At 38.2% G+C, this 44,191-nt stretch carries 40 protein-coding genes and 4 pseudogenes; 5 read left to right on the top strand and 39 right to left on the bottom strand.

Annotated features, from left to right (window positions below; all coding sequences use genetic code 11):
- The 10 genes and pseudogenes from HT687_RS11835 to HT687_RS05300 all read right to left on the bottom strand — a co-directional run.
- Positions 1 to 605: pseudogene (locus HT687_RS11835) on the bottom strand (IS630 transposase-related protein); the annotation flags it as partial.
- Between the two features lie 209 nt (positions 606 to 814).
- Entirely contained in the window at positions 815 to 5,608 is a 4,794-nt protein-coding gene (locus tag HT687_RS05340) for a S8 family serine peptidase (RefSeq protein ID WP_172924101.1), read from the bottom strand.
- Between the two features lie 469 nt (positions 5,609 to 6,077).
- Positions 6,078 to 6,287, bottom strand: a pseudogene (locus HT687_RS05335) (transposase domain-containing protein); the annotation flags it as partial.
- Positions 6,288 to 6,478: 191 nt separating this feature from the next.
- Positions 6,479 to 8,206, bottom strand: a complete 1,728-nt coding sequence (gene ezrA, locus HT687_RS05330; RefSeq protein ID WP_023933515.1) for a septation ring formation regulator EzrA — start codon at positions 8,204 to 8,206, stop codon at positions 6,479 to 6,481.
- 81 nt (positions 8,207 to 8,287) lie between these two features.
- Positions 8,288 to 10,234, bottom strand: a complete 1,947-nt coding sequence (gyrB, locus tag HT687_RS05325) for a DNA topoisomerase (ATP-hydrolyzing) subunit B (protein ID WP_000134037.1) — start codon at positions 10,232 to 10,234, stop codon at positions 8,288 to 8,290.
- 14 nt (positions 10,235 to 10,248) lie between these two features.
- Positions 10,249 to 10,812, bottom strand: a complete 564-nt coding sequence (locus HT687_RS05320; RefSeq protein WP_014017229.1) for an HAD family hydrolase — start codon at positions 10,810 to 10,812, stop codon at positions 10,249 to 10,251.
- 84 nt (positions 10,813 to 10,896) lie between these two features.
- The gene (locus HT687_RS05315) at positions 10,897 to 11,451 is read right to left on the bottom strand and encodes a DJ-1 family glyoxalase III (RefSeq protein ID WP_023935852.1); all 555 of its coding nucleotides are present in this window, start codon (positions 11,449 to 11,451) and stop codon (positions 10,897 to 10,899) included.
- A 10-nt stretch (positions 11,452 to 11,461) separates the two neighbouring features.
- Positions 11,462 to 12,685, bottom strand: coding sequence for an FtsW/RodA/SpoVE family cell cycle protein (locus HT687_RS05310; RefSeq protein WP_023935850.1), 1,224 nt, complete (start codon positions 12,683 to 12,685; stop codon positions 11,462 to 11,464).
- A 36-nt stretch (positions 12,686 to 12,721) separates the two neighbouring features.
- Positions 12,722 to 15,172 carry a bifunctional DnaQ family exonuclease/ATP-dependent helicase gene (locus HT687_RS05305; RefSeq protein WP_172924100.1) on the bottom strand — a complete coding sequence of 817 codons (2,451 nt, stop codon included), beginning with the start codon at positions 15,170 to 15,172 and terminating at the stop codon, positions 12,722 to 12,724.
- Positions 15,173 to 15,370: 198 nt separating this feature from the next.
- Positions 15,371 to 16,300: a peptidase U32 family protein gene (locus tag HT687_RS05300; RefSeq protein ID WP_031233507.1), complete on the bottom strand. Its 930-nt coding sequence runs from the start codon at positions 16,298 to 16,300 to the stop codon at positions 15,371 to 15,373.
- A 139-nt stretch (positions 16,301 to 16,439) separates the two neighbouring features.
- Here HT687_RS05300 and HT687_RS05295 point away from each other — a divergent pair, with 139 nt between their 5' ends.
- Positions 16,440 to 16,727: a DUF3270 domain-containing protein gene (locus HT687_RS05295; RefSeq protein WP_001111516.1), complete on the top strand. Its 288-nt coding sequence runs from the start codon at positions 16,440 to 16,442 to the stop codon at positions 16,725 to 16,727.
- 169 nt (positions 16,728 to 16,896) lie between these two features.
- Here HT687_RS05295 and ciaH read toward each other — a convergent pair whose 3' ends face one another.
- The 17 genes and pseudogenes from ciaH to HT687_RS05210 all read right to left on the bottom strand — a co-directional run bounded on the left by ciaH (position 16,897) and on the right by HT687_RS05210 (position 33,025).
- Complete coding sequence (ciaH, locus tag HT687_RS05290; protein ID WP_023938233.1) at positions 16,897 to 18,231, bottom strand: two-component system sensor histidine kinase CiaH; 1,335 nt, start codon at positions 18,229 to 18,231, stop codon at positions 16,897 to 16,899.
- The gene (gene ciaR / locus HT687_RS05285) at positions 18,221 to 18,895 is read right to left on the bottom strand and encodes a two-component system response regulator CiaR (RefSeq protein ID WP_000590627.1); all 675 of its coding nucleotides are present in this window, start codon (positions 18,893 to 18,895) and stop codon (positions 18,221 to 18,223) included. The genes ciaH and ciaR overlap by 11 nt, the downstream gene beginning before the upstream one ends.
- Positions 18,896 to 19,003: 108 nt before the next feature.
- The gene (locus HT687_RS05280) at positions 19,004 to 21,550 is read right to left on the bottom strand and encodes a M1 family metallopeptidase (protein ID WP_172924099.1); all 2,547 of its coding nucleotides are present in this window, start codon (positions 21,548 to 21,550) and stop codon (positions 19,004 to 19,006) included.
- A 122-nt stretch (positions 21,551 to 21,672) separates the two neighbouring features.
- Positions 21,673 to 22,113, bottom strand: coding sequence for an ASCH domain-containing protein (locus tag HT687_RS05275; protein WP_001813094.1), 441 nt, complete (start codon positions 22,111 to 22,113; stop codon positions 21,673 to 21,675).
- Positions 22,088 to 22,958 (bottom strand): annotated as a pseudogene (locus HT687_RS05270) (putative PEP-binding protein). Before HT687_RS05270 ends, HT687_RS05275 begins: the two are co-directional and overlap by 26 nt.
- 41 nt (positions 22,959 to 22,999) lie before the next feature.
- Positions 23,000 to 23,728 (bottom strand): GNAT family N-acetyltransferase, encoded by a 729-nt coding sequence (locus HT687_RS05265; protein ID WP_023935842.1) that lies wholly within the window; start codon positions 23,726 to 23,728, stop codon positions 23,000 to 23,002.
- A 7-nt stretch (positions 23,729 to 23,735) separates the two neighbouring features.
- A complete protein-coding gene (locus HT687_RS05260; RefSeq protein ID WP_000453250.1) occupies positions 23,736 to 24,215 on the bottom strand; it encodes an NUDIX hydrolase in 480 nt (159 codons plus the stop codon).
- 9 nt (positions 24,216 to 24,224) lie between these two features.
- Complete coding sequence (locus HT687_RS05255; RefSeq protein WP_000198454.1) at positions 24,225 to 24,923, bottom strand: 3-oxoacyl-ACP reductase; 699 nt, start codon at positions 24,921 to 24,923, stop codon at positions 24,225 to 24,227.
- A complete protein-coding gene (locus HT687_RS05250; protein WP_000141913.1) occupies positions 24,916 to 25,152 on the bottom strand; it encodes a DUF2829 domain-containing protein in 237 nt (78 codons plus the stop codon). Before HT687_RS05250 ends, HT687_RS05255 begins: the two co-directional genes overlap by 8 nt.
- Positions 25,153 to 25,251: 99 nt before the next feature.
- A complete protein-coding gene (locus HT687_RS05245; protein WP_001269443.1) occupies positions 25,252 to 26,178 on the bottom strand; it encodes an aldo/keto reductase family oxidoreductase in 927 nt (308 codons plus the stop codon).
- A 72-nt stretch (positions 26,179 to 26,250) separates the two neighbouring features.
- On the bottom strand, positions 26,251 to 27,066 hold the full coding sequence (locus HT687_RS05240) for a hypothetical protein (RefSeq protein ID WP_023935839.1): 816 nt from the start codon (positions 27,064 to 27,066) through the stop codon (positions 26,251 to 26,253).
- A gap of 3 nt (positions 27,067 to 27,069) precedes the next feature.
- On the bottom strand, positions 27,070 to 27,390 hold the full coding sequence (locus HT687_RS05235) for a PadR family transcriptional regulator (protein WP_000665417.1): 321 nt from the start codon (positions 27,388 to 27,390) through the stop codon (positions 27,070 to 27,072).
- 121 nt (positions 27,391 to 27,511) lie between these two features.
- Positions 27,512 to 27,715, bottom strand: coding sequence for a hypothetical protein (locus tag HT687_RS11830; RefSeq protein WP_031222803.1), 204 nt, complete (start codon positions 27,713 to 27,715; stop codon positions 27,512 to 27,514).
- Between the two features lie 49 nt (positions 27,716 to 27,764).
- Positions 27,765 to 29,762 carry a methionine--tRNA ligase gene (gene metG, locus HT687_RS05225; RefSeq protein WP_001291352.1) on the bottom strand — a complete coding sequence of 666 codons (1,998 nt, stop codon included), beginning with the start codon at positions 29,760 to 29,762 and terminating at the stop codon, positions 27,765 to 27,767.
- Positions 29,763 to 29,885: 123 nt separating this feature from the next.
- Positions 29,886 to 31,145 carry an ABC transporter permease gene (locus tag HT687_RS05220; protein WP_172924098.1) on the bottom strand — a complete coding sequence of 420 codons (1,260 nt, stop codon included), beginning with the start codon at positions 31,143 to 31,145 and terminating at the stop codon, positions 29,886 to 29,888.
- 1 nt (position 31,146) lies between these two features.
- Positions 31,147 to 31,848: an ABC transporter ATP-binding protein gene (locus tag HT687_RS05215; protein WP_000811473.1), complete on the bottom strand. Its 702-nt coding sequence runs from the start codon at positions 31,846 to 31,848 to the stop codon at positions 31,147 to 31,149.
- On the bottom strand, positions 31,832 to 33,025 hold the full coding sequence (locus HT687_RS05210; protein ID WP_023935835.1) for an efflux RND transporter periplasmic adaptor subunit: 1,194 nt from the start codon (positions 33,023 to 33,025) through the stop codon (positions 31,832 to 31,834). Before HT687_RS05210 ends, HT687_RS05215 begins: the two co-directional genes overlap by 17 nt.
- Before the next feature lie 287 nt (positions 33,026 to 33,312).
- On the opposite strand from HT687_RS05210, the gene gor reads away from it, so the two are divergent.
- Complete coding sequence (gor, locus tag HT687_RS05205; RefSeq protein ID WP_023935833.1) at positions 33,313 to 34,659, top strand: glutathione-disulfide reductase; 1,347 nt, start codon at positions 33,313 to 33,315, stop codon at positions 34,657 to 34,659.
- Positions 34,660 to 34,824: 165 nt separating this feature from the next.
- Here gor and HT687_RS05200 read toward each other — a convergent pair whose 3' ends face one another.
- The 4 genes and pseudogenes from HT687_RS05200 to HT687_RS12330 all read right to left on the bottom strand — a co-directional run bounded on the left by HT687_RS05200 (position 34,825) and on the right by HT687_RS12330 (position 38,329).
- Complete coding sequence (locus tag HT687_RS05200) at positions 34,825 to 35,325, bottom strand: hypothetical protein (protein ID WP_000727307.1); 501 nt, start codon at positions 35,323 to 35,325, stop codon at positions 34,825 to 34,827.
- Complete coding sequence (locus HT687_RS05195; protein WP_023935831.1) at positions 35,322 to 35,945, bottom strand: ATP-binding cassette domain-containing protein; 624 nt, start codon at positions 35,943 to 35,945, stop codon at positions 35,322 to 35,324. The genes HT687_RS05200 and HT687_RS05195 overlap by 4 nt, the downstream gene beginning before the upstream one ends.
- Positions 35,942 to 37,924 carry a hypothetical protein gene (locus HT687_RS05190; RefSeq protein WP_000768909.1) on the bottom strand — a complete coding sequence of 661 codons (1,983 nt, stop codon included), beginning with the start codon at positions 37,922 to 37,924 and terminating at the stop codon, positions 35,942 to 35,944. The genes HT687_RS05195 and HT687_RS05190 overlap by 4 nt, the downstream gene beginning before the upstream one ends.
- A 65-nt stretch (positions 37,925 to 37,989) precedes the next feature.
- A pseudogene (locus tag HT687_RS12330) lies at positions 37,990 to 38,329 on the bottom strand (hypothetical protein).
- 426 nt (positions 38,330 to 38,755) lie between these two features.
- Here HT687_RS12330 and HT687_RS05185 point away from each other — a divergent pair.
- On the top strand, positions 38,756 to 39,292 hold the full coding sequence (locus HT687_RS05185; RefSeq protein WP_023933578.1) for a biotin transporter BioY: 537 nt from the start codon (positions 38,756 to 38,758) through the stop codon (positions 39,290 to 39,292).
- A 53-nt stretch (positions 39,293 to 39,345) separates the two neighbouring features.
- On the opposite strand, the gene HT687_RS05180 is transcribed toward HT687_RS05185, so the two are convergent.
- Positions 39,346 to 39,561 carry a YdbC family protein gene (locus HT687_RS05180; protein ID WP_000807422.1) on the bottom strand — a complete coding sequence of 72 codons (216 nt, stop codon included), beginning with the start codon at positions 39,559 to 39,561 and terminating at the stop codon, positions 39,346 to 39,348.
- A 98-nt stretch (positions 39,562 to 39,659) separates the two neighbouring features.
- On the opposite strand from HT687_RS05180, the gene HT687_RS05175 reads away from it, so the two are divergent.
- Positions 39,660 to 39,980, top strand: a complete 321-nt coding sequence (locus HT687_RS05175) for a hypothetical protein (protein WP_054388178.1) — start codon at positions 39,660 to 39,662, stop codon at positions 39,978 to 39,980.
- A 30-nt stretch (positions 39,981 to 40,010) separates the two neighbouring features.
- Here the strand turns inward: HT687_RS05175 and HT687_RS05170 are convergent, their stop codons facing one another.
- From HT687_RS05170 to rpsP, 6 genes are all read right to left on the bottom strand, one after another.
- Positions 40,011 to 40,349 carry an ATP cone domain-containing protein gene (locus tag HT687_RS05170; protein ID WP_001196040.1) on the bottom strand — a complete coding sequence of 113 codons (339 nt, stop codon included), beginning with the start codon at positions 40,347 to 40,349 and terminating at the stop codon, positions 40,011 to 40,013.
- Between the two features lie 11 nt (positions 40,350 to 40,360).
- On the bottom strand, positions 40,361 to 41,080 hold the full coding sequence (gene trmD, locus HT687_RS05165) for a tRNA (guanosine(37)-N1)-methyltransferase TrmD (protein ID WP_023935827.1): 720 nt from the start codon (positions 41,078 to 41,080) through the stop codon (positions 40,361 to 40,363).
- Positions 41,070 to 41,588 (bottom strand): ribosome maturation factor RimM, encoded by a 519-nt coding sequence (rimM, locus tag HT687_RS05160; RefSeq protein WP_001105891.1) that lies wholly within the window; start codon positions 41,586 to 41,588, stop codon positions 41,070 to 41,072. Before rimM ends, trmD begins: the two co-directional genes overlap by 11 nt.
- A 30-nt stretch (positions 41,589 to 41,618) precedes the next feature.
- Positions 41,619 to 42,407: an alpha/beta hydrolase gene (locus tag HT687_RS05155; protein WP_023935824.1), complete on the bottom strand. Its 789-nt coding sequence runs from the start codon at positions 42,405 to 42,407 to the stop codon at positions 41,619 to 41,621.
- A gap of 448 nt (positions 42,408 to 42,855) precedes the next feature.
- The gene (kphA, locus tag HT687_RS05150) at positions 42,856 to 43,095 is read right to left on the bottom strand and encodes an RNA-binding protein KphA (RefSeq protein ID WP_000379617.1); all 240 of its coding nucleotides are present in this window, start codon (positions 43,093 to 43,095) and stop codon (positions 42,856 to 42,858) included.
- A 19-nt stretch (positions 43,096 to 43,114) separates the two neighbouring features.
- Positions 43,115 to 43,387, bottom strand: coding sequence for a 30S ribosomal protein S16 (gene rpsP / locus HT687_RS05145; protein WP_000268760.1), 273 nt, complete (start codon positions 43,385 to 43,387; stop codon positions 43,115 to 43,117).
- A gap of 177 nt (positions 43,388 to 43,564) precedes the next feature.
- Between rpsP and HT687_RS05140 the strand changes: the two genes are divergently transcribed.
- The gene (locus tag HT687_RS05140) at positions 43,565 to 43,765 is read left to right on the top strand and encodes a hypothetical protein (RefSeq protein ID WP_001084631.1); all 201 of its coding nucleotides are present in this window, start codon (positions 43,565 to 43,567) and stop codon (positions 43,763 to 43,765) included.
- An 82-nt stretch (positions 43,766 to 43,847) separates the two neighbouring features.
- Here HT687_RS05140 and HT687_RS11825 read toward each other — a convergent pair whose 3' ends face one another.
- Entirely contained in the window at positions 43,848 to 44,069 is a 222-nt protein-coding gene (locus tag HT687_RS11825) for a hypothetical protein (RefSeq protein WP_023935822.1), read from the bottom strand.
- Positions 44,070 to 44,191: the final 122 nt, after the last annotated feature.

Genomic DNA, 44,191 nt, shown 5'->3' with positions numbered 1-44,191 from the left:
CTTCAAAGCAGGTAGGAGTTGCGTTTTGAACCACTCCACAAAGAAATCGCTTGTCATGCTGTTCTTGTAAATCATGGGAGCTATAAACTCTCCGTCTACTTGTCCTGCAACAATTGAAGTTCGCTCAAAACGACGTCCGCTAATCTTTTCATAGACTTTCTCCCCTCTAGGAGCCCCTGCATAAGGACGATAGAGGTAGCGGTCGATTCCTGTTTCATCAATATATACGATTGGTAAATCGTTTAGGTTATCCAAAATATCAAGAAACTCAGCGACTTTCTCTGGGTCTTGTTCCTTAAAGCTCGTCATCTTTTTTTGAAGTGACCTTCATCTGCTTTAAAGCTGCCCATACTGAAGGAACAGCACAATCAAAATGTGCCGCAATTTCCCGTAAAAAAGCATAAGGATTTCAATTCCTCTAAAGGAATCTTTCGGTTTTTGACGACTCGCTTTTTCCTCTCTAAGTGTCCTTGTTCACGTAAGTTCTTTTCCCACGTGAAGAGAGTTCTGACGCCAACATCAAAAACCTTGGCTGCCTCGACATGGCTGTGCCCCTCTTTGATGGAATCTAATGCTCGCTGTTTAAAATCTGTACTATATGCCATAGCTTTATTATAACATGCTTGTTTGAAACTAAGCAACTATACTATAATTTGAATCCTTTTGCTCACGATACTACTATAGAAATCAAGCATGAGTAAAACCAGTGGAACTTACCCTGACACGGAATTCCACTGGTTTTTATGATTTTTCTCAGACTAACTTCCAATTCTACTAGCGGTGGAACTTACTTTGGGAATTTAGCTTGTATTCTCTACTCACTTTTTGAAAAAGTTACAAGTCCAATAACTGACAACAAGAGAGAAATTCCAGAAATACTTAGCATAATAGAAATCATGTTATTCTCACCAGTGGCTGGTAACTGTTTTCCTTCTTTGATGACTGTAGCTAAAAGCACTTGTTGATCACTTCCAGCTAGTGTTTTATTCTCATGCTTAGCTTCTATATTGGAATGATGTATTGTAATTGATGTAGCTTTCTCAATTTTATCATTGCTAATTGAAGGCTTAATAGTTGAGACTTGTCTATTTTGACTTACTAATTTAACAGGTTGCACTTGAGAAACTGGCTTGATCGTTACAACTGGTTTAGCTGGAATAACTGGATTAACTGGTGCAACTGCTTTAGTTGGATCAACCGGCTTAACTGGTACAACTGGTTTGGTTGGAATCTCTACTTTATTAGCCTTAAGTTTTACAACCGTTTCTTTTAGAGCTTTGATTACTTCATTAATTTCTTCTTGACTAGCTTCTGCATTTTCCAAAAGTAGCTTAGCTTTGTTGAAAATAAGATGATATGCATCTTTCTCCTCTTTGCTAGCTGTCAAAAATCTTGGATCTTTTTCTTGGAACTTCACTTCATCCTCGATAACATTCTTTAGGCTCATAAAATCTGTTTCTTTCCCATTCAGCTGGTCTTGAGCTTGCAAGAAAGTGGTCAACAGACGGTCAATTTCATCTTGAGTTATCAAATCTTTTGTAATTAATAATGCCAAGAGTTTAAATTCACGATCATATTGACCTTTGCGTTCTTGATCAGAATTTATATATTTACCTTTTTTAACTGTCTCAGCATATGCTTTAATGGCATTCTTCAATGATGTGATATCAGATTCCTTACCATCCAATGTTTGCATAGCAGACTCTAAAGCCTTAACAATTTGGTCAATTTTATCTTGGTTAAGTTTACTTCCCAATGCTAGTTGCGCATCTTTGACACTTTGCTCAAACATCTCTTTTAAATTCTGTTTTGTATTATAATATCTTGGAGTTTTAACTACTTCCATTTGTTTATTTAAAGCTGCAATCAGAGCTAACTTAGAAACAACTGAAAGTGACAAAACATTATTTTTACCAAACAGAACTTTAAATGGTTGAAGATTATCAAGTAATTCATAACCGTTTGACAGATTTACAAGAACTTTATATTCACCAGTAACCACTTTCTTACCATAAGAATGTTTACCATATGTTTCAGCTGGCAAGACTTGACTCTGACCGTCTTCACCTACTAAAGTAATCATTGTAGTTCCAGGAACAGCTTGATTAAAGCCAACCGTTACTGGAGCATATTTCATTTTGTTAGCCAAGAAGGTAATAGTTTGAAAACTATTTTCTTTCGTTAAATCAAATTCCTTAGATAGAGCACTCACAAATTTCAACTCTGTACGATCATAGCTAAAAATTTCTGCAACATAATGCCCAAATTTCAAGAAATTAATATCTTTTGACTTATCAACGGTTACATATTGACCTTCGCTATTTTTAATGCGATAAACATAAGTTGTATCAATCTCATCATTGGTTTTATTGTTTAGTATAGCAATTTTTACACGACCACTATTTTCTTCACCTACAAGATCTTTGAGAGATATAAAATCTACATTTCCCGCAAAGTCTTCCACATAATAGAAGATTTTCGATTTATCAATGTTCTTAGGAAGTGTATAACTACCATCTTCATTTTGTTTGATAATCTGATACTGTTCGATTTCTGAATCTGCCGCCTCTCTATTTTCAGAAGGACGAATATAAAAGACTTTTTCTAGAAGAATTCCGCCATTTCCGACATCCTGAGGTTTACGAGCTATAAATTGTTCTTGATTTTTTTGAGAACGAATATATCCCGAAGTAATCAGAGGTTTTTGTGTATCGATTTGAATTTTAAATATTGTGTATTGTTCTTCAGCTCCAGGGACATCTGGCTTATAACTAATAACATAGTCATAAATTCCATCAGAGACTCGATTTCCATTAGAATCCTGTCCTCCCCAAGCTGTTTTATCTACAATGTAACTTCTTGGATTTCTAGTATCGCCATCAAAATAATTTTTCACAAGGTCTGTTGGACGACTTTGCCAAATAGGCTGACTGTGTGTTGTATCCGAAGAATCATAAACAGTTGCACGAAGATTTACCAAGTTTCTATAGACAAGAGTTTTAAATTGAACAGAATCTTTATTACCATCATCGTTCGGCGAGATAGCAAGGCGAACATTACCCTTTTCATCTAATTGAAGATGGTATTTTCCTTCATCATCTTGTTTCACTCCGAGTACAGTCACTCGATTTCCTTGACGCTCTGATTTTAAAACATTTACATCATTTTCAGAACTTGTTAAATAAGTTGCATCGTCTGAAGGTGAAATTCCTGGATTATCTTTATCAATTTCAGAGTAAAATCCACTGTTTCCTTCCTTAATCAATTGATAAATTGGTTTTTCAATTGCAGGTAGATTTTGGAATTCTCCCTTAAATCCCATAAATGGTAAACCAATAACAGAACCATCATCTGCAGGATTGACAAATCTAACAAATCCTTCTAGAAAATAACCATTTGGCATTATTTTGCTAAGTTCTTCAGTAAACTTACTTGTATCTACACTAACTGTTACTGTCTTCGTACTATGAGCTTTCACAGTTACTTCGGGCCAAACTGTTTCAGTTAGTTTTCGTGGACGGAGAGTGAATTTTCCTTCTTCAACTTCGTCCGTATTTGTATTTACAATCATCTTCAATGTTCGGTCTTTATCCGAAATATTATGAATTGTAACTTCAAAGGTAAATTTATCACCAACATTACCAAGAGTAACACTTGGATAATTATTTGCACCTGTTACAAATAGATCTGTGCTTGTTGCCGCCATCGTGTCAACTACGCCAGCACCTTGGTGACGTGGAGAAGTATAGGCTCCAGTTTGTTTATTAAAATGTGGTTTTGCAGTAGACATAATTAAAGCTTTTACAATCTCTGAAATTTGACTAGCTGATAATTCAGGATGTTTCTTTGATAAATATTCTTTGACTAATGCTGCGACACCAGCTACATGAGGGGCCGCCATACTTGTTCCACTTATACTTCCATAACTATTGTCGTTAAATGATGAATAGATATTTCCACCAGGTGCAGTAACATCTGGTTTCAATTGTCCATCTGTTGTAACTCCCCAACTTGAAAAATCTGACAATTGGTCTGCAACATCTGATTTACGATTATCCATCTTGTGATTAAAGACAATTTTATACTGACCAGACTTAAGAATTTCACCATAATATTTTGAAATAAAGACAGATGGGATTTTCTTAGCATCACCTGTAACAGACATACTAACATTTGCACCTTCAACGTTGTTATAAATTAAAACTCCAGCTGCACCGTGTTGAAGAGCATTTTTAATCTTATCAGAGAAATGGATTTTACCACGTTGAATCAGTGCTAACTTACCTCTTACATCAATATTAGCAAAATCTTCTTCACGACCAATACCCGTTGCTACATATTCGTATTCTTTCCCTTTTTCAAAATCTTTTTCTGTTTCAGGTCTATTAAAATCAAACTTACCATAATCAAGGGTAGCGTCATTTTCTAAACCTTTTACTTCAAAGACTTCAGTAGTTAGAATTTTATTATTAATCGAAGCAACAGAAATTGAATCTTCTACTGTAGAGGGATTTCCGACGAGACCATAATCAGGATTTTCTGCTAATGGTTGTGAAAAACCTCTACCGAAAGTATTGCTATTACCAGCAGCAATAACAACAGATACTCCTTTAGTGCGTGCTCTTTTTACTGCTTCAATAATATCTGAACCCGCATCTACAGTTGAACCCGCACCTGCACCCAAACTCATATTGATCACATCCGCACCTAACGCAACTGCGTCATCAACGGCTTTTACATAGAGGGCAGAGGCTGTAGTTTTATCTCTATCTGAAAAAACTCTCATAAACATAATTTGAGCTTCTGGCGCCACCCCATAAACCTTCTCAGAATTCGGGGCTTTATTAACTGGATTTCCAGCTACAATACCAGTAACGTGCATTCCATGAGACTCTTTTTCAGCCTCTTTTATATTATCAGTTCCATCAAAGTAATCATAAGCATATACTACCTTGTCACTGTACCATTTTCCATAGTCAATACCGGCAGCTTTTTTAGCTTTTTCGATATCATCCTGATTTTTAAATTTCGCCTTTGACGGATCAGAAATACGCAGAACTTCATGATTCAAATCAAGGCCTGAATCTATAACAGCGACTACAGTTCCTTGCCCTTTGTGTCCTGCTTCCCATGTTTTAGGGACAGTAATCATTTCATTACTGGAGATACTATTTGGCTTTTCTTTATGTCCACTTTGAGATAACGACTGTGATTGTGAACTTTCGGAAGAAGAACTTCTTTCTACTGCTGATTCTTCCTTCTTCTCTTCACTTTTTATAGCAGTCTTTTCTTTCTGTGTGATTACATTCTTGTCTGACTTATTATCTCTATATTCTATAGAATCATCTTGTTTTACTGACGCTGTCGCTTCTGTTTTTTCCTTTGAAGAAGAATCTAGAGCATTCTTGTCAGCCGTGACTGACGGTGCGAGCTTATTTGAATCATCTAATTTATTAATTATTACTGCATGTGTAACTTGATTGGATGTTTCAAATTTCCCCTCAGCAGCACTAACCTGTACTAAAGCAAATCTGCATGCAAAGACCGATAGCAGAAAAATCGTTGCTATTTGGTACTTTTTATGACAAAAATCTTTGCAGTCTCCCATAAAATCACTCCTTTTTATTTAAATTAAAAGTATTATATCCTAAATTATCTGAAAATTCTATCAAAAACTTATTTTGTAACAAAATTGTAATATTAATCACTCTTCTCATGTAATTTAAACATAAAGAAATTTAATCTCGATTAATACAAGACTAAATTTCTTTATTAAATAATTACTTTCCATTCAATTACTCATTAAGCAAAAACCTTACTAATCACGGTCATAGAATAGTTCATGTGCTTTTATAGTAGATTGAAACTAGAATAGTACACCTCTACTTCTAAAACATTTTTAGAAATCGATTTGACTGTCCTGATCGATTTGTCCTATTCTTATTTCATTTTACTATAATCGTGAATTAAGCATTTCAGGAACTGTGACAAACGTAACCGTACAATAACGAAGTCTATTGAAAAATCTCCAGATTAGTGAACTTAGCGATAGTTCCTAATCTGGAGATTTTTTATTTTCACCTTTCTTGTACAACTTTAGTCCATGGTAAATAAGCCTCTAAAACCTCTTTGTTTACGAGAGTTTCCTCGTTTGGAAGACATTCTAGAAGATAGGATAGATATTTCTCGCTATGTAATTGATGACGTTTAGCTGTTTCCAACAAGCTCATAATAATAGCTCTTGCTTTAGCTCCTTCAAAACTTTGAGAAAACAACCACCCTCGCTTTTTAAAATTTAGCTTAGGCTAAAAGAGTCCACTGGACTCTTTTACTCCGTCCCATTTTAGCGTGACTACCACGCTTTGTTCTATCTTTCTTCATATTTAAATAATATCAAAACCAAGCATTAATTTCAATGATAAATAAGTAAACTCATGGCTTTTGAGTAAAGAAAAAAGCTTAGAATGAACTAAGCTTTTTAAAAACGAATCGTTTCACGTGTTTTCTCATATGAGGTAACAAAGCGATTGGTTACACCAGGCTCTGCCACTTCCAATGCTTGAGAAATCTTGTCAAATGAAGCGTGATAATCAAATTCTTTTTCAAAAATATCTAAAGCTTCGTTAAATGCTTCTTGAATGCGTTCATCAAATGAGCGATAGCGGTTAGAATATTGCAAGAGTTGCTCTGTCAAAGTTGCATATTGTACAATATTATAAGTTTCCGTTTCTAAAGCTTCCATATCATTCGTTGCAATTTCAAGAACTCGGGTAACAGATTCAATGTTAATCATTTTTTGTTCTAACTCAACCATTAAATCCTCGGTATTATTGCTTGCCGTAAAGAATAACTTCAAGAAAGTTTGTGGAATACCTGGCAGATTGCGTTTTTCCATGTATCGCTTGATAGTATGGAGACGATTGACATAAACATTGGCCTTTTGACGTGCATTAATATCATCTTTCTCAATTTGTGTCAGGCGCTCACTAACTGAAATTTGCTCATCTTCAATATCTTTTAGTTGAGTTTGTAAATCCTCAAGATTTTCTTCAAGAACTGAATAAGCTTGGGTTGGCTCTTCTTGATTTGAAGTTACCTCAACAATAGCTGCCTCAAAATTCTCTAATTCTGTCTGAATACGACGAACATGGCTTGCAACTGTCTCAGGAAGTAAATAGGTCTTGTTCAAACGTGCAATATCTTCTCCCAATAAAGTATTATTCTCTTTCATATGTTGAAGGTAAGTTGGAAGAGTTGCAAGTAGATTTTCCACTACTTTCTGAGCAGCAATTTCTCGAGTAAAAATATTATACAAGGCATTGATTTCCTCTTGTGCCTGTCCATTCTCATATTCGGCATTATCCAATTCCAACTGACGAATATTCTCTTGGTTTTTCTTGAATGCTTCATAAAGCAAGTGGAAACGTGCTTCAATATCCGTTTCAACAAAATGATAATTAGCATCAATTAGTTTACGATAACCGGCTTCCAAATCCTGTAATTGATCTGGCAATTCTGTAGAAAGCGTCGTAACCAAGGCTGGAACACGATCCACAATATGACTTAAGGCCAAAATGTGATTTTCTGTATTATCCAAAATCACTGCGGCTTCCACAGGGTCACCCGATGAATTCAAGGTTACAAATTGTGAAAATTCAGATTGGATATTTTCTAATTGTTTTTCAATTTCATCCAAGGCTTGACCATACTGTTCTGAATTTTCAGCAACTCTATGCTGAAGTTCCTCAAATAAATCCAAAGCATGAAGAACACGACCACTATTTTTAGATTCTTGCTTCTCTAAGTCTGCCAAAGCATTGCGAATTTCAGCAATATCTTCTTCAATCAAAGTAATTTGACTCTCAATTTGGTCAATTTGATGACTGGCCTTGAGAAAACGAAATGAATGGTTATAGCCTTCTGCTTCAAAGAGATTATTTTCAATATCGGCAAAAGAGTTGAGAGATAAATCGACCCATTTTTGATTCCATTCACGGAAAGCCACTTGACTTTGTCCAATCAAGTGCATATTTTTTACAGCTTCTACTTCATCATTTACTGGAAGATTGTATAGTTCTTCTTTTCTTTCTTCTAGCGCCTCTAATCTCCCCTCGTTTCGCTTACGTAGAAAGATTGCCACTACATAAGCCAGAACTAAAATGACTGCAATTGCAACCATTAAATAAATTAGTTGTCCATTAGACATATCAAACTCCTTTTTTACTTGAAACAATCGTAACGATTATATCATATTTTTTAGACCAAGGGAACTACTTCTCCCTATTTTTTAGACATCAAGTGTACTATAGACAGCATTTTCTTCGATAAACTCACGACGAGGCTCTACTCGATCCCCCATCAACATATCAAAGATTTTATCTGCTTCTGCAGCATCATCTACAGAAACTCTAGCCATCAAGCGATGTTCGGGATCCATGGTTGTTTCCCACAGCTGATGATCGTCCATTTCACCTAGCCCCTTATAACGCTGAATAGTCGGTTTGGTACGACCTTCACTATAACGGGCTAAAGCTTCTTGGAGTTTGATTTCTTGATCTGCACCCGGCTGGATATATTCTTTAATCTCGCTTCCAACCTTGACACCATAGATTGGTGGTTGGGCGATATAAACATAACCAGCTTCTAGGATTGGTTTCATATAACGATAAATCAAGGTCAAAAGAAGGGTACGAATGTGGGCTCCATCGACATCGGCATCGGTCATCAAAACGAGTTTTTGGTAACGGGCTTTCGAAACATCAAATTCTGCGCCAAATCCTGTTCCCATCGCTGTAAATAGACTACGAATCTCTTCGTTAGCAAGAATCTTATCCATGCTAGCTTTTTCAACGTTCAAAATCTTACCGCGAATTGGAAGGATAGCCTGAAACTCACGGTTACGACCAGATTTGGCTGATCCACCAGCTGAGTCTCCTTCGACGATGAAGAGTTCTGTTTCAGCAGGATTGTTAGAAGAACAGTCTGCTAGTTTCCCTGGAAGGTTGGAAATTTCCAAACCAGATTTTTTACGAGTGACTTCACGCGCACGCTTGGCAGCCACACGAGCCTTGGCAGCCAAAATCCCTTTTTCCACGATACGCTTGGCAATCTGTGGATTTTCCATGAGGAAATCGGAGAAGGCTTCACTGAAGAGGCGATTGGTAATCTTGACCACTTCGCTATTTCCCAATTTGGTCTTGGTTTGTCCTTCAAACTGTGGATTTGGGTGTTTAACTGAGATAACTGCAGTTAATCCTTCGCGGACATCTTCCCCAGTTAAATTATCTTCATTGTCTTTCAGTAACTTATTCTTACGAGCATAATCGTTGATAACACGTGTCAAGGCTGTACGGAAACCTTGTTCATGCGTTCCACCTTCATGGGTATGAATATTATTGGCGAAACTCATGACATTTTCATGGTAACCAGTTGTGTACTGCATGGCTACCTCAACTGTGATATCATCCATCTCACCGTCTGTATAGATTGGTGTATCAAAGATTACATCCTTGTTCTCGTTGATATATTCAACGTAACTAGCAATCCCACCTTCATAATGATAATGCTTGGTTTGTTCCAAACCTTCACGCTTATCTGTAATTGAAATTTGAAGACCGCGATTTAGAAAGGCCAACTCTTGAATCCGTTTATTTAATTTATCAAAATCAAAGATTGTTGTTTCAGTGAAGATTTTTGGGTCCGGTGTGAAGTGAACAGTTGTTCCTGTTTTATCCGTATCTCCAACTATTTCAAGATCTGCGACAACATGACCACGACGGTATTCTTGGTAATGAATCTTACCGTTTTTGTGGACATGGACGTCTAATTGAGTGGAAAGAGCATTAACGACTGATGACCCTACTCCGTGAAGACCACCTGAAACCTTGTATCCGCCACCGCCGAACTTTCCTCCAGCGTGAAGGACTGTAAAGACGGTCTCAACAGCAGGACGGCCTGTTTTTTCCTGAATATCGACTGGGATACCACGCCCATCATCGACAACAGTAATCGAATCATCTGGCTCAATAAAAACTTGAATATGGCTGGCAAATCCTGCCAGGGCCTCATCAATTGAGTTATCAACAATTTCCCAGACTAGATGGTGAAGACCTTCTTTTGAAGTTGACCCGATATACATTCCTGGACGCATACGAACAGCCTCTAAGCCCTCTAAAACTTGAATTTGACTGGCATCATAATCCTGTGCCTGCAGATTTTTGATTTCTTCTGTCATCTTATTCCTTTTTCTTATATGTCTAATACTTGTCTTAAATTCACGATACTGGTAAACAAGTGGGTATCAAGTCCTGCAGCTTGACCTGCTTCGATATCAATCGGTCGATCACCAATGACAAGACCTGAGCTAATCTGATACTTTTTTCTTAAATAAAGCACGGACTCGGGATTTGGCTTTCTCTTAAAGCCTGAGCTAGAAGTCACCACTTCTGTAAAATAAGCTGCTATAGAGGTTTTTTCTAAAATTTCCAAAACCTGATTATTTCGATGAGAGACCAAAAAATGACGGCCACCTTGATTTGAAATGTCTTCCAATAGGTCAAAAACTCCTTCAAATAAAATCGGGTGTTCAAGCTCTCTGGCTTCATTTTCCTTGTACTTTTCTAAAAAATTCTCTAAATTGGGAGCGAATGTCTCAATCGCCAAATCAGTAGAAACCTTTAAAGCTTGATAGACACTGTCATGGTCTTGTATAATGCCATACAGTGCCAATGTTTCAACAAATGCAGCTGTTGAAATTTCATAATTATCCAGTAAAGTTCCACCTAAATCCCAGATATAATCGTGATATTTCATACCCTTCATTATAGCATTTTTTTATGAAAAAAGCGATGATTTCCCTGATTTTTCCACATAAAAAACGAGAGAATAACTCCCGTTTTACTGATTTTTACCAAAGACATCTCGATAGAGCATTCCTGTTCGTAAAGTCTCTGCGTCTCCTCCTAGTTGCTCTACCAACTCGTAGGCAAAGGCAAGGGCTGTCGAGGGACCTCGACTGGTTGTCAAGTGACCATCTACCACTACTGTTTCCTTGACGTAGTGACCATCAAGGATTTGCTCTTGAACACCATCATAACAAGTGTACTGCTTGTTTTTCAATACCCCTGCTTGATTGAGGGCAATTGGTGCCGCACAAATGGCTGCTAGTTTCTTCCCTTCTTGCTCGAAGCTTTGCAATTCTTGAATCAAGGTCTGATTATCACGTAAATGTGCAGAACCAGGCATACCTCCAGGAAGAACAATCATATCATAGTCTGATAAATCTCCATCAAAGACATGATCTGCTCTTACTTGGATTGCATGCGAACCCGTTACTTGCTCTTCAAAACCAACCATATCACATGTGATATTGGCTCGACGCAAGACATCTACAACTGTCAAGGCTTCAATTTCTTCAAAGCCCTGAGCTAACATAACTGCTACTTTTACCATGATTTTCTCCTTATTTAATTTGTTTTAATACAAGCTTTTTCCGTTTGAATGGGACTTTTCCGCTCTTTTCTTCAGCTAAATTAGTCTGGTAACTCATCGATAAAAGCAAACCAACACCAATCAAATTACTGATAATAGCTGATCCCCCTTGCGAAATGAAAGGCAAGGGAATCCCCGTCAAAGGAAGTAGTCCAGTCACAGCACCGATATTCTCAAAGATGTGGAAGAGCAACATCATAATCAAACCTGTGGAAATATAAGTGTAGAACTGGTTATTTGATTTAAGAGTAATCTTCAACATACGGTAAATCAACATGAGATAGAGGGCAATAACCAGGACAGAGCCAATAAAGCCAAAATCTTCTGCAATAACCGTAAAAATCATATCTGACTCTCGAACTGGGATAAGCAGATTCGAAGCATTAAATCCCTGACCAAATAAGCCACCACTCCCAATGGCAATCTGCCCTTGAGCCTGCTGGTAAGTCGTTGTTTGGGCAAACTCAAAGGGATTGAGCCAAGCCAAAATCCGATTAATTTGGTAGGTCGGCATTCCAATCTGGTGAAGAAAAGCTCGTCCGTCCTTGCTAATAAAGATAGCTAAGAAACCAGCAACTCCTGTTACAGCAGTCACAAATACTGGGATAATAATTTTCCAAGAAACCCCTGATAATAAAACGATTCCTGAGAAAATGGCTACAAAAACCAAAGCCGTCCCCAAGTCACTTTGAAGTGCTAAAAGAACTAGGACTGGAATGGTAAAGAGAATCATCCAGAAAATTAACAAAAAGTCCAGCGGAACCGTGCGTTTCCATTCCTTATGTTTCTTTGTAAATTGGACAATGACACGAGCCAACATGAGGATATAGGATATCTTCATAAATTCTGACGGTTGGAATAGGGTAATTCCATTTATTGATACCCAGTTTTTGGCACCCGTTGATGCAACTAAGCTTGGATTATAAAATACAATCGGCAAGATCATAAGTCCCAAGCCTAAAATATATAGAAAGGGGGTCACCTTCCAAAGAAATTCTGTATTAAAGAGCATGACCACAAAACCAATCACAAGCCCCAAGGCAATCCAGGCGACCTGCTGCCCTAAAATGGGCAGAATATTATTGGGATAATCATGACTAACGGCTATATAGATAGCCACCACACCGATGACCAGTAGAAAAAATACTGGCAAGAGCAAACTGTAATCGACTCTTGAGTCGAGAGAACGTTTCATATATACTAACCTTATACTTTCATACAATACTATTTATCAAAGTTCATTAAAAAATCTATCAATAGCCTCGTCAACTTCGGATCGAGAGATGGTTTTAACAGTCGCTTCTTCTGCTAGAGATGCTACTATTTGTTTGCCGTATCGTTTTCCGACGATTCTCCTATCCAAAATAAGAGTTAAGGAACGTTGGTATTCACGTCTCATACTTCTTCCCAAAGCCTGTTTTAAACGAATAATGGCCATTGGCAATTGATAATCATAAAAGGCATTTTTCCCTTCTTGATTCAGTTCTTGATTAATCTTTTTCGTTAAGGGTTCTTGAGGATTTTGAAAAGGAAGCCTCGGTACAACTTGAATCACAAAAGGATGGCTTGAAAAATCAACTCCCTCCCAGAAACTTGCTGCACCAAGCAAGATTTGTTGTTCTCCTTTTTCAAAGCGCTTCTTTAGCTGATGAACATCTCCATTTTTATACTGGGCCAGATGGCTTACAGGAAGTATGTCTGAAACTGCTAGAAGCATATCTTTAGCGGTAAAGAGAACCAAAATCGGTTGCTGGAAAGCTTGAATTTCCACTAGTAAAGTAGCTACCTCTCTGGCATAGACTTCTAAGGAGGTTTCTGTTACCAGAGGGAAATCTTTGACCATGACCACTTCTTGTTCCTGTTTTCCCCGAGATTCAATCTTGACAAATTTGGCTTCAGGATAGCCTAAAAGGTCTGCCAAAGAAACCCTCTGACTAATCTCAAGAGTAGCCGATACTCCCAAGACTTGGCAACTCTCAGGAAGTAAAGAGGACAGAAGAGTACGGCCTGATTTTGTAGAAGAAATCTGAATTTTCTTTTGACTCGTTTCAATTACTTCAAGCCAGTAATCACCTTCAGCTGTAAAATAGCGAACCAGCTCATCAAAGCCTTCCACTTCTAATTCTGAAAAATACTGATGGAGATTGTCCAGAGAATCTAAGATATTTTTCCTAGATTTGCCAGACTGAAATTGTTCTATCAAGTAGAGACACTCAAAGCGAATACTTTCTAGTATCCGTTGTTGAACCCTGTTTTCTTCTCCTACTAAAGCCTTATCAATTAAATCGATAATAGATTGTATATCGTAGGTCTCTTGAAGCAGATTTTCTAAAGCCAACAAAACTTTTTGAACTTCATCGATAATCAGTAAACGGTCACTGACAAATTCAGGATTATCTTCAAGTCTGGTTACAAGATAGGCATGATTGGTCACTAAAAGCTTGCAGGTTTGTGCCCTTTCTTGACTACGTTTCCAAAAATCTTCCGTCACAAATAAGCTCTTGGATGATAAATTCCCATCATGACGAAGATCTGTCAGAAAATGTTGGTAACGGTAGAGTTGACCAATTTCATCCAAATCCCCGGTTTCTGTCTCTGTCAACCAGACCAAGAGTTGCATTTTAAAACGTCTAAATAAGCGATTTTCATCATTTTCCTGCAAGGAACGATAAAAGGCATCCAACTTCAAATAATTTTGAGGCCCCTTTAAAGGATGAATATCTATATGGAACACTTCCTTGAGACGTTTACCTTCTTCTTCCATGATTTGATTTTGAAGAATCTTTGTCGGAACGCTAAGGACAATCTGATGCTCTTTGGCTTGAGATAAAGCGGGTAAGAGATAGCCATAAGTTTTCCCAATCCCAGTCGGCGCTTGAATTAATGATACAGGCTCATCTTTCAATAGCAAGCCAACCTCTTTAGCAAAATTTTCTTGCTCCTCCCTCACTTCAAGATTCAACAGAGAAATATTTTTAGAAAAATCTTGAGATAGTTTTCGTGACTCCATGGGATCTGCAGTTTTCTTGAAATACAGTCCTTGAACTTGGACCAAATCTGAAGAACTCAGAATAGATTGGCTGCGATAAATTTCTTCAATAACCAGGTAGGACTCATATAGGAGGGCGTCAGCCATTTCCAGCAAGCGTTCCAAGAGTCCTTTAGGAAGTTGTGCCATCTTTTCTCGTAAAAAAAGAAGTAATTCCGCAGTAGCTTGGGCATCTGAAAGGGCTGTGTGGGCGTGCTTAAGAGGAATTCCTAATTCTCGGCACAATATCGGCAAACTATATTTTTCCAGTTCAGGGAAAAAGACCTGAGCCAATTCGACCGTATCAACACGAGGATTTCTTAGCTCATAACCTTCAAAAAATAAATTTTCCGCCAAAAGATTGGCATCAAACTGAACATTGTGGGCTACAAAAATCCCATCCTCTACCAAGTCAAAGATTTTTCTAGCAACTTGCGAAAAATCAGGTGCTTGCGCCAGACGTTGGTCTGTCAATCCTGTCAGTTCTTTGATATGAGCATCCAAGGGTTCATGTGGATTGACATCCGTCGTATAGTGATCAACGGTTTTTCCGTCCTCAATCACGACAATTCCCACTTGGATAATTTTAGCCTTACTACCTGTGCTAGTTGCCTCTAAATCCACCACAACATAGCGATTACCAATCGTTTTCATTATAAAAAATTATACCAAAAAAAGGGCCATTTGGCACCTGCAAACATGTGATTAGTTTCAAACTCAAAAAGGTTACTGGCCTGAAAAATCCCATCAAATAGAGCATCCTAGCCTGCTGATTTTTTTAAAATAGTGAAGAAATACAAAAAATTGAGAGAAGAAATTTTAAATCTTCCTTCTCTCAACGAATCATGTATTTTATTTAACCATGTCAGGATCGTAGTCATAAAATCCTGTATCAAGGAAACGGTTTTTAGGGTGAAGTTTACGCACTTCTTCATCCAGCAAGAAGGCTTGGTCATGGCTAAAGTTACCCTCTTGGATCAAGCTACGCGCTTGGATAAAGAGTTTTGCAATCTCAACAAAGTTCTGACCAGGTGTATAGAGACCTTCTAATTTCCAGTGAGTAAAGCCATGCTCCACCAATTCTGTTAATTTGGTCATCAAATCAAGGTCGTTATTGGCAAAGATATGAGTACCATGATTGTCTTCAAAAATGGAATAGTGACTCTCAGGATCACTTGGCTCAGCCAAGAAAAGGTCACGCTTGCGAGTCTTTTCATCATCGATATGTGTAAAGTTATAGTAATTTTGCAAGAGCGGACGTTTAGAATGATGGATGACACTGGCACCGTAAACCAAAACTTCAGCAGGAATTTCCAAAATCTCTGGCATTTTGAAGAGTTCAGCCGATGGAATTTCACGCGCCAAAACAGCTTCAGATGCGCCAGCCTTTTGTCCCCAGAAGTTAATCTGGCGACTGCTAGTTACCATGGTTGAAGCATCGTAGATAGTCTTAAATGAATAACCATCGCGGTTGACTACGTAAAAGACACCTGCATCCCCAATCGTAATGTAGTCTGTCTTAATTTCTTCCAAGAAATCAAGGAAAGGCTTGATACGGTCCATCATATCTTGGTGCATGAGAGCATTGACCGCAACGATCAATTCCTTACCAGCATCATGAACCAACTTAGCGATTTCACGTAATTGGTCATAACTAAAGGTCGTTGGCAGACGAAGGCCAAAATCTTTCTCACCGACATAGATACGGTCTACGCCAGCTTCGAGTAGTTGTTCGACTTGTTCAATACTTTCAGCAGTTGCTGTAATGACAATCTTTTCCATAAGAAAAATTATACCACATTTCTCCAAAATCAGCCATGCTTTGAAAATGAAAAGGGACTTTATTCTTTTTGTAACCTTTCTGTAATAATTCTCTGCTGAAAAAATGATAAAATAGGTATGTACTGTTAAGGAGAGAATCATGCCCGCAAGAAAATTACAATCCTATGAGGTAGACTATCAAGAAGAATTAAACCAACAACTTCCTCATTATCAAGCTTATACACCTGAAGCACAAGCTGATAGCAATCTCAAAGAAATTTTATTTTTTGTTAATATCGCTGTTTTTTGTATCTGTATTGCTATCTTTAGTTTTATCTTTTTAGCATTAAAATTATCAACTGCTCTTGCCTTTGCCGCAGCAATCGGATCCAGCTTACTTGTTTTAAAAGTTCAACGGTCTATTATCAAACGAAAACGTAGAAAATAAATCCAAAAGAGTCTGGGACAAAAGGATTTTGATTTTAGGAATTCTTTATTATAAGTTTTTAAAATCGATAGATTAGACAAAAAAGCGAACAAAACAGAATTCTGAGTGTCAGATAACTTGTTTTGTTCGCTTTTTATATTTAAGGTTAGACTTTTGCCCCAGACTCTTTTTATTTTTTCTTTTTCGATGGTGTGTGGATAGCAATCTTCACTTCAAAGATTGTTCCCTTGGGTTTATTATCTTTAACAGTAATGGTTCCTTTAAGCGCATCTACAATTTGCTTGGCCAGAGATAATCCTAAACCGAAACCACCTTTTTGACGAGTTCTAGCCTTGTCCACTCGATAAAAACGATCAAAAATTTTCTTTTTATCTTCTGTCGAAATACCGACTCCATTATCAGAAACCAGTAAATACAGATTACGATCGGTCGCCGAGATAAGAAAATCAATTTCACCATCCTCTTCAGTATACTTGACAGCATTATCAAATAGGATAGTCATCAACTGCTTCAAGAGAAGCTGGTCTGTGACAATCGGACGATGGATACGATTTTCAAAACGGAAGACACGATCATTTTCCGAAGCAATCATCTCATAGTTTGTGAAAGTCGTATTGAAAAAACTAGTTGGAACTTCTGCAAGCTCCGGCTTAATCCCATCATCTCTCCGAGCTAAGTTCAGCAAGTTTGTCGTCAAAAAACGCATATTTCGGACTTCTTCCAAACTCGATGCAATACTTTCGCTCACATCCATAATGGTAGCTTCTGGCTTACGGAAAAGGGTCTCTAAGCGATTTTGCAAAACTGCAAGTGGAGTCCGTAACTCATGACTGGCATTTTCCACAAAGGACTGCTGCTTCTGCATGCTCTCAAGCAGGGGTCGAACACTAACCCGAGCTAGATAAAGACTTGCAAGCAAAGACAAAATCCAGAAACTTACCATCACAACGACAATCAATTGCTCATGCTTTTGACTGGCCTGCTCCAACTGACTGGTATTTATCAAGACAGCAGCATACTTGATATTGGTTGAAACCGAACTGATATTGGTTTCCATCAAAATCATGCGATAGATTTCTTCCTGCCCATAGCTATTAAAAACCTGAATCTGGTAGATATGGCCTAGTTCTTTTTTCTCTAACCTAATCTTATCCAAGCCCAAAAATCGATTTCCAGAAAGAAGTTGAGTAAAGTCCTTATCAAAGAGAATGACTTCCGTATTGGAACTGACATTAGGTTTTATTTCTACTTTACTAGCGTCCGCCCTAGCATTTTCTAAATCTTTAATCTCTTCTGTTGCCCTATTCACTGCCAGTTGAATAACTGCTTGAGGATTTTCACTCAGTCCGTGGAGTTTATCATCCACCGAAGTATAGAGACTCGAATGCATGACCTGCAAAATAATCAGAGTCATTGTAGAGAAAATCAGAGTGAAGACACCAAAGTTGCGGATAAAATAACTAAAATCATCCGCATACCATGTTTTTTTTAGTTTACTGAACATCTTTTAAAATATACCCAACACTGCGCAAGGTTTGCAAATTCTCTGCAAAAGTGGTTCCTTTTAATTTCTTACGGACTTTTGAAACATAAACTTCGACAACTGAAATCGTTGTGTCACTATCAAATCCCCATAGACGATCAAAAATCTGCGTCTTAGGCAAAATCACATTTTGATTTTGAAGGAAATAAACTAGTAAATCGAACTCTTTCCCCAGCAATTCGACTGGAGTATCTTCAACCTTAACGGTATTTGTTGATAAATTGATGAGAATATCTCCATAAGATAGCGTATTTTCATTAAACTTGCCTGAACGTTTGAGAAGGGCCTGAATCCGCATTTTGAGTTCTTCTAGGTAGAAAGGCTTGGTCAGATAATCATCCGCTCCCAGTTCAAATCCATGTCCCTTGTCATCCAAACTTTCCTTGGCGGTCATGATCAGAACTGGTGTCGTAATTCCCTTTTCACGCAATTCTTTTAAGACTTGGAAACCATTTTTTTCTGGCAACATCAAATCGAGCAAAATCAAGTCATAGACACCACTTTCAGCTTCGTAGAGACCTTCTTCACCATCAAATACCTGCATAACATCCGCAAAATCGTCTAAAAAGTCAAATACTGAATTTGACAGACCTAGGTCATCCTCAACCAATAAGATTTTTATCATGAGAAACTCCTCCTTATTAAAACCATTATACCAAATTTGCCTTAAAAAAAACTCAACTCTCTGCATTTTACATGAGATAGCTGAGTTTTCTTTTTATTTTAGGCTTATTTATGCATTTCCGTATTGAAGAACAACTGCTTCGACTGCAGCTTTTTCACGGTTAATCAAGTCAACACGCGCTGCAATTTCCTTGATTCCCATGCCGATGTTACGGCTAAGAGCAAGGTCAGAAAGTTGTGGCTCAAAGAATTCCTTGTACTCTGCCAAGCGTTGCTGAGTCTTAAATACATGAGCAGGAAGGATAACAAAGCTATCAAAGCTCATATCTCCACCAAGGGCTGCCTTAATCCAAGCCCAGTTTTCACGCGCCCAAGACCAAGCTGTTTTCTGAGTTGCTTGATGAGCTAGGAATTGGTAATACCAAGCAGACAAGTCCTGTGGTTTGACCACAAATTTGTCCTTCCAAGCAGCAATCAAGTTTTGGATATTATCCGCATCTGTACTGTATGCAAGAGCTGCTGCCAACTGGCGTTTAAAGACAGCATCTGTTGCGTGAGTATAAGTATCAAGATAAAGTGCTAACAAGTCTTTAGTCTCATGATGTTTCATCTCATTAATCAGAACTTGTGAGCGAATAGCTGCTGGGAGTCCTGCAAGATTCTCCTTGTGTGTTGCGAAGATTTGGCTAGCGACTTGACTAGCTTCTGCATCATTTGAGCGAATCATCATCGAAACAGCCAGCTGACGAACCAATTCATCCTCATCTGATTCTCCGTCTTTAGCTTCAAAACCAAGACGGTCATAGTTATGACGAGCCAATTTAGCAACCAGTCCTTTGAAGGCTGTTTCAGCATCCGTTCCTTCATCAATAAAGCGCTCAAGGGCTGAAATCACTTGAGAAACAGCTGAAACGACAAGGTAAGATTCTTCCTTAGCAAGTTTATCAAGAACTGGAAGCAAGTCTGCATAAGAAATGTGCCCTGCCTCAGCCAACAAACGACGTTCTTGAACAATTTGCAGTTTGCTTGTGTTATCAAGTGTCTCTAGCTCAGCAAGAACAGCTTCTAACAAGTCTCCTTGATAGTCGGTAATATAGTGGGCAGTATTTTCAGTGTTGAGACGAAGAGCTCCTTCATTTTCAGCAAGAAGAGCTGCGTAGCCAGGGATTTCGATACTTTCAGTTTCGAGTGTATCAGGCAAGCCTTTCCAGTTGCTATTGAGTGGCACCACCCAGAGACGGTTCTTGTCTTCGTTCTCACCGATGAAGAATTGTTTTTGTGAAATCTTCAAGACATCATTTTCAACTTTGACAGTAAGAACTGGGTAACCAGGCTGTTCCAACCAAGAATCCATGAAAGCTGCGACATCACGGCCAGATGCTTGACCAAGAGCATCCCAAAGGTCACGACCAATTGTATTGCTGTACTGATGTTTTTCAAAGTAGGCATGCAAACCTTTGGCAAAATCGGCATCACCTAGCCAACGACGAAGCATGTGCATGAGACGGCTTCCTTTGGCATAGACGATAGCGCCATCAAAGAGCGTATTGATTTCATCTGGGTGTTTGACTTCGACGTGAACAGACTGAACACCATCAGTCGCATCGCGTTCAAGAGCGTGAGGTACTCCACCTGTTTGGAAATCTTCAAAGATATTCCAGCTTGGCTCAATGGCATCCACACAGACATATTCCATCATGTTAGCAAAGCTTTCATTGAGCCAAAGGTCATCCCACCATTTCATAGTTACGAGGTTACCAAACCATTGGTGAGCCAATTCATGGGCCACAACAAGGGCAACTTGTTGACGACTGGCAAATGTAGAGTTTTCATCTACAATTAAGCAAACTTCACGGTAGGTCACAAGACCCCAGTTTTCCATAGCTCCAGCTGAGAAGTCAGGAAGGGCGATATGGAGAGATTGAGGGATTGGATACTTGACTCCGTAGTAATCTTCGTAAAACTCGATAGAGCGAACGGCAATGTCCAAAGAGAAATCAAGGTTAGAAAGTGGATGTGCTTTGGTAGAGTATACACCAACGAGGGTACCATTCTTAGTTTTAGCGGTCACCCCTTGCAAATCACCAGCAACAAAGGCCAACAAGTAAGAAGACATGCGAGGTGTTGTCTCAAACTTCCAGATACCTGTTTCCTTACGGTTTTCAACATCGATTTCTGGCATGTTTGACAAAGCCAATTCACCTTCTGCTTGGTCAAAGCAAAGAGAGAGGTCAAAAGTTGCTTTGGCTTCAGGCTCATCCACACATGGGAAAGCTTCGCGCGCAAAATGGCTCTCGAACTGAGTAGACAAGACCTCCTTCTTGACTCCATCAACTGTATAATAAGAAGGGTAAATCCCTGTCATGTTGTCTGTAATTTTACCAGAAAAGGCAAGAACCAATTCAACTTGACCAGCCTCAGCCAATTCGATATGAAGGGCTTCATTGTCATGGTCAACTGTAAATGGACGAGCTTGACCTGCAACTTCTACAGAAGCGATTTCCAAGTCTTTTTGGTGAAGGGAAATACGGTCACTCTGTGCTTGACCAGTGACGGCCACTTTCCCAGAAAAAGTCTTGGTCTCACGACTCAAATCTAAAAATAAATCATAATGTTCAGGAACAAATTGCTTAATAAAATGTTCAACTGCTTGCATAGTTTTCTCCTATTCTAAGTTTAAGAGCTGCTGCTCTTCTTCAAACAAACTTATTATATCATATTTTGCTTGAGAAAAAAGGATTGGACAGCGATTTCCAAAACTTTCTTCCTTCTAGCAGTCTACAGGGGGTAGACCTTGCGAAATTCTTCTAAAACAACCTTGCTTTCAGGTGTAAAAGTCAGCCCTACTTCACCCAAACAGTCTGTGAAAAAGTCCTCATGAACCTGGCGCCAATAGGCAAGTGATTTGTCTCCCTCACCTTCCTTAAAGGCATGTTGCGCAGAAACTTGATTGAAGAGTTCAACAGAAACCTTTGTAATTTCGACAATGCAGACAGACTGATTTTGACTATCTAAAATGATATCGAAGGTCCCTACTTGGGGAAGTGGTTCGTCTTCTAGTACATAGAGGTCATAGGCTGATGCTGTTGCTGTCTTTTCTCCTTTAAACACCAAATCCGCTAAAAGGTCTGGTTCAACTCCAAAAGCCCAAGCATCGATTTCATCTCCGATCAAAGGATTGATTTGCTTGTATTTATTCCACATTTCTTGCGGTATCATGGGTACTCCTTTGTAATTTTTTACTTTCTTCTTTTATGTGTTTAAGATGATCTGGATGGTCAATCTCTAAATCAAAAATCTCTGGAATAGAACTGTAGTGGATAATGCACTTGATACTCAACTGATTCATTTTTTGTATGAAAGAAGTATTCAGATAGCCTGCTACAGCAAAATCAATCTTTTTCATCCTTGCTTTATCCTGCATCTGTCTCAACATATCTAACATTATTGGACTTTCCATATCATGCCATTGACTGTTTCTCACAGTCGCAAAAACAAAAGAAGTCAAATCATTCATTCCAACTACAATCTTTGAAATACCAGCTTCCAGTATCCTGTCCAAGTCAAAATACGCTGACGGTAATTCAATCATTATGCCAATTTTTCCAGTAAAACCATGCTGACGCAGTACTGTAATAGCTTGCTTTAACTGCTCAGCATCATTGACAAAAGGAAAGATAAGAGATAGATTGGGATTGTTTTGATAAACTTCTGTAACGACATGTGCTTCAGCCTGAAATTCATCCGGACACGCCAGCAAACGCCTCGTTCCTCTATAACCAAACAAGGGATGATTTTCATCAAAATACTCTTTAGTCCCCTTTAGACAATTAGCTTCTGTATTCGTTAATTCAGTAAAACGATACCAGACTTCTTCATCTGAGTACAGGGAGCAGATAATCGCTAGATAAATCTTTTACAAATTGCTGACAACTAGGTAACAGTATGTTTTTGTTGAGCTCTCTCAACAAGTATTCCCCACGAATCATGCCGACGTGGTGAAATAATTAGGGGTAAACTTTTTCAATAATTTTTTCGCCACTAAGGGCAAGTTGATTTTTCATAGCCATTCACCTCGTCTTAAAAGATACAACATCATATATAATTATATCAAAATTTCCTCTAGTTCAAAAGCTTCATAAGGTTCAGCTAACTCATATCCTAAAAATTCTGCTACTTTTTTGGAAGCCTCATTATGAGCATCCCAAAGTGGAAACATATCCCTATTTAAACTCTCTAGAATCATTGCAGCACCAAGCTTTTTAGCAAATCCATTTCCTTGTTCGTTTGGTCTAGTTGCAACTTCCACTTCAACTGCTTCACGGTAAACTAACCCTGAGGAAATTCCAGCAATCAGTTCATTATTTTTAAGAATCACAAAGCCAAATCCACCTTTTAAAACAAAATCCTGATAGGACTCAAAATCCCCCTGTAAATCCTGTGACCATTCTTCCGTAGAAAAGCAGTTATAAATATGATTATCAATAGGCACAATATTGTAACCTTCCTCTAAATGAGTAACTAGATTATTTAAAAATTCAACTTGAAAATTTGCCTTATCTTTAAAAGAATAGCGAGTAAAAGAATTTAGCCCCACTTTTCGATGCAGAAAATCTTGCCAATTAGTATTTTCTGAAATAATAATCTTATAATCTAAACCATATTTTCTAACAAAATCTTCCCAAAATCTGGAATCCAACTCCCCTGCTAGGTATAGAAAATTCCCAACATCATAAAAGCTTGTTGTCCTATCATTGTTTCGGTAGACAGTTCCAATTTGAGATTTAAGACCATAGAGAACCATATTTTTCTTCCATGTTTTAAATAGTTCCATTATCCTCCTACTTCACCTTCCAATTCATGTAAGAAGTCTTGTCCAGTTCTGGAAGTCCTAATAATTCAGACTTAACCTTCAAGACTAATGGCGATACATTTTCTTCTGTAATCTCTTGAATATCCATCCAAATATATCCAAGTGAATCATTCGCACCATCAGACACAGCTTCCGAAGTCGTAACTTGAGGTGCACTCTCATTCATTTCTACATCATACAAGGCCATGACATGGTGAACCATAAAATTTGTTAACTCTTCTCTGACGAAAACATCGTAGATTCGAGGATTAGAGTAGCTTCTAACAGTAAATCCCGTCTCTTCCATAACTTCTCTAGTCAGCGTTTCCGTCAGTCCTTCACCAAGTTGCTGACTGCCTCCAGGTAGATCATACCGATTTTGATAAGGGCCTCTCGTTTTTTCAATGCAGAGTAACTTCCCATTTTCTAAGCAAACAGCGTAGACTCCAAAGTGTCTTTTGACTTCCATCAGATCCTCCTACTTCAAAGACCAGCCGCCATCTATTGTCAAGATTTGTCCTTGCATGGCGCTTGCTTTTCCACTAGCTAAGCAAAGGCTAAGCTCTGCTATTTCCTCTGGTTCAATCCAGCGCTTGATTGGTGTTTCACTAGCCACCCAGTCAGCTAAGCCTCCTGGCTCAAAATCCGCAGCGGTCATAGCCGTCTTGACTGCTCCTGGAGCGATACCAAAGACCTGAATCCCAGCTTCTGCATAATCTAGAGCCAACTGCTTGGTAAATCCAGCCAAGGCATGCTTAGAGGAAGTATAGGCGTGACCACCTCCACCTGCTAGGCTAGAAGCAATGGAGCACATATTGATAATGATTCCTTTTTTATTCTCTAGCATTTGTGTCAAATAATACCGAGTCAACTCTACTGGAGTAACGTAGTTGATTTCAAAAATCTCCTGAATTTCCTGCACTGATTGTTCCAACAGTGGTTTGTAATCATCCAAAACTCCAGCAGTATTGCACAAAACCTCAACCTGAGGACACCAGTCAAAAATAGGTTCCAAGTCCAAGGTCAAATCTCTCTGTAAAAAGTGAAAATCACCCTCTAAGAGTAGATTTTCACCTTGGTCAACTCCATAAACTTGATAGCCCTTCTCTAAAAAGAGTCGAGCCTGAGCCAGACCAATCCCTGAACTTACTCCCGTAATCAATACGCGTCTAGTCATGTACTTCTACCCAATCCGTCGCCAAAACATCACAAGGTGTCGGACTCCACATGGAAAAACCTTCTCCTTCGCCAGAAACGTTGATTAGGAAGTAGGGCGTCACTTCAAGTGCAACCCCATTTTGCTCGATAGTGTCAAAAAGTTGGACATAGTTTTCAGCACCTCCCCAACCAGTTCGTACATATTTTTTCTTAGCCTTTAACCCAGGCAGGATTTCTTCAAAAGTCATGTTATTCTCCTTTAAAATCAATAATTCTTCCCTTCATTATAACAAAAAAACCGCTTTGCAACGGCTTTTTGACTGTGATTTATTTACATCTGCTTCTACTTACGGCAAATTATTCCCTGCTGCAAGATAAATTTCATACCATTCTTTTCTTGTTAAGCTAAAGTTTGCCGCTTGGCTAACTTCTCTCAAGTGATTAGGATTTGTGGTACCTACGACTGCCTGCATTTTTGCTGGATAACGCAATATCCAAGAAATGGCAATAGTTGAAGGGGTTACTCCATATTTAATAGCTAAACGATCAAGTACTTGATTTAAAGCTTGAAATTTCTCATTTCCAACAAAATTCCCTTTAAAATACCCGAATTGTAAGACAGACCAGGCTTGAATGACCACATCGTGTAATTGGCAATATTCAAAAATACTGCCATCTCGCATAGCTGCTTGACTATCTTCCATATTAACATGAAAACCTGATTCAAATCCTGGAGTAAAAGCCGCACTCAATTGCAGCTGATTAACAGCTAACGGCTGCTTGACATCTTTTTTAAGTAACTCCATCATCATAGGATTTTGATTAGAAACTCCAAAATCTCGAACCTTACCTTGTTTATAAAGGAGATCAAAGGCTTCTGCTACTTGGTCAGATTCCATCAAAGCATCTGGTCGATGAAGAAGCAAGCTATCTAGATGATCAATCTTCAATCTTTGCAAAATACCGTCAACTGATTTTATAATATAGTCCTTAGAAAAATCAAAATAGGTAAATTCTTCAATGCGAATGCCACATTTGGACTGAATCCACATCTTTTCTCTTAAATCTGGACGATTTTTTAGGACAAGACCTAGCAGTTCTTCACAACGACCACGACCATAAATATCAGCCAAGTCGAAAGCATTGATTCCAACAGAAAGTGCTGTTTCTACAAGCTCTTCAACTTCTTTTACAGACTTATCTTCTATTCTCATCATTCCGAGAACAATTTCTGATAATTCTTTGTCATCTTGACCAAGAGTTATGTATCTCATCAAATTTTTCTCCTTTAATTCTACATTCTTCATTTAATTATAACAAAAAACCGCTTTGCAACGGCTTTTTGACTATATTTCACTCCATTTTATCTTCTTAAACCCACGGAACAAGACAAAGATTCCAATAAAGAGGACAGCTAAAGGAATAATCTTTGTGAGGAAAACATTTGAAATGCCCATCCACTCATAATAACGGAGCAGAGAACCCACCACAAGATGGGCAACAATCATACTGACAAAGGGACGAAAGACCGCTTCTTTCCAATTCCAAATACTGATGACTAGAGAAAGCGTAAAGACAAGGAAACTGTCCCAGGGAGCAGGAAGATAAAAGGCTCCTTCTTGTACAAAACTTCCTATTCCTACATATCCCAGAACAACTAGCAGAACAAGAATCCCAACGACAATATAGGTGCCAATTTTCATTTTAGAAGAATCTTGGACTAAGCTCCAACGTAAGATTGTAGCCACAAGCCCAAAGCCAACTAGAAAAAGAAGAAGTTGCCCTAAAAACGTGAGCAAATTGACTGTTAAGAGAGGACCTTTAGAAAAATCGCCTAGTAGTTGATAGTAATGTAATACCGCCAGGACAAGAATTGGTGTTAAAAAGGACTCTTTGACCGAACTACGTGGTGCTTCCTTGAGCATCTCTTTCATTAATTTTTTAGGATTCTTACCTAAATAATCCTCTGCACTCATGCCATCTCGTTCTGCTTCTGAAAAATCTAACATCATCAAATAAATCTGCTCTCTGAGATAGTCTTCATCATAGAGAAATCCAGCAAGATTAAAACTATCCCACAGTTCCTCAAAATACTGCTGATTGTCCTCAGAAAACTCATGCAACAAATTGTTTGTTTCTTCATAATACTTCATTTTCTTCATGGTTTAACCCCCATTCTTAATCCCTTCTACTTTTTGACTCAAATCGTCCCATTGTTGCCAAAAGACCGAGACACGCTCTTCTCCTTCTTTGGTTAACGAAAAATACTTCCGATCTGGACCATCTGGCGACGGGCGCATGTCGCCTCTTATCCATTGATTTTTTTCTAACTTTTGCAACAAAGGATAAATAGTTCCTGGAACGATAGTATCAAATTCAGCCTCTCGCAAAGTCTGAACCAACTCATAACCATACCGCTCTTTTTGACCAATCATATCCAAGACACAACCTTCAAGAACACCTTTTAACAGTTGAGTTTCTTTCATCCCTTCTCCCTTCTAATCTATTTTGTAATACCTACTAGTAGCTTCAGCTATAGTATACCACTTCCACACTAGTTTGTAAAGCATAATAGTTAATACTCTTCGAAAATCTCTTCAAACCACGTCAGCGTCGCCTTAGGGTATATATGTGACTGACTTCGTCAGTCTTATCTACAACCTCAAAACAGTGTTTTGAGCTGACTTCGTCAGTTCTATCTATAACCTCAAAGCAGTGTTTTGAGCTGACTTCGTCAGTTCTATCTACAACCTCAAAGCAGTGTTTTGAGCAACCTGCGGCTAGTTTCCTAGTTTGCTCTTTGATTTTCATTGAGTATAAATAAAAAAACAGAACTAGCCTGAACTAGTCCTGTCTATTGTTACCCAATCACACTTCCGTTTGGTACAGCTGGATCAACTGTAAGAAGGGTTAATTGTCCATCATGTTCAGCTGAGAGAATCATCCCTTGGCTGACATATTTTTTCATCATTTTACGTGGTTTGAGATTGGCAACAATTTGAACTTTCTTGCCGACCAATTCTTGTTCATTTGGATAGTATTTTGCAATTCCAGAAAGAATTTGACGATCTTCTCCATCACCAGCATCCAAGCGGAATTGAAGCAACTTATCAGAACTTTCCACTTTAGACACCTCTTTAACTTCGGCAACACGGATTTCGACCTTGTCAAAGTCTTCAAACTTGATTTCTTCCTTGTTGAGTTTGAGTTCGACTTCGTCTGGATTCCATTCTTTTTCGACAGCTGGCTTGTTACCTTCCATTTGTTCCTTGATATAGGCGATTTCTTCTTCCATATCCAAACGTGGGAAGATTGGTGTTCCTTTGGCAACTACAGTCTCATCTGCCGGGAAGTCAGCCAAGCTCAAGTTTTCAAGGCTCGCTACTTCTTCCAAGCCAAGTTGAGTCAAGACTGCACGACTGGTTTCCATCATAAATGGCTCAATCAAGTGAGCTACAACACGAAGGCTGGCTGCCAAGTGGCTCATAACACTTGCCAATTGATCGCGGAGTGCTTCATCCTTAGCCAAGACCCATGGAGCTGTCTCGTCGATGTATTTGTTAGTACGAGAGATAAGGATCCAGACTGCTTCAAGTGCACGTGGATAGTCAACTGCTTCCATGTGTGTATGGTAGTCGGCGATTGATTGCTCTGCAACCTCAGCAAGAGCATTGTCAAACTCTGTTACACCCTCTACATAGGCTGGAATTTGCCCATCAAAGTACTTGTTAATCATAGAGACCGTACGGTTAAGGAGGTTCCCAAGGTCATTGGCCAATTCATAGTTGATACGGCCGACATAGTCTTCAGGAGTGAAGGTTCCGTCTGAACCAACTGGAAGGCTACGCATGAGGTAGTAACGAAGTGGGTCAAGCCCATAACGCTCTACCAACATTTCAGGGTAAACGACATTTCCTTTAGACTTAGACATTTTTCCGTCTTTCATGACAAACCAACCATGGGCAATCAAACGATCAGGTAATTTAACATCCAACATCATAAGAAGGATTGGCCAGTAGATAGAGTGGAAGCGAAGGATGTCTTTTCCTACCATATGGAAGACTGTTCCATTCCAGAACTTGTCAAAGTTACCATGTTCGTCTTGACCGTAGCCAAGAGCTGTCGCATAGTTAAGAAGGGCATCAATCCAAACATAGACAACGTGCTTAGGATTTGATGGGACTGGGACACCCCAGGTAAAGGTTGTACGAGAAACTGCCAAATCCTCTAAACCTGGCTCGATGAAGTTGCGAAGCATTTCATTCAGACGACCATCTGGAGTGATAAATTCAGGATGGGACTTGAAAAATTCGACCAAACGATCTTGGTATTTGCTAAGGCGAAGGAAGTATGATTCTTCGGATACCCATTCAACCTCGTGACATGATGGAGCAATACCACCAGTCACATTTCCAGCTTCATCACGGAAAACTTCTGCCAGTTGGCTTTCTGTAAAGAATTCTTCGTCTGATACTGAATACCAACCAGAGTATTCACCCAAGTAGATATCATCTTGAGCAAGTAAGCGTTCAAAGACCTGTGCGACAACTTTTTCATGGTAGTCATCAGTTGTACGGATAAATTTATCGTATGAGATATCTAGTAATTTCCAGAGTTCTTTGACTCCAACTGCCATCCCATCAACATAGGCTTGTGGTGTAATGCCAGCTTCTTCAGCTTTCTGCTGGATCTTCTGACCATGTTCATCAAGACCTGTCAAATAAAAGACATCGTAGCCCATCAGGCGTTTGTAACGTGCTAGGACATCACAAGCAATGGTTGTGTAGGCAGAACCGATATGCAGTTTTCCAGATGGATAGTAAATCGGCGTTGTAATATAAAAATTCTTTTCAGACATAATTTTTCCTTTCCAGGCAAATGAAACCTGTTTTTCTAACACTTCATTATATCACATTTTTAAGGATTTTCGATAGGGAAATCCATACAAAAACAAGATAGACGAGTGTCCATCTTGTTGATCTTATTCATAACGAAGGGCTTCAATTGGATCAAGTTTCGATGCCTTGTTGGCTGGCAAGACCCCAAAAATCATACCCACACTAGCCGAAACTGCAAGACTAAATAGGGCAACTGGGATTGATACTCCAACTTCTATACCTTCTATTAAACCTTGCAATAACAAACCTGCTAAGGCAGTTAAACCACTTGCAATTGTCAAGCCAATTAAGCCACCTAACAAGGTCAAAATCATGGATTCAATCAAAAACTGAATTAAAATATTGGCACGTGTTGCGCCCAAAGCCTTACGAAGACCAATCTCACGAGTGCGCTCTGTCACCGAAACCAGCATGATGTTCATGACACCAGTTCCTCCAACAAAGAGAGAAATCCCTGCGATGGAACTAATAATCGTCGTCATAAAACTAAACGATTGTTGAATTTCTGCAAATACAACGGACTCATCTGCCACCTGGTATTCTCCCTGTTGTAAGCCTGCAAGCTCTGTCATTTTTCGTGCCAGTTCTGGACCCAGAGTTGGGGTTAAACTGGTATCATTCACTCGAAAAACAATACTAGCTATTTCATCTACATTAAAATTCGCAGCAAGGGAGATATTGGTAGTAATAGGCAAGCCACCAAACCCATATATTTTTGACTTTTTAGCCTCCGGACTAGTATAAACCCCAATGACCCGGTAACTAAATCCATTGACTTCTACAACCTTGTTAATAGCCTCTTGAGGAGATTCAAATAAACTAATGGACAATTCCTCATCTAGCAAAATGACACTTGCAAACTCTTTGAAATCTTGCTCTCTCAGACTACGACCTGCAATAATTTCATTCTTAACAGCGTCCATGTAAGTTCTGTTTCCACCTGTCAAATTAGCATTCTCAACCTTTTTATCTTGATAGGTCAAGATGGCATTCGTTGAATTGGTTACATAGTAACTATCCACTCCCTTGAGTTTGGCTGCCTCTTGGACCCAGGATTCTTGCGGTTTTGGCGGTTCAACAGGAATTTCCTCTTCCTTTCCAGAAACCGTAAAAGCTGATTGTTTCTGAGTAAAAGACCCATCTTTACTTTTTTTAGGAGAGAAGAAGACGCTAATATTTTTCTGAGATTTGGTCATATCTTTATTAACTTGACGAGATAGGGAATCTCCCAAAGCCATAATCACAACAACTGATGAAACACCGATAATAATCCCAATCATGGTAAGCAAAGAACGCATCTTGTGAGCCATGATAGATGAAAAGGAAAATTTCAGATTCTGCATCTTAGTTTTCCTCCTTTCCTAACTGAGCACTGTCAGATGAAATGACTCCATCTCGAATGATAATCTGACGTTTAGCATAGGCAGCAATCTCAGGCTCATGCGTTACCATGATAATGGTTTTTCCTTCTTTGTTCAAGTCAACCAATAGTTGCATAATTTGATTCCCTGTTTTGGTATCCAAGGCTCCTGTCGGTTCGTCCGCTAGGATAATAGAAGGATTGTTTACCAAGGCACGAGCAATAGCCACACGTTGCTTTTGACCACCAGATAATTCCGAAGGCAAATGGTGACTACGTTCTGTCAATTCAACCTTGTCTAAATACTCCTCAGCCAACTTGCGCCGTTTTGAAGACGAAACTCCTGCGTAAATCAAGGGCAATTCTACATTTTGCAGAGCATTGAGCTTCGATAGAAGAAAGAACTGCTGAAAGACAAAACCGATTTGTTGGTTACGAACCTTGGCTAATTGTTTTTCACCCAGTCCAGCCACTTCTTGGCCTTCAAGATAATACTCTCCACTGGTTGGTGTATCCAACATGCCAATCGTATTCATCAGAGTGGACTTCCCAGAACCAGATGGTCCCATGATGGCAACAAATTCACCCTCATTCACTTCTAGATTGATGTTTTTGAGAACCTGCAGTTCTTGGTCACCATTGCGATAGCTTCTGCAGATATTTTTTAGACTAATTAGTTGCTTCATCAGCCTTCACCTCTTTTCCTTCTTCCAAGGAAGATGTTGGATTACTGATGACCTTAGCGCCATTTGTCAAACCAGAAGTGATTTCTTGATTTTCTGCGTCAGCATTTCCCAATGAAACCTCAACTTTTTTAGCCTTTTGTTGTTCATCCACAATCCAGACATAATTTTTACTATCATCCATTACTAGACTGCTGACAGGAACAAGAATAGCCTTGGTTTTGCTTTTAACCTCAATGTTGACAGAAAAACCTTGTTTCAAATCACCAACTTCGCCTGTCACATCAATAGTATAAGGGTATTTAGAACCTGTATTAGCCCCAGCTGCTGGACTAGCTGCTTCACCATTGTTTTTAGGATAGTCAGAAATATAGCTTAATTTCCCAGTCCATTTTTTATCAGGATATACTTTAGAAGTAAAGCTTACTTCTTGACCTACAGAAAGGTTGGCTAGATTGTACTCAGACAATTCTCCCTTGACTTGTAAATTTTCATTGCTGACAATATGAACCATAACTTGACTCGCCCCTGTTGGAGATTTAGAAACATTGCTATTGACTTCGACTACAGTTCCCTCTAGGGTACTGAGAACAGTTGTTGCATCCAATTGACTTTGAGCCTTGCTTAATTGCGCTGCAGCATCTGCACGCGCATCACGGGCATCACCCAATTGAGCGTCAATAGAAGCAACAGAATTTCCAGCAACTGGAGTTGGACTTTGCACCGTTACATCTTCTCCTCCTGCTGGTGCAGGTAACTGGGGAGCTGAAGCAGCTTCATTTCGTGCTTGGTTGAGTTCGTTGATATGACGGTCTGCCTTCGCAACTGCTCGACTCGCTGAATCATAGGCCGCCTGGGCTTCTGAACTACTGTACTTGACTAAAGCCTGCCCTTCGCTGACCTTATCCCCCACAGAAACAAGGATTTCGTCTAAATCTCCCTTGCTAGCATCAAAATAAACGTATTGTTCATTTTTTGCCGTTACTGTTCCTGATAATAAAACAGAGGATGCCACGCTTCCTTCCTTGGCAACAACAAGATGAGTAGGTTCATCTTTTACAGCGGTTTGCGAGGGTTGTCTAAAGAGTAAAATCCCCCCGGCACCCAATACAACTACACTGGCAGCACCGATGGCTGCATACAGTTGCCACTTTTTAGCTTTACCATTCTTTTTCTTCATAATGAAACTCCTTTTCTTTTTTACAATACTTTGCTATTATACCAAATTTCCCTCCAGCAAACAATGCAGTTCAGATGGAAATAATGACAGTTCAGGATTAAACAATCGTTCGGAAATCCTCCTTTTCTATTGTACTAGTTATATGATACACTATCTTGACTTATTTGGCAAGCTTTTTTGCAATTTTTTGTGCGTAGCAGATTTTTGCAATCAAATCAAAAAAAAGATAGAATATGACTATCAAAAAATGACACTCGACTATTTAAAAGAGTACAAAGGAGTTTTCAATGAGAGAATACGATATCATCGCTATCGGTGGAGGTAGCGGAGGAATTGCCACCATGAACCGTGCTGGTGAACATGGAGCCAAAGCGGCCGTTATTGAGGAAAAGAAATTAGGTGGAACCTGCGTCAACGTCGGCTGTGTTCCTAAAAAAATCATGTGGTACGGGGCGCAAATCGCTGAGACTTTCCATCAATTTGGAGAAGACTACGGCTTTAAGACTACTGATCTTAACTTTGACTTTGCAACCCTACGTCGCAATCGTGAAGCCTACATTGATCGCGCTCGTTCTTCTTATGATGGTAGTTTTAAACGCAACGGTGTAGACTTGATTGAAGGTCATGCTGAATTTGTAGATTCTCATACTGTCAGCGTAAATGGTGAACTGATTCGTGCTAAACATATCGTGATTGCTACTGGTGCCCATCCAAGTATTCCTAATATTCCTGGTGCTGAGCTAGGTGGCTCTTCTGATGATGTATTTGCCTGGGAAGAACTTCCAGAGTCAGTTGCTATTCTAGGCGCGGGTTATATTGCCGTTGAATTGGCTGGCGTACTCCACACTTTTGGTGTCAAGACAGACCTCTTTGTTCGCCGCGATCGTCCTTTACGTGGTTTTGATTCCTACATCGTTGAAGGTTTGGTCAAGGAAATGGAAAGAACAAACTTACCACTTCATACTCACAAAGTCCCTGCCAAGTTAGAAAAAACTGCTGACGGCATTACCATTCATTTCGAAGATGGTACTAGTCACACAGCTAGCCAAGTTATCTGGGCTACAGGCCGCCGTCCAAACGTTAAGGGCTTGCAACTTGAAAAAGCTGGAGTCACTCTGAACGAACGTGGCTTTATCCAAGTGGATGAATACCAAAATACTGTTGTTGAGGGAATCTATGCTCTAGGTGATGTAACAGGTGAAAAAGAACTGACTCCAGTTGCTATCAAGGCTGGACGTACTTTATCTGAACGTCTCTTTAACGGAAAAACTACTGCAAAAATGGATTACTCAACTATTCCAACTGTTGTCTTTTCACACCCTGCTATCGGAACTGTTGGTTTGACAGAAGAGCAAGCTATTAAAGAATACGGTCAAGACCAAATCAAGGTTTACAAATCAAGCTTTGCATCTATGTACTCTGCTTGCACTGGCAACCGTCAAGAATCCCGTTTCAAACTCATAACAGCTGCTTCAGAAGAAAAAGTTGTCGGACTTCATGGAATTGGCTACGGCGTTGATGAAATGATTCAGGGATTTGCCGTTGCTATCAAAATGGGAGCAACCAAGGCTGACTTTGACGCAACTGTAGCGATTCACCCAACTTCATCTGAAGAATTTGTAACCATGCGTTAATCGAAACAAAAGAAGCAAAGCAAAAAACACTTCTAAATATCAAAAAGCGAGTATTTCCGTAGTTGGAGATACTCGTTTTCTTATGTTTTATTTTATAGTATGTTGAAGTAAGATATGCAAAAATCAATTAACAAACCATAGCAAAATACAAGGATTATAATACAATCATTTATTCTTTTCTTTAAAAGATTCATATATTTTTTTATATAATTCTTTTATATCTTTTTTCTGAGAATTCAACTCTTCTTTACCGTAGTCAAAGTTTGCTACCACAAATCCCGCGCCATCATCAGAAAAAGTAAAAAATTCTATTTCAATTAGTTTATTATGCTTAGAGTCCTCTATGGTGTCTCCTAAACCATTATTGAATTTCTTCACTTCTTCTTCACGAACTCCGAACCCCGTAGCAGCTCCATTTGCAATGATGTTTGAAAATACTTCTTCTGAAGATGATACTTCTTTCACAGTTATGAAGTATATAGCTTCTTCCGTTTCTACTTGTCTCACTTTATTCCATTTTTCTGTATCACTAGAAGAAAGCGTATAGATTGTTAACTCTACCGTTGGCTTATTGATATTTTCTTTTGTAATCATTTGTTTTCCAAAAAAGAAAATGGCGAGTACCCCAGTTACAAAGATCAAAGCAATATAAATTTTCTTTTTCATACCTTATACCCTATATCTTTCATGTCAATTATCACATCAACTTCGTTATAGACAGCTGGATCATGTGTCGCTATAATGACATATTTATCTTCAGTTGTTTCATTCAATAGTAAACGAATAATTTCTTTTCCAATCTCACCATCTAAAGCTCCTGTAGGTTCATCTGCTAAGATAATTTTACGTGGTTTCATTAACATTCTGGCAATAGCTACACGTTGAGCCTGCCCTCCAGACAATTCATATATTTTTTGGTGTAAATAGTCACTTGACAGTCCTACTTTTTCAAGTACGTCAGTTATTGTTTTTTTGTCTTTAGTGATAAGGCTCAGATTATCATATACTGTTTTGTTATCTATTAAAGAATAATTCTGAAATACATATCCAACAGTATTTTTAAAAAAAGTTCTTTCTTTTATCTTCCAAATATCTTGTTTATCAACTAAAACATTCCCACTGTCAATTTTTTCTAATCTTCCTATAATATTAAGAAGGGTACTTTTACCGGAGCCAGAACCTCCAATCAATGCATAGCTTTTTCCAGATTCAAATATTAAATTTAAGTCTGTAAAGATCTTCTTTGAGCCGAAACTTTTTGAAACGTTCAAAAGGTCAATTGTCATGATTCATCTCCTTTTAAAATTTTAGTGTAGCTTTCAGATAATTTTCTAAAACTCATTATGATTGACAACATCAAAACTAGCAGAGAAGCCGCTCCAATATATAGCAACTCTATTTGCCCTGTCACAAGAAATGTAAATAGAATAACCATTGTAATAGTCATCATAAAATATTTGAGACTTGAAATTGCTATATATGTTTTTGAAAGACCCAAAATGATTTTTTTCACATATTCATTCTGTTTTAGAGTAATAAAAAGTTGGACATATTGATAAATGAGTATAAAGATAATACTGTAAATTATCTTCTGCAAGATTTGTGAAAGTAAAATTTGGTGCTCTAAGGATTGAATCTTTAATTTCACAATTTGGTAAACATCTACTGGATTCATTGAGAAATTCAACGGGACAGTCATCTCATTTATTTTTTTTACCGCTTCAGGACTAAAAAGAGACTTATTAGTTATATTACTAGCCAAAGTAAACTTATTATTTTCCATCATTTTGTCCGTATCTAACACAACAACAATGTTATCTTGGCTATCTGCTACACTTGCCAGCGGTAAAATATCTTTATTTTTATGATCGATATCAGCATCCTCATTAAAATAAAAAATTTTTTCCCCATCAGGAATTATTTGTACTGCAAGCTGTTCTTTTGTATAGTGTGTTCCAATAAATTGTTCTGCTACAACTGTATTCTCAATAGATTTCTGGTTTTCTTTCCATTTCTCAGGAATATAGATGGTTGCTATCTTATTATCTAAAAGATGATAGTTTGTCCCATTCACTTTATTTTGTAGGTTAGCACCTGTTTGATTAATATAAATCAACTCTTTATTTATTTCTGGATTCGTTATTCCGTCATTTTCTAATTGTTTAGAAAAGTCTTCTAAAACATGAGATGTTTTCATAAAATCTGGAACATATGCTGAAGATCGTTCTATATATAAGAAATCTAAGTTTTTTAAGGCAGCAACTATCTGTAGATACTGACCATCTGAATCATTAACTTCTCCATTTTTAGCAGAGTTACTTTCAATTCCAAGGAACTCAATCCTTCTCCAGTCTTTTACTGTGTCCCACGGTACTAAATTCTGTATTTGTATGTTCATACTAGATTGACTACTCTTTGTTTCTTGTAAAAAAATTCCTGAGACAAGGATGATAATCGAAATAATGACAAGCCATACGACAAAAATAAGCTTGTTTTTTGCCTTGTTTTTAATAATTTCAATGGGCTTTTCAATCTGAATCGTCAACCAAAATAAAACAAAGGTGATGAGATCAATGATTTGAAATAGTATAAAATTCGTTAAAAGCAGAGAGAAAAATAACTTAGAGCTATAGGTGAAGAAACCATTACCCAAAAAAGAACTGTAAGAAATCATCAATAAAGCCATCATAATCAGTTCAAAAATAAGAGAAATGCCATACTCTCTTCTTAGATCGTATACAGTCAAGCCCAAAGAACGTCGTATCACTCCTTCTTTGATCTGCCTCGTCCTAACAACAAATAAAACAACTAATAAAGTTAAGTAAATTGAACCCATTAACAGTATTCTTAAAGTTCCAGTGAATTGTAATATTCCTCCTATATACCAAGGATAAGCCATATAGACTGTTTGCAGCCCCGTCATCGTAAGTGGTTTCAAACTATCTACATCCATTTTCCCAAGGGTATAATACATCCCTATTATTGGTGCTGACTTTAATTGTTCATTATTTACATCATCAAAATTTACATACTTCAACTGACCCGAACTCTGAACGATTGGCTTGTAAATGGTAACCTTTTCCGTTTTTGACAAGTCACGAACCATTTCGTATATTTCGTTATTAGAAAGATTACTTTTTCCTTGGATAGAAAAAGCACCATCAATTGGTAAAGGTATGGGGATTTCGGTATCACTAATAGTGACCAGACCAATTGTAGCAATCAAACAAAAGAAGAATCCAATGATACATAATTTTAATTTCATAAGCAATTACCATATTACAAAAGACCCTATTTTATAATTGGGTCTCCTGTTTTCATAAATTATTTTTAAAATCTATAATAATCCCAATATGCATTTAAGCGAACATCGTTCCAAGATTTTGTTGCACTTGAATATGCCCATCCATAATCTTTTTTTATCGTAAGCTTTAACGGTTCCCCAATAATTCGTTACTGAAAATTTTGAACCAATATTATCTGGAGAACTAACAAAGTAATTTGAATAACCATAGCTATTATCTACACCATACTGCCATACATCAATAATGGGACTTGGAGCAGGGTGTGCTGTAGTTGCACTAACAACACTAGCTGCAGTAGCAAAGCTAAAACTGAAAACACTTGCAGCTAGAAAAACAGATGCTTTCTTATTAATTCTTTTTTTAATTTTACTTCTCCTTGGATTAAAATATTTGATGAAGACTAAGTAATAGTCCCCTTTTTAGTCCCTCCATATTACTTTAATATGAATTGATTATATTTAGGTTTTTAATCACCGTTATGGTATCTAGAGTCGTTAAAATATCTCGTAACTACCCCTCCTTTTAAAATTGAACACATCTAAATGCATCCGTTTACATTTTTAATATAACACTTATTTTTTAATTTGTCAAATATTTACTAGTATATTTTTTATTAATAAAATAGGATTATCTATACAGACAATTTTCGAATCAACAAAAAAATTATCCAACTTAACCAATAAGCAAAATCGGCCGTTACAGTTTTTGTTACCTTGTTTTAAAAAATTGGTTGACAATGATTCCTCTATGAGTATAATAGTTACTATACATCAGAAAAGAGGTTAACTATTTTGAAAAAAGCTCACATTTATGCTATCCCTGCTATTGGGGCTGCTCTCATTGCTGTTTTGGCACAAATCAGTCTTCCAGTTGGACCTGTTCCCTTCACTCTGCAAAACTTTGCAATCGGCTTGATTGCTACTGTCTTTAGACCGAGAGAGGCTGTACTTTCTGTTGGACTCTATCTTCTTCTAGGTGCTATCGGTCTTCCTGTGTTTGCAGGAGGTGGAGCTGGTTTTCAGGCTTTAGTTGGCCCTACTGCAGGCTATCTTTGGTTTTATCTCGTTTACTCTGGACTTACTTCCTCTCTAACCAACAGCAAGAGCGGAATTGTCAATATTTTTCTTGCAAATCTCTTGGGTGATGCCCTTGTCTTTGTCGGAGGGATTCTCAGCTTGCATTTTCTAGCTGGAATGGCATTTGAAAAAGCTCTTGTTGTGGGGGTCATTCCCTTTATCATTCCAGACCTTGGTAAACTTCTAGCTATTAGTTTGATTAGTCGTCCTCTACTTCAACGCCTTAAAAATCAGGCTTACTTTGCTAACTAAAAAAGGATATCGAGTTGTCATAACTCAGTATCCTTTTCTTTTATTTTGAAAACTTAGTTTCCTTTAAAAGCATCCACCATTGTTTGAAATTCTTCATTGGAAAGAGTAATTCCTTTGCCCATCTTCGTATGGTCTGGACTCCAAGCACGAATATCAAACTTTGCAGGGGCACCATTAAAGCTCACACGGTTGATTTCCTTAGTCCAACCTTTTTCGTTTTCAGAAAGAGTCAACAAGTGCTCTTCGATTTCAAATGTAAATTCTGCCATTTTCTTCTCCTTTTTTAACTTTCATCTGATTATTCGTAAAATCTTGTAGATTTTAGGAAAATTTTATATAATATTGATATAAAAGAAGGGAGGCCAATATGAGACATAAATTCCAGCAAGTTCTAGGTAAAATACATGACTTTTTAAATGGACATGAAGAACCAGATCAGACTGAAAGCAACTCCCTTACACCCACTATTGAAGAGGCTATCCAGAAACAAACCGCTGTTCACCTTATCTTGTCTGAGGCAAGCTTTACAGGTGACATCATCAAATACGATCAGCAAAGCCAGCAAATTATCGTGAAAAATTTTGCCAAAAATGTGACCCGTATTATCCGCATAAGCGATATTCAACGCCTGCGATTTGTCCCCTCAACTGTCCAAACAGCCCAAAAAAATAGATTTAAGAAAGAGTGAGATGTAGTTGCTTCATCCCACTCTTTTTTCTTAGCGAATTTGTTCAAAATGTAAATGAACTGCGATATGATCTCCATAACCACTTCTTTCCAAGTCACGTTGTAGACGATAGGAAATGTAGTGTTCTGCAATAGTAATGTAACCTGCACCCAATAAACGATGTTCAACCATAGATTGAATCATACTGATAGTCGCACGTTCCACCTTGGCCTCTTCCAAATCCAAAACCACTTTCTTAGTGACTTGTGCAAGGTTTTGACGCAAATCATCTGTCAATACATAGACAGTCTGGGCTGCCTTTAAGATGGCTTGGTAAATCTTATCTGGATTAAATTCAGCAATTTCTCCATCACGTTTGATTACTTGCATAGGTTTCTCCTTTATTCTTTGTTTTCTTTAATTTCTGCCAGCATTTTTTCTTCTTCTGCTGTCAGTTGATAATCTTCAAGCAAATCCGGTCTGCGCTCGTAGGTTTTCTTTAAACTCTCATACAGACGCCACTGACGAATCTTCTCATGGTGCCCGCTCATCAGTACATCTGGCACGACCATCCCTCGATAATCATAAGGACGTGTGTATTGAGGATATTCGAGAAGGCCTGAAGAAAAACTATCATCTTGGTGGCTAGACTCCTTGCCAATCACTTCTGGAATCAGGCGTACCGTAGCATCAATCATAGTCATGGCCGCCAATTCTCCTCCAGTCAAGACATAGTCTCCCAGGGAGATCTCATCTGTCACCAAGGTCTTAATGCGCTCGTCATAGCCCTCATAGTGACCGCAGATAAAGATCAGTTCCTCTTCTTTGGCCAAATCCTCTGCATAGGCTTGATCAAACTGCTTTCCAGCTGGATCAAGGAGAATCACGCGCGGATTCTTTTTTTCAATAGTATCAAAAGCATCAAAAATAGGTTGGGCTCGGAGCAGCATCCCCTGACCGCCTCCATATGGTTCATCATCGACGTGACGGGCCTTTTCAGCCTTTTCTCGAAAATTATGATACTGGATATCCAAGAGCCCTTTTTCTCGAGCCTTTCCAACGATTGAGTGCTCCAGTGGAGAAAACATCTCTGGAAAGAGGGTTAAAATATCAATCTTCATCGTCTAACCCTTCTAAGATTTCCACGTTGACCCGTTTATTTGGAATATCAACATTGAGAACCACTGGTGGGATATAAGGCAAGAGCAAGTCACGCTTGCCTTTTCGCTTGACCACCCAGACATCGTTAGCACCTGGTTGCAGGATTTCCTTGATGGTTCCAATCAAATTATCACCCTCATAGACTTCCAAACCGATAATCTCGTGATAATAAAATTCACCATCGTCTAAATCGTTTAAATCTTCCTCAGCGACCTTGAGACTGTATCCCTTGTACTTTTCGATAGCGTTGATATGGTACATATCTTTGAATTTAATAATGTCAAAGTTCTTCTGTTTACGGTGGCTAGCAATGGTCACTGTTTGAACAAACTGATCTTTTTCATCAAACAAAGCTAGCTCAGCCCCTTTTTTAAACCGTTCTTCTGCAAAATCCGTCACAGACAAGACTCGCATCTCACCCTGCAACCCTTGCGTATTGACGATTTTCCCAACATTAAAGTAGTTCATCTTGTCTCCTGTAGTCTCCTTCTTTCCATCTTATTCTGACAATTCTCGAATAATAGTCGCAATTTTTTCGGATTCAGACCACTGTAAATAATGGTGATTCCCTCCTAAAATGAGTCTAGCATTGGAAGTCCAATATTCTGATTCTCTGTACTCTTTTTCTCTGTAAGGCTGACAAAAAACAAATACAGGGATACAATCTGGTATTGATACATCCTCAAAATCTTCCTCAGTAATCTCTCCAGATATCTGAAATCCTGAATTTTGCTTTTCTAACTCTAAGCCTTTTTCTTGCATTATTTCCCAGATTTCTTTATTCGCTTCAGTACTAAATGTTGCTTGAGTTAAGTTCTTAAAATAAAGTTCAGGACCATACTCGTCAATCAGCCTCATCTGCTCTTCCATTTCTGGATAAGGATTTTCTGAAAAATCAGCAAACATGACGTTTTTAGTTGTCGGTTCCATTGCTAGTAAAGCCTGACACTTAATTGGTTTCTTGAGCAATTTGCAAGCTAAAATTCCACTCAAACTATGTGCACAAAGTATATATTCAGAAATTCCTAATTCTTCAAGTACTTCATAAACCGCATCTGCAAGATTATCTAGATTTTTTCCAGCTTGGTCATGAATCGGACTTCTACCTGTGTTTGGAAAATCAATTGTCAAATAACCAATTGTGGACGGAAGTTTTTCGAGTATAAGTGAAAAATTTTCATAACTTGGTAGCAAACCTGCTCCGTTTAGACAAATTAGCACTTTCTTTTGCTTTTGATAAGTAACAGAGAGACTACCAATTTCTGTAGATACTTCAAACCTCTTCATAAAGAAATCCACTCATTCTATATAATGAATTATTAAAAATCCTTATCCTTTATTTTATCACGTTCCAAAGATTTTCTCAAGTTGGAGAAAAAAGACACTATAGATATTATCCCTCTAAAAATCCTCGTAACTTCTCAAAGTAACTTCCATCTCTCTCTCCCAAAACTGGAAGTTACTCTAAAACGACTTTGTTTTAGGGCTATTTGTCGTGCACTTTTTTCTGAGTCTTTTCGCTTTTGAACCCTTATATATCAAGAAAAAGAAAATCAGTGGAAGTTAGTCTCAGACGGATTTCCACTGATTTCACGCGTTTTTCTAATACTAAAAGCTAGGTTGTGGAAAACTGGAAGTTAGTTTGGGAATTTACCCTCTAAAAATCCTTCCAAATCCTGATGAGGCTATTTTACACTTCTCCTCGCAAAAAAGCGAGACATTCGTCCCGCTCTTCTTATTTTTCGTCAATAACGATTCTTACTTTTTTGTCTTCAGTTGGGACAGAGTAGACAATCGTTCTTATCGCAGAAATAGTGCGACCCTTACGACCGATTACACGACCCACATCACTTTGATCAAGATCCAAATGATATTCCAAAAACTCTGGTGTATCTTCAATCTTGATAGTTAAGGCATCTGGTTGTGAAATCAAGGGTTTCACAATCGCAATAATGAGATTTTCAATCGTATCCATCTGTCAACCTACTTTAAACTTATTTTGAGAATTTAGAATCGTGGAATTTCTTCAATACACCTTCTTTTGAAAGGATGTTGCGAACTGTATCTGAAGGTTGAGCTCCATCAGCCAACCATGCAAGAACGCGGTCTTCTTTCAAAGTTACTTGGTTTTCAGCAACAAGTGGATTGTAAGTTCCAACTGTTTCGATGAAACGTCCGTCACGTGGTGAACGTGAATCTGCTACGTTGATACGGTAGAAAGGTTTTTTCTTAGAACCCATACGAGTCAAACGGATTTTAACTGCCATTTTTAAAGTCTCTTTTCTTATTTTTTATTTCGGTGAAATAGCTGAGCTATTTAGCACATGTTCTATTATAGCAGATTTCTAACAGGTGTCAAGAAAAAAACTTGACAGACTATAAAATTTTTAAACCATTTAGAAATTTGTTAGAAGTAGGAAATAAATGTTTGAAAGAGGCTATCCGTGAATAGTATTTTAGAAATATTTTATAAAGAACACCAAGTCAAACCCTTCATCTCTCCTGAACGTGATTTGGATGCTTGGCTCCTAAATCCTAAGCCCGTTCCCAAACGAAATATGGACTTATTGGCAGATGATTCGCTGGCAGGTGATATCATTCTACTATGGAGAATACAGTTTGGAACTTTTACCACCGAAACATGATTTTAAAAACTCCCATTCGAATATGATTCAAAATTCGCTTAAAATCAATGTTTTCCCACTTTTTCAGAAAACAAATTTTTATCTAATTTAAATAACTTTCAATTAAATGGTATGAATTTTGCTTAAAATCATCAAAAAACACCCCATGGTGTGAACCATAATACTCTTTGAAAATCTCTTCAAACCACGTCAACGTCGTCTTGCCGTAGGTATGGTTACTTACTTCGTCAGTCTTATCTACAACCTCAAAGCAGTTCTTTGAACAACCTGCGGCTAGCTTCCTAGTTTGCTCTTTGATTTTCATTGAGTATTACAGTGAACAATTTTTCTAGCTATTGTAACAAAAAAGTCACCCGCAGGCAACTTTTTTCGTCCCTAAACTTTCAAAAGAGAATGAGAGCGGAAGAACACACGTCTGAAATCCAG

This window comes from Streptococcus sp. 1449 (genome assembly GCF_013276805.1).
GTDB classification, from domain to species: domain Bacteria; phylum Bacillota; class Bacilli; order Lactobacillales; family Streptococcaceae; genus Streptococcus; species Streptococcus pseudopneumoniae.
The sequence above is the reverse complement of the archived record's forward strand: the minus strand, read 5'-3'. Positions and strand labels throughout refer to the sequence as shown.

Excerpts from the sequence above, each read along its gene's own strand:
- HT687_RS05340 (WP_172924101.1), bottom strand. The coding sequence starts at position 5,608 with ATGGGAGACTGCAAAGATTTTTGTCATAAAAAGTACCAAATAGCAACG.
- ezrA (WP_023933515.1), bottom strand. The coding sequence starts at position 8,206 with ATGTCTAATGGACAACTAATTTATTTAATGGTTGCAATTGCAGTCATT.
- gyrB (WP_000134037.1), bottom strand. The coding sequence starts at position 10,234 with ATGACAGAAGAAATCAAAAATCTGCAGGCACAGGATTATGATGCCAGT.
- HT687_RS05320 (WP_014017229.1), bottom strand. The coding sequence starts at position 10,812 with ATGAAATATCACGATTATATCTGGGATTTAGGTGGAACTTTACTGGAT.
- HT687_RS05315 (WP_023935852.1), bottom strand. The coding sequence starts at position 11,451 with ATGGTAAAAGTAGCAGTTATGTTAGCTCAGGGCTTTGAAGAAATTGAA.
- HT687_RS05310 (WP_023935850.1), bottom strand. The coding sequence starts at position 12,685 with ATGAAACGTTCTCTCGACTCAAGAGTCGATTACAGTTTGCTCTTGCCA.
- HT687_RS05305 (WP_172924100.1), bottom strand. The coding sequence starts at position 15,172 with ATGAAAACGATTGGTAATCGCTATGTTGTGGTGGATTTAGAGGCAACT.
- HT687_RS05300 (WP_031233507.1), bottom strand. The coding sequence starts at position 16,300 with ATGGAAAAGATTGTCATTACAGCAACTGCTGAAAGTATTGAACAAGTC.
- HT687_RS05295 (WP_001111516.1), top strand. The coding sequence starts at position 16,440 with ATGCCCGCAAGAAAATTACAATCCTATGAGGTAGACTATCAAGAAGAA.
- ciaH (WP_023938233.1), bottom strand. The coding sequence starts at position 18,231 with ATGTTCAGTAAACTAAAAAAAACATGGTATGCGGATGATTTTAGTTAT.
- ciaR (WP_000590627.1), bottom strand. The coding sequence starts at position 18,895 with ATGATAAAAATCTTATTGGTTGAGGATGACCTAGGTCTGTCAAATTCA.
- HT687_RS05280 (WP_172924099.1), bottom strand. The coding sequence starts at position 21,550 with ATGCAAGCAGTTGAACATTTTATTAAGCAATTTGTTCCTGAACATTAT.
- HT687_RS05275 (WP_001813094.1), bottom strand. The coding sequence starts at position 22,113 with ATGATACCGCAAGAAATGTGGAATAAATACAAGCAAATCAATCCTTTG.
- HT687_RS05265 (WP_023935842.1), bottom strand. The coding sequence starts at position 23,728 with ATGGAACTATTTAAAACATGGAAGAAAAATATGGTTCTCTATGGTCTT.
- HT687_RS05260 (WP_000453250.1), bottom strand. The coding sequence starts at position 24,215 with ATGGAAGTCAAAAGACACTTTGGAGTCTACGCTGTTTGCTTAGAAAAT.
- HT687_RS05255 (WP_000198454.1), bottom strand. The coding sequence starts at position 24,923 with ATGACTAGACGCGTATTGATTACGGGAGTAAGTTCAGGGATTGGTCTG.
- HT687_RS05250 (WP_000141913.1), bottom strand. The coding sequence starts at position 25,152 with ATGACTTTTGAAGAAATCCTGCCTGGGTTAAAGGCTAAGAAAAAATAT.
- HT687_RS05245 (WP_001269443.1), bottom strand. The coding sequence starts at position 26,178 with ATGAGATACATAACTCTTGGTCAAGATGACAAAGAATTATCAGAAATT.
- HT687_RS05240 (WP_023935839.1), bottom strand. The coding sequence starts at position 27,066 with ATGAAGAAAATGAAGTATTATGAAGAAACAAACAATTTGTTGCATGAG.
- HT687_RS05235 (WP_000665417.1), bottom strand. The coding sequence starts at position 27,390 with ATGAAAGAAACTCAACTGTTAAAAGGTGTTCTTGAAGGTTGTGTCTTG.
- HT687_RS11830 (WP_031222803.1), bottom strand. The coding sequence starts at position 27,715 with ATGAAAATCAAAGAGCAAACTAGGAAACTAGCCGCAGGTTGCTCAAAA.
- metG (WP_001291352.1), bottom strand. The coding sequence starts at position 29,762 with ATGTCTGAAAAGAATTTTTATATTACAACGCCGATTTACTATCCATCT.
- HT687_RS05220 (WP_172924098.1), bottom strand. The coding sequence starts at position 31,145 with ATGCAGAATCTGAAATTTTCCTTTTCATCTATCATGGCTCACAAGATG.
- HT687_RS05215 (WP_000811473.1), bottom strand. The coding sequence starts at position 31,848 with ATGAAGCAACTAATTAGTCTAAAAAATATCTGCAGAAGCTATCGCAAT.
- HT687_RS05210 (WP_023935835.1), bottom strand. The coding sequence starts at position 33,025 with ATGAAGAAAAAGAATGGTAAAGCTAAAAAGTGGCAACTGTATGCAGCC.
- gor (WP_023935833.1), top strand. The coding sequence starts at position 33,313 with ATGAGAGAATACGATATCATCGCTATCGGTGGAGGTAGCGGAGGAATT.
- HT687_RS05200 (WP_000727307.1), bottom strand. The coding sequence starts at position 35,325 with ATGAAAAAGAAAATTTATATTGCTTTGATCTTTGTAACTGGGGTACTC.
- HT687_RS05195 (WP_023935831.1), bottom strand. The coding sequence starts at position 35,945 with ATGACAATTGACCTTTTGAACGTTTCAAAAAGTTTCGGCTCAAAGAAG.
- HT687_RS05190 (WP_000768909.1), bottom strand. The coding sequence starts at position 37,924 with ATGAAATTAAAATTATGTATCATTGGATTCTTCTTTTGTTTGATTGCT.
- HT687_RS05180 (WP_000807422.1), bottom strand. The coding sequence starts at position 39,561 with ATGGCAGAATTTACATTTGAAATCGAAGAGCACTTGTTGACTCTTTCT.
- HT687_RS05175 (WP_054388178.1), top strand. The coding sequence starts at position 39,660 with ATGAGACATAAATTCCAGCAAGTTCTAGGTAAAATACATGACTTTTTA.
- HT687_RS05170 (WP_001196040.1), bottom strand. The coding sequence starts at position 40,349 with ATGCAAGTAATCAAACGTGATGGAGAAATTGCTGAATTTAATCCAGAT.
- trmD (WP_023935827.1), bottom strand. The coding sequence starts at position 41,080 with ATGAAGATTGATATTTTAACCCTCTTTCCAGAGATGTTTTCTCCACTG.
- rimM (WP_001105891.1), bottom strand. The coding sequence starts at position 41,588 with ATGAACTACTTTAATGTTGGGAAAATCGTCAATACGCAAGGGTTGCAG.
- HT687_RS05155 (WP_023935824.1), bottom strand. The coding sequence starts at position 42,407 with ATGAAGAGGTTTGAAGTATCTACAGAAATTGGTAGTCTCTCTGTTACT.
- kphA (WP_000379617.1), bottom strand. The coding sequence starts at position 43,095 with ATGGATACGATTGAAAATCTCATTATTGCGATTGTGAAACCCTTGATT.
- rpsP (WP_000268760.1), bottom strand. The coding sequence starts at position 43,387 with ATGGCAGTTAAAATCCGTTTGACTCGTATGGGTTCTAAGAAAAAACCT.
- HT687_RS11825 (WP_023935822.1), bottom strand. The coding sequence starts at position 44,069 with ATGAAAATCAAAGAGCAAACTAGGAAGCTAGCCGCAGGTTGTTCAAAG.